Consider the following 55381-nt stretch of genomic DNA (forward strand, 5'->3'; position numbering starts at 1 on the left):
CGTTCCCATGCCGAACACGGAAGTTAAGCACTTGAACGCCGAAAGTAGTTGGGGGCTTCCCCCTGTGAGGATAGGACGTTGCCAGGCAATTGAAAAGGACCGATCTGCATCTTGCAGGTCGGTCCTTTTTCTCTTTAACAGACAGGCAATTCGCTACTCATTGTCTGCTAGGACAAAGTCGATAGGAAGGAAAAAAGAAAAAGATTACTATGTTGTCTACATGCTGAATCAAGCTGACAGCTGCTTAATTAAAAGCAAAAAGAGCATTTTCTGAGTTATTTCAAGAAAATATTTAAATAAAATTAATGAATTCCTTGTAATTCACGAAACGACATGTTATATTAATATCTGTCGAAACGTTATATCATCGCGGGGTGGAGCAGTCTGGTAGCTCGTTGGGCTCATAACCCAAAGGTCGTTGGTTCAAATCCAGCCCCCGCAACCAATTTTTAAATAATTCAAATCCGAAACGTTTATCGTCGCGGGGTGGAGCAGTCTGGTAGCTCGTTGGGCTCATAACCCAAAGGTCGTTGGTTCAAATCCAGCCCCCGCAACCAATTTTAAACTTAACTTCAACTTTACTACGAAACGTTCAGCGTTTCGTATTTTTTTTTGTCTTTTTTGTTCGGTACAATAGATACAATAGAGAAAGATGACAAGAGGAGGGACGCAGGATGATAGAACTTGAAATGGCAAATCTAGAAGAGACGACGGCTCTCGCAGTAACACTCGGACACCGTGCCTTCGCGGGGATGGTCATTACATTGGATGGCGATCTTGGAGCGGGAAAAACAGCGTTTACGCAAGGTTTCGCAAAAGGACTTGGTGTGACGCGTAATGTCAACAGTCCGACCTTTACAATCATGAAGGTCTATAATGGTCGTTTGCCGTTATACCATATGGATGTCTACCGTCTAGAGGGATCGGGTGACGACATTGGTCTTGAAGAATACTTGAACGGCGACGGGGTCGCAGTCGTTGAGTGGTCAGAGTTGATTGCAGACGTCTTGCCTCCGGAACGGCTCGTCATCACAATCGAACGGACAGGAGACCATGCACGACGTTTCCGTCTTCAGCCAATCGGTGAGGCGTACATTAAGATATGTGAGGGATTAAGCTTATGAAAATCGTAGCGATCGATACATCAACAAAACAACTTTCTGTTGCGCTGTCGGACGGAACACAAATCATTGCGGAAGCATCGTATGTGACGTCCTTGAACCATGCAACGAAGTTAATGCCGTTACTCGAACGATTGATGCAAGAAGCGAACTGGTCACCTAAAGAATTAACACGCATTGTCGTCGCAGATGGTCCGGGTTCGTATACGGGACTGAGAATCGGAGCGACGACGGCCAAAACACTTGCCTATACACTTGGCATCGAACTGGTTGCCGTCTCGACGCTCGAGCTGATGGCAACATCAACAGGACGGACGGGACGGGTCGTCGCGATTCAAGATGCACGCCGCGGAACGGGCTTTGTTGGTATGTACGAAAACGGTGAGCGCGTTGGCGACGAACAACACACGACAGTCGCTGACTTTGTTGCGACGTTACCGACAGATACGTTGATGACAGGTGATACGGAAAAATTCGTTAAAGCGCTGCAACCGTTTGAAATCGTTGGGCCTGCGTTTCGGACGCCACGCGCAGGTGTATTGGCTTTACTAGGCGCGACACGTGTCCCGGTCGATGTGCATGCATTTGAACCACGCTATTTACGCCTTGCCGAGGCAGAAGCGAAGTGGATTGAGGCGCAACGTCATGACTGACGCGCGTATTCGTAAAATGACAGTCGCCGATGCACCCGGTGTGCATGCGGTCGAACTGGAGTCCTTTGCGACACCTTGGACGCTCACAGCCTTCATCGCGGAAATGACGCAAAATCCGAATGCCTATTACCTTGTCGCAGAAACGGACGAAATCATTGGCTTTGCCGGACTTTGGCATATCGCGGATGAAGGTCATATCACGAACGTCGCTGTGAAACGTACGGCACGTGGGCTCGGGCTTGGTGAAGGGTTGCTAGAGGAATTGATTGAAGTCGCACGGGAACTCGGTCTGCGGGCAATGACGCTTGAAGTCCGCGTCTCGAATACACCGGCACGTACCTTGTATGAAAAACTCGGTTTTTTATATGCCGGAACACGCAAACGTTACTATCAAGACAATAATGAAGATGCAGCCATCTACTGGTTGGAACTAGAAGGAGACGAGACATGACACAACCATTGATACTTGCTATTGAATCAAGCTGTGATGAGACGGCAGCTGCCGTCGTCCGGGGAGGAACGAACGTCTTATCGAACGTCGTCTCGTCTCAAATCGAGAGCCATAAACGCTTTGGCGGAGTCGTCCCGGAAGTCGCATCACGTCATCACGTCGAGCGGATCACTTATGTCATCGATGATGCTTTGACGGAAGCGAACGTAACGATTGACGACATCGATGCGATTGCGGTTACGGAAGGGCCAGGTCTTGTCGGTGCACTTCTCGTTGGGGTCAGTGCAGCGAAGGCACTCGCTTTCGCGCACGGTAAACCATTGCTCGGCGTCCATCATATCGCCGGACACATCTATGCGAACCGCCTCGTCCAGGAACTCGAATTTCCGCTCGTCTGCCTGATTGCTTCAGGCGGTCATACGGAATTGATTTATATGCCGGAAGATGGTGTGTATGAAGTGATTGGTGAAACACGTGATGACGCAGCAGGCGAGGCATACGACAAAGTCGCACGGACATTGAAATTACCGTATCCCGGTGGACCCCGGATTGACCAATTGGCACAAACAGGACAAGACACATTCCACTTTCCACGGATTTGGCTCGAAAAAGATTCGTATGATTTTAGCTTCAGCGGCTTAAAATCGTCTGTCATCAATGCGGTGCATAATGCAGAGCAACGGGGTGAAGTGATCATCCCGGAAGATTTGGCAGCAAGTTTTCAAGCGAGTGTCGTTGAAGTGCTCGTCGCTAAAGCGATTCGTGCCGTCAAAGAGAAGGGTGGAAAACAACTCTTACTCGCAGGTGGTGTCGCAGCGAACAAAGGGTTACGCCACGGATTGACGGAAGCTTGTCAGCGTGAAGGGATCACCCTCGTCATCCCACCGATGCACTTATGTGGCGATAACGCAGCGATGATTGGAGCCGCCGCGATTCATCCCTATCGGGCGCAACGCCAATCGACACTTGCCATGAATGCAGAACCTGGGCTAGATTTAAAGTAAGGAATACGAGAGACATGGGGGAACCAACATGAAAAAAGTCATTATCGTCGTACTTGGTATACTCGTCGTGGTTGCGATCGGACTACAGATTCGCGAAATCGTCGATGCCTATCAAGTCGCTTACAAAGAGGAACTTGTCCCGGATAAGAAAGCAGTCGAAACGAATACGAAACAAGAACCGTTGTACGAAATCGGTCGTGCTGAAGGAGAGCAAACGCGGATCGAGAAGCTGTATGCGTTTGACCGGACGGTAAACGGTGAACTAAAAAATGTCGTTCTCGTCGACCGGAAGTACGGATTGACGAACAAGGCAAGTGACGATTACTTCACGATCGCACCGGGGAAACCGGCGACCGATGCGGAAAAGGAATCCTTCCAGCCGATGGTCGACCGTCTTGACGCGGAGCAAGTACAAGCAGAAGTCATCTCAAAGCACGAAGTAATCGCAGTCGAGAACAATAAGAAACGCACACTGACGCTCTATAAAGTTTTTTATAAAGATACAGATCAAAAAGAGTACCTCTTCTTTATCGAAAAAGACGGTGGACTGAAGCTAGATCTCTTCAAAAAAGGATATTCGCGTCTTGCGAATTACTAAAAGACAGCCGATTTTCCTCGATGTAACGGAGGAATATCGGCTGTCTTTTTAGTTAACTTCATTTCCATTCGAGCAAACCGTTCAAGTCGTCATAGATGCTGTCGGGGTCGAGGTTCAGTTCTTCGACCGGTAAGCCGGACCGGTTGATCCAGGCCGTCCGGAAACCGAAGCTCTTCGCTCCGGTGATGTCCCATCCGTTCGAGGACATGAACAAGACTTCTTCGCGTTTCAGACCGAGTGTGTTCAGCGCATGCATATAAGCAGCAGGCGTCGGTTTGTATTGTTTGATGTCATCAACGCTGATGATGTGATCAAACAGTGATCCGAGTCCGGACTGTTCGATTAACGGGTCAAGCATATCGTGGGAGCCGTTTGAAAAGACGGCCAATTGTTTGCCGCTCATCTCTTGTAAGACTGCTTCGACTTCGTCGTAATGCGACAGCTCGAGATAGGCCTCCATTAAGGCAGCAATGTTTTCTTCCGTCACATGCAACTTCAATTGTAAGAGGGCATAACGGAGTGCATCACGCGTCACTTGACTGAACGGAACGTATTGTCCATTCAGTTGACGTAAAAAGGAATATTCAAGTTGTTTTTGACGCCAGACTTGGCTGATGTCTGCGCCATGCTCCGGATAGAGTTCTTCTGCTTTGACTTTAACAGCATGAACGTCAAATAATGTACCATAGACATCAAAGACGAGTGCTTTTATTGATTGTGTCATAGTTATCACCTTTCTATTTTCCATGTTATCTTTTAGTAGTTCCCAAAATCGTGAGCGGCTGAAACGCATATTCAATAAATTGCATCAGGTATAAGAAAATCGATTGTTGGGAATTCTATATATACCGCGTTCATATATGCTCAATGAAATGGAGGAAATTATGTCACGCCAACAAAAAGGAGTACGTCTTGCATTCGTGTTACTCGTCATCATCGGTCTGATTTGGTTCAGTCGATCGTATTTAAATGTTAGTCCGACAGACATCAAGGAATGGATTTTATCGTTCGGGATGTGGGCACCGATTCTTTATATCGTCCTCTATACCGTACGTCCGTTGATTTTCTTTCCGGCGTCTGTCCTGTCAATCACAGGCGGACTCGCCTTCGGCGCCTTGATGGGGACGGTCTATACCGTCATCGGTGCTACACTAGGAGCAGTCGTCGCCTTCTTAGTCGCAAAAAAACTGGGTAAGGGATTTATTAAGAACGGTGCCGGAAAAGTCGATCAAATCCAGCAACAGCTCGAAAAAAATGGGTTCATCTATGTCTTAATTTTTCGGTTGTTGCCGATTTTTAATTTTGACTTGATCAGTTACGCAGCTGGACTCTCGAAAGTTCGTTTATTGCCGTTCTTCTTAGCTACGCTGATCGGAATCATTCCCGGAACGTTCGCCTATAACTTTTTAGGGAGCAGTATCGTCTCGAAAGACCCACGAATCATCATTGGTGCAATCATTGTCTTTTTAATTTTGACAATCGTGCCGTGGTATCTTCAAAAACGCTGGAAAGCGAAAAAGAATCTTGGTTAAGCATTACATCACGGGACTCTTCCGACATCGGAAGAGTCCTCTTGTCTGTATAGCGATTGCTTCTTGAATGCGTTCTTTGTTAAAGCGTTAGTTCATGACAAGCTGTTCGACGTGCTTGAAAAATTCTTGTGCAAATGACCGGCAAGCCTGTTGTTTGTCGGCCGTATCCGGGTCAAATTCAATCTTTAGACCAGGTAAGACGACTTGTGCACCAGCTGACGTCAGAGCTTGTTCAAGCAGATCGACGGCCGCACAATATTTCGGATAATCGCGGTCACCGGAACCAAAGGCAGCAGCCGGAATCGCGATTGAACTGGCAGCGAGCTCATCGACGAAGTCTTCTGCTTCATAGGGGAGATCACCGTCGCCCCACGTGTAAGAACCAAGCAGGACGGCATCATACTGCGCTAAGTCGCTTGGATATAGTTGATCGAGTTCTTCCGTCTGCACCTGGCAGCCGTTTTGCTCGAGTTCTGATTTAAGTAAGTGCATGATGTCTTCCGTGTTGCCAGACATGCTGACGAAACCGATCATGATTTTCATGACGTGACACATCCTTTCATGGTAGGACACGACTTCATTCTAAATGAAAAGGATTCTCAATGCAAAAAAGAATAAAAAAAGACACCACATGCCCAGCATGGATGTCTTCTTTTCAGTCAATCTTGTAACTCAGCCCATTCTTCGATCGAACGAATTACAGGCTCAAGCTGACGACCTTTGTCTGTCAAACTGTATTGAATTTTTATCGGACGTTCCGGAATGACGGTCCGGGCTACGATACCTTCCGCCTCAAGTTCCTTCATGCGTTCCGTTAACATACGACCAGAGAGCTCGGGAATCGCATCTTGAATTTCATTGAAACGACAGGTCTTCGTCAAGAGATGACGTAAAATCAAACCCGTCCACTTCTTGCCCAATATTTCAAAGGCATGTTCGACTTTCGGACAAAGGGCCGTCGGAATTAGTGTATTCTCCATCAGCGCTCATCCTTTCTTATATATGTAGTATACCCACTTTGACGCTAAAATACGAATTATTTTACTTATAGTAATAAAAATAACGAAAACAAATCTATTTACTTTTAGTAAGTGATAGTTTAGTATCGATATTAAGTTACTAATAGTAATTAAAAAACATTAAGTAAAAGGAGTTTTATACATGATGGATTTAGGATTATTTCTGATTCGGTTGATTATCGGCTTAACATTTGCGGCACACGGAACACAAAAATTATTTGGATGGTTCGGTGGACATGGTATCGCAGGGACAGGCGGTTGGTTTGAGTCCATCGGGATGAAGCCAGGGAAAACACTTGCACTGATGGCAGGGATTGCTGAACTGGTCGGAGGATTATTATTCGCCGGTGGATTATTCCTGTGGATTGCAGCCCTCCTGATCATCGGTTCGATGATCGTCGCAATCGTCAAAGTGCATGGGACGAATGGTTACTGGGTGACGCAAAACGGGTACGAATACAACATGGCACTGATCGTCATCGCCTTAGGCGTTGCGATGATCGGAGCTGGAGACTATTCACTCGCAGCACTTATCGGGTGATCGAAAAGGACGGTTTTTATGAAATTTGATGCAGCAGACTTAAGTCCAAAAGAAAACTATAAATTGTTGATCGGCAGCATCATTCCTCGACCCATCGCGTTCGTGACGACCAAAGGTGCAGATGGAGTCGTCAATGCGGCGCCATTTTCCTTTTTCACGGTCGCTTCAAGCAACCCGCCGCAACTGGTCATCGCCGTCCAGCAGACGGAGCAAGGGCAAAAGGATACCGCAAAAAACATCTTGCTGAATCAGGAATACGTCATCCATATCGTCAGTGAAGAAATCGTCGAGGCAGTCAATGAAACCGCGGCACCACTCGCATATGGTGAAAGTGAACTCGAACGGACGAATTTGACGTTAGTCGATAGTGATTTGATCGATGTTCCGGCTGTCGCAGAAGCGAAGATCCGCTTTGAATTGAAGCTGACGAATCATCTCGAACTCGAAGGGGCCAACCTCTTGATTGGGGAGATCGTCCGGTATCACGTCGCGGATGAACTCGTCGAGTCGTTCCGGATTGATCCGGATGGTTTAAAAGCGATCGCCCGTCTCGCAGGTAACGACTATGCGAAAGTCGGAGACATCTTTACGATTGCCCGACCGACGAGCTGAAGGCGGATCGACGAGTAGGACTAGTATTTTTTAGAAGCAAAAAGGCACGTCCCGAACGCGGGACGTGCCTTCAGCGTATAGCCAAACTCTTATAAATCACGAAAATTTTACATGAGGATGCTGTCAGTTCACGCTTCCCTGTCTCGCCTCGTCTTCAAAGCGGCAATCTTCCGCGCCGCTACAGCAGAGCTGCAGGGTCGCGACCGATTGCTTTTCGCTTTAAAAGCGATTCGAGACGGATTGCGCTCTAAACCGTCTACAGTCTAAAAAGCGTCACGTTTCGTTGACTCCTACGGGAAAAAGTGCGTTTTTAACGCGACTTGCCAGAGGCAGGCAAGACCCTGCTCGTTGTCCGCTAGGATCAAGGAGCAACGGCTTGCGCCTCGCCCGAGGTAATCAACGAAAACAGACGCTTGATTGTGATAGTACCTTGTCTACAGTCTAAAGGCACGTCCCGAACGCGGGACGTGCCTTTTTATGTCGGACAACTGAAGAAGTTACTCTGCATGGTGACGTTTTTCGTACTGGAAACCATCGAGTAGAAAAAAGAGAATCGCCAGTGCCCAAATCCCGAGACAGCTGATCAAAAAGGCGACGAGCGGTGAAACGGCTCCGTAATAGCTGATGATTAACGGGTCATTCAGTTCAACGAACATCTGGGTCGTCAGCAACGTACAGATTAATCCGGATAAGAGGCTGATGAAGAGACCACTCCACGTCTTAATCACGAGACCGATCATACACGAGATGAGGATGAACAACAGGACGACGGCATTAAAGGCATCCGGCCGGATGAAGGCCGACACGTAGTCGGCATACATCGGAACGAAATAGAGCACCCCGGACAATAACCCTTGAACGAGGTTGATGACATAACTTTTCGAGCGCATTAGTGGAAACTCTCCCATCGTTCCATCAGTTCGAGGAGGTCCGTATCAATCTGATCCCGTTCTGCCGACAGCGCCGTCGCCTTCGGAATATCGTTGAAGACTTCCGGTTCGCAAAGCAGTTGTTCGATTTCAGTCGATCGCGTTTCTAGCCGTTCGATGTCTTGTTCGAGTTGTTCGAGCTGTTGTTTCTTTTTCCGTTCTTCTTTTTGCGCATCTTTGTCGATGCTTTTCGAAGCAGCGACTTTGATGGCTTTCGCTTCCTCTGCTTCGAGGCGGGCGATTTCTTCTTTCTCGGCCTTCTTCTCCATATAGTAAGAGTAGTCGCCGAGATAATCCGTCACACCGTCCGGATTCATCTCGATGACGCGTGTCGCAACCCGGTCGATGAAGTAACGGTCGTGGGAGACGAACAGGAGCGTGCCTTCATAGTCGACAAGCGCGTTCTCAAGCACCATCTTCGAATCAAGATCGAGGTGATTGGTCGGCTCATCGAGAATGAGGACGTTCGTTTTGCGTAATTTTAACTTCGCGAGGGCGAGGCGTCCGCGCTCGCCGCCGGATAATTCATGAACGAGCTTGAAGACATCATCACCACTGAACAGGAATTGACCGAGGACGGACCGGACTTGTTGTTCCCGCATCAACGGCCACTCGTTCCAAATTTCATCGATGACCCGGTTGCGGTCGTTGAGCTCGGCCTGCTCCTGATCGTAGTAGCCGACAGAAACGCCGGTCCCGAAACGATGTTCACCGAATAACGGTTTAATCCGGTTGACAAGGACTTTCAGTAACGTCGATTTTCCGATTCCGTTCGGACCAACGAGGGCGAGGGATTCGCCGCGTTGTAAGCGGAACGTGATGCCTTTTGAGACGGCTTCTTCATAGCCGACCGCGAGTTGCGTGACTTGTAACACATCGTTCCCACTTTGTTTTTCAATCGGGAACGACAGGACGGTGCTGCGTTCATCCCCATCCGGACGATCAATCCGGTCGACTTTTTCAAGACGTTTGCGGACGCTTTGTGCGCGTTTCGTCGTCGTCGCCCGTGCGATGTTACGCTGGATGAAGTCTTGCATCTTCGCGATGTCTTCCTGTTGCTGTTCGAACTGCTTCATCTCTTGTTCATACAGTGCTGCCTTTTGTTCCAAGTACTTCGTGTAGTTGCCGGTAAACTTCCGGCAGACGTTCCGTGACAATTCATAGACGACGTTGACGACCTGGTCGAGGAAGTAACGGTCATGGGAGACGATCAAGACCGCTCCACGGTAACCAGCCAGATAACTTTCGAGCCAAGAGAGTGTATCGATGTCGAGGTGGTTCGTCGGCTCGTCAAGAATCAACAGCTCAGGTGCCTGGAGCAACATCTTCGCCAGTGCGAGTCGCGTCCGTTGTCCACCGGATAGCGTCTGGATCCGGCGTGAATAATCGTCCGGATAAAAACGCATCCCGTGCAGGACGGAGCGGATGTTGGCTTCGAACTGGTAACCGCCGGCGTCCGAGAAGTCATGTTGTGCCTGATCGTATGTTTTCAACAGACGGTCGTAAGCAACAGCATCATTTAAGATATGGTCCATCCCCATCTCAATCTCCATCCGACGGAGCGAACGTTCCTGCTCTTGCAGGTGTTCGAACACGGTCAACATTTCATTCCAAATCGTTTCATTCGACTCAAGACCACTGTCCTGGGCGAGGTAACCGATTTTCACTTCCTTACTCTTCATGATCTCACCAGAGTCATGACTGAGCTCTCCGGCGATGATTTTTAAAAGTGTCGATTTTCCGGCACCATTTCGTCCGACGAGCGCAATCCGGTCCCGCTCCTGCACTTCGAGTTTAATATTGTCTAAAATCGGCTCAACACCGAATGATTTTGATAGTTGGTTCACTTGTAAGAGAATCATAAAAACATCCATCCTTCCACCCTTTAGTCTATCATGAAAAAAACGCAGGAGTCCCGTGGAATATATTATTTGTTAGTCTATGTGAAGTGGTTTACAATCAAAGAGAATAGAATTCTTTGCATTGATTTGGGTGCCACGTCAGAACGTGGCCGAAGGGGGAACTGCAGTATGAATGGGCCAGACACAAAAATACCACAAGCGACGGCGAAACGACTGCCGTTATATTATCGTTTCATTCAGAGTCTTTATAACTCAGGCAAGCTGCGCGTCTCTTCAGCAGAGCTCAGTGAAGCGGTCAAAGTCGATTCAGCGACGATCCGCCGCGATTTTTCCTACTTTGGGGCGTTAGGGAAAAAAGGATACGGTTACAACGTACAACATCTATTGACGTTTTTCCGAAAGACACTGAACCAGGATGAAGTCACGAATGTGGCACTTGTCGGGGTCGGACATCTCGGAACGGCGTTTGCAAATTATAACTTTTTAAAGAATAATAGTACTCGGATAGTCGTTGCGTTTGATGCGGACGAAAACAAGGTCGGAACAACGACGCAAGACGTTCCTATCTATCATGTCTCTGACATGAAAGAGCAAATCGAAGCGAACAAGGTTGATGTCGCCATCTTGACGGTCCCATCCCAGTTCGCACAGTCAGTAGCGGATGAGTTAGTTGAGTATGGTGTGACCGGAATTCTGAACTTTACACCGGCGCGGTTGAACGTACCGGCCCACGTTCGGGTCCATCACATCGATTTGTCGATCGAGTTGCAGTCACTAGTTTATTTCATGAAGCATTATTCGCAATCAGCTGAAGGAGTGAAATCATAATGGAAAACCTTATTCCATCAACCATCGCGTTCATCGGACCAGGGAGCATCGCTTTGATCGGTGCCGTCGCGTTGATCATCTTCGGACCGAAAAAATTACCGGAGCTCGGTCGTGCTGCCGGTCAGACGTTAAAAGAGTTCAAGAGTGCGACACACGGCATCATGGACGATGATAAAGACAACAAGGATGAATCGAAAGAGAAGTGATTAAATTATGGCGATTGATCAAGAACAGAGTGTGACATCGCATCTAGACGAGTTGCGCAAGCGGATCGTCTGGTCACTCATCATCGTCGTCGTCTTGTTCGCCGCGGCCTTTCCGCTCGTCCGACCGCTCGTGCGTTTTCTGCAGTCGGACCTGAAAGAGCTCGGCATCGGATTGAATGCCTTTAATGTGGCCGATCCCCTGATGTTGTACTTGAATTTAGCGTTCATCATCGCGGTCGTCCTGGCTTCACCATTTTGGATGTACCAGCTATGGGCGTTCATCCGACCCGGTTTATTCGAACAGGAACAGAAAGCGACCTTGACGTATATTCCGGTCACATTTTTCTTATTTTTGTCCGGAATCGCGTTCTCTTATTTTTGGTTACTTCCGTTTCTACTCAAAGTATCGACGGAACTTGGGCAAGAGCTCGGCATCGAGCAAGTCATCGGGGTCGAAAACTATTTTAGTTTCTTAATACGGCTGACGATTCCGTTCGGTATCTTGTTCCAACTGCCGGTCGTGACGATGTTCTTGACCCGTCTTGGACTCGTGACGCCATTGTTCATGCGGAAAAATCGGAAATATGCGTACTTTGCGCTCTTCGTCATCGCGGCTTTAATCTCTCCACCGGATGTGACGTCACATCTGATGATTTCGGTACCGTTGTTCGTCCTCTATGAAATCAGCATCATGATTTCAGCCCGGACGTACAAAAAAGTACTGATTCTTGAGCAACAAGCGGAGCTTGAACGACAAGCGGATTTGATGCGTGAGTTGAATAAGTAACAGTCTCCTCTCGGTCGTTTCGGCGACGGAGAGGTTTTTGTTTGGAAGCGCTCTTTTTATATTGAAAAAGTGAATCGATATGGTTTATACTGATTACAAGAATACGAGGGGGCTTAGCTCAGCTGGGAGAGCGTTTGGCTGGCAGCCAAAAGGTCGTCGGTTCGAGCCCGATAGTCTCCATATGTACATCACTTGGCATTTGCCGAGTGGTGTTTTTTGTTATAGTGGTGGCGGCAAAACAGAAGCTTACAGCCTGGATGATGTTGATGAACCGATTGAAGTCGTTTTCTGTGTTTATCCTTTTGAGGGAATGGGAAATTTCTTAATAGGTAATCAAGAGGGGGAAGCATTATGAATCCATTTACGACGTTAATTGCCTTCATCGTCGGCTGTCTTGTTCTGTATCTCGGAATCCGTGATAAGAACGGTTGGTTGATTGGTGTGGCACTGATTCCGTTAGCAATTGTTGCGTATAGCGTCATCTATCTCATCATTCAAGTTTCAGCCTAGAAACTCCTTTTTTAAGGAAGTTTCTTTTTTTTTGAAACATAACTGGTAAACTGTAAGTATATGACAGTATAGACAGTTGAAACGAGGGAGGGCATTTCAGGATGGAACAAACGCTCCGCGAGGAACGATTACAGGCGTTGACGGTTGCTTATATCGAAAAAAATCAATTGCAGAATAAAAGTTGGGTCATCGCTGCCTTGATGGCGACAGCAGGAACGTTTACGGAAATCTTCAGCACGACCATGTACTTGAGTCTGTTACCGCTTGTCTTTCTCGTGTTTGATCTCCCGTTTCGACTCGAAAAACGAAAAATCCTGGCGCGCTATCTCTCAAGCGACCAAGTGATGAACCAATCGTTGCTGTGGCTCGGGATTCAATTCGTCTTGTACGGTTCGCTGTACACCGTGATACTTGAGACGAAAGAGATGTCGATCTGGAAAATTGCCCTTTGGATGCTGATCATCCTCGCACCGGTCTATTACGTTACGGACTGGTTGTTTAAAAAGATTGCCCGGTCAGGCGATCCCGACTTCGTCAGTGATAAAGAAATTCATGCGAACGTCAAAGAAGTGGAGGAGTGACAAGGTGAGTACATTGATTGAAAAAAATACACGGTTGAAATTACTCGGACCGCCATTAAAAAGGATTCAGCATCTGGTGCCGGTTCCGGTTCTGTTGCTTGCGCTTGCTGGTTGGTTCATCCCGGATTTTTGGGAAACAGGGCTGTTCTCCGTATTTGCGATTACGGTATTCTGTTTGGCTAACGCACTTAGAGAAATCATTCGTCTGCGGATTTTAAAGCAACGCCTTACGAAAGATATCTATAAAAAGACGGTCTTGAAAGTGGCACGTGTATCGATGATCGGTTCGTTCATCCCGATCCTTACACTTTATGTGGGGACTGTTTTTCCACAATACGCCGGTATTTCTTTTACGGTCTTTCTTATGTCGATCATCGTCGCCTATTTGATTGTGTCCCAATTGAACAAACAAGCGAAACAACTGGATCCGGCATTCGTCACGATGCGTGAGATTGAGCGTTACCGTAAGTAAGCGAAACACACAAGAGGAGTGAACGGATGAGAAACACTTTAAGCACGTATCAAAAATGGACAAAAATCAGCCGGCAAATCCGGACGTATGTAATTGCGGGCGTATTTTTTGCGGTGCTGTTCTTCTCCGGAAGCGGGCACCTGACGGATTCAGCAGTTGGATTTTTGATTCTTACGCCGTTACTCGCCTATAATGGCATGCAGCGAGTGATCCAATCCGTTCTGTTAGTTCGGTCGAAGGTACAGGCGCGACCACTTGGTCTGCTGTTCGGTGGGATCACTTTACTCGAAGCGGTCTTTATTGCGGGTGCCGCAGTTGTCGCCCCGCACCTTGGACAGTGGGGCTATCTGTTTCCGCTAATGTTGTGGATTTCAGGGATGCTGCAATTTCAAAAGTGGACGGACCGGACGGTAACGAAGCTCGATAAAATGGATTTGCTTGAGACACCGGACCGAAAAGGAATCGAACACCGTCATCCGACGGGCGAAGGAATCGGGATGTAACGAGGAGGCAAACGATGGAGAGCATGCAACGCGAGCGGAAAATGGATTATATCCGATTTTTAAAACAGGCACGTTACATTCAAACGGTCTTGTTTGGACTGGTATTGTTTGTATTTCTCTTTTTAGCAGACGATTGGCATCTGACAGAATCATCGTTTCAGTATTTCTTGTTAGTCCCTTTGTTATCCTATCGATGGATCGTCCGATTCCTGAAGTACCGCTATTTCAAGAAGCGGTTTGACGGGCTTGAGGCCTGGGATCATCTCGGACTACCGTATATATTGATCAGTATCATTGAAGTACTGGTCGTCGTCCTGGGGCAAATCATCACGCCCTACGTAGCGCGTCCCGAATACATCGGACCGTTCCTTGTCTTTTTCCTAACGGTGCTGTCATTGGACCGAATTGTCGATAAACGGATTAAACGACTCGATCCGACACACTTATCAGAACAGGAATTGATCCGGGCGGAACGGGAAGAAAAACGAATCAAATATTGACTGGTCATCTTAGAGCAACAAAAAAACGCAAGAAGGCGGCGGATTCCGGATTCGCCTACTTCTTGCGTTTTTAGTTGTGATCGCATCATGTAGAGGTTATTTTTTTGACAGCAAATAAATGAAGTAAGGAGCACCGATGATCGCAACGACGATTCCTGCCGGGATGCCTTGCGGGTCAGCGATGTTCCGACCAATCGTATCGGCGAGGACGAGTAACCATCCGCCAATCAAAACGGCGATCGGTAAGAACAGTTGATGCCTTGGACCGACGAGGGCGCGCGCGATATGGGGCGCCATCAAACCGATGAAGGCGATCCCGCCTGTTACAGAAACGGCGGATGCAGCGAGTGCGACAGCGGCGAGTAACAGTTGGATGCGCTCCTTTTCAATCGCGACGCCGACGCCGATCGCAACCGGTTCATTCAGCGCCAGCAGATTGAGTTTGTTTGCCTTATAAAACGTAAACGGTACGAGAATAAGCAGCCAAGGCAATAACGCGTAGACGAATGTCCAGTCCGTTCCCCAGATGTTCCCGGCGAGCCATTTGGCGATGAAGTCGACCTTCTCACGGCGCGCGGATGAAATCAGGACGACCATGATGCCGGATAACGCCATCGAGAATCCGACCCCGGTCAAAATCAGACGAATCGGTTGCAGGCCACGGACACGGTCATACGATAAGGCATAAATGGCAATCGCTGTGATCAATGCCCCGATGAAGGCAGCAACCGGTAACCCATAGATGAACGCACCGACATCGACCGGGAAGTAAAGGAAGAAGGCGGCGATGGCGACACCAGCACCTGTATTGATACCGATGATGCCGGGATCTGCGAGTTCGTTGCGGGTGATGCCCTGAAGAATCGCACCGGATAAGGCGAGTGCCATGCCGGCGAGTACCGTGATTAAAATCCGCGGCAGGCGGAGTGAGAACAAAACAAACTCTTCTTTGAACGATCCTTGACCGAACAGTGTCGGCAGAAGCCGGTCGTACGAGAGGGAGGCGGGCCCAAGCCCGATACTGATGATGATCGTTCCGAGCAATAACAGACTAAAGACGATAAAGATCAACCGCTGACGGCGGCGGAGCGATGTTTCGATCATGAGAACGCACGACCTCCTTTGCGGACGATGAGTAAGAAGAACGGCAGCCCGAGCATCGAGACGATCGCAACGACCGGTGTTTCGTATGGAGCATACAGTGTCCGGCCAATCGTGTCCGCGAGTAACATGAACGTCGCACCGAAGACGGCGGTCATCGGGAGGATGAAGCGGTAATCGGTGCCGACGATTGCGCGGACGATGTGCGGAATCATCAAGCCGATGAATGCCATGTTACCGACTAAAGCAACGGCGGCCCCGGCGAGCAGGATGACGACGACGTAGAGTACACCTTTAATCCGGGTGATGTTTTGCCCGAGCCCGAGTGCGACTTCTTCTGATAAGCTTAAAATCGTTAATTGACGTGAGAAGATCATCGCAATCGCGATGCCGATTAAAATGACGGGGGTGATGATTTGCAGTTGCCCCCAGGTCGTTCCAATCAGCCCGCCGGATGTCCATTGCGAGACGTCTTGAGCGATTTTGAAGTAAATGCCGATCCCTTCTGCGATTGCGTATAAAAAAGCAGAAATCGCGGCCCCGGCGAGGACGATTCGAAGTGGTGAAAACCCGCCACGTTTTGAGGCACCGATCCCGAAGACAAGTAAGGCACCGGCTGCTGCTCCAAGGAAACACGCGAGCATGATGCCGTAGTAATTGATACCGGGAATGAAGACGAGCGCAAGAGCAAGGGCCGCGTTCGCGCCTGCCGTCAGCCCAAGCAGTCCGGGATCGGCAAGGGGATTACGTGTCATCGCCTGCATGATCGCACCGGAGACACCGAGTGCAGCCCCGACCAGCATCGCAGCGACTTCGCGCGGTAACCGGATTTCCTGAATGATTTTTGCTTTACCGTTCAAGGGACCGAACGTCAAAGCGTTCCAGACCTCACGTATCGTCGTGTCGGCGGCACCGAACGTCATCGAGATCCAGAACATGACGACGAACAGGAGTAAACCGAACGTGATTTTCAGTCCGAACGGGAATCGACCGGATGACATAGTTATCGTCTCACTTTCATTAGATAGTCAAAAAGGAGGGACCGAAAAATCGGTTCCCTCCTTATTTTTGTTACGCGCCAAGGAAACTTTTCTTGAAGAACTCGAGCTGACGTTCGAGCGTCAATGGATCATTGAAGTAAAATTCTTTCGAATCGACTTCGAAGACGTGGTTGTTTTTAACAGCAGGAATATTTTTGTATGTGTCTGTTTCTGTAAACGAGTTATCTGCTTCTGCCGTCTTACTGAAGATGAGGTAATCCCCTGCATATTCAGGTAAGACTTCCGGTGATAGCGCGTAATAGCCGTCTTTTAAAGCCATTTCCGTAACTTTTTCCGGCATCTTCAATTTCATTTCCTGGTAGAGGATTTCTGTACCGCGTCCCCAGTTGTCGCCGAAGACGTAAAGCTGTTTATCGAAGCTTTCGATGACAGAGACCGTCGCATCGTCACCGATTTTGGCTTTAATCTCTGTTCCGGCGTCCGCTGCGCGTGTTTGGAAGTCTTTGACCCAATCGCGTGCTTCTTGTTCTTTATTGAGCAATTTACCGATTTCGATATGTTGTGTCAAATAGTCGACTTTGCCGTACGTGTACGTGACGGTTGGAGCGATTTCTTTAAATTTATCGATGTTTTTCGTTGTATTGTAGCCGATGATGAGATCGGGTTCGAGTTCGATGACTTTTTCGACGTTTTCTTCTGATACTTCCTGGACGTCTTTCAAATCAAACTTCGGATTCGATTTTGACCACGAATCGACACCGACGAGTGGGACGTCGAGTGCCATGACGTTTCCGGCGAAACCGGCAAGGACGACGACGCGTTTCGGATCAGCCGGGACTTCGACGTCACCTTCTTCCGATTTATAGGTGATCGTTTCTTTTTTCGTAACGGAAGACGTATCTTCTGTTTTATCTGTATTGCCGCAGGCGGCGATGACGAGCGTTAAGAGTAATAAAATCGGTAAGAGTACTAGTTTCTTCATGTGGTTAATCTCCCTTGATTAAGTTGTAGGTGACACACATCGGCTTATTCGTCCGTGGATCACGACCGATTTCGGCATCGATGTGGAATACTTCTTTTAAGACGTCATGCGAAATGACTTCCTCGCACGTTCCGGCTTTGACGACTTCGCCTTCTTTCATCGCGATGATGTAGTCGGCAAAACGGGCGGCCTGATTTAAATCATGTAACACCATGACGATCGTCCGGCCTTCCGTCCGGTTGAGATGCTCGAGCAGCTCGAGGACTTCGAGCTGGTGGGCGAGATCAAGGTAAGTCGTCGGCTCATCGAGGAAGATGATATCCGTTTCCTGCGCCAGCGCCATCGCAATCCAGACGCGTTGCCGTTGACCACCGGACAAGGCGTCGACCGGACGGTGTTTGAATGCCGTCGTATCCGTTGCCTCTAACGCCCAGTCAATGATCTCGTAATCATGTTTCGTTAAGCGACCAAATCCTTTTTGATAAGGAAAACGACCGTATGAGACGAGCTCTGCGACCGTTAGACCGCTTGCACTTTCCGGTGTCTGAGGCAGGATCGCCATTTTCCGGGCAAGCAGCTTTGTACTTTCCTTCGCAATATCGAGACCGTCAAGCAGGGCACGACCAGACTGATGGGGGATGATTCGGGTCATCGCTTTCAATAAGGTCGATTTACCGCAACCATTCGCACCGATGATTGTCGTGATTTGCCGATCCGGAATCTGAACCGTCAAGTCTTTGACGATGGTACGATCTCCGTATCCGATACTGATTTCTTCTGTTGCTAGACGTACCATACGCAGAGGCTCCTTCTCGTTTAAAGTTGTTTTCATTGATAATGATTATCACTATCGTCTCCCTAACCATACCAGTCTCATAAAAACGCTGTCAACATTTTTTCTTGTCTTCAAGAGATGTTCACGTTATCATTGGAAATGAGAATGATAATCAGTCGTAGTCGAGAGCGAGGAGTGAGTGAGATGGAACAGCAGGAATTGTTTGACGTAACGGTAATTGGTGGAGGCCCGGCCGGGTTATACTCGACTTTCTATAGCGGATTACGCGGGATGAAGACGAAAATCATTGAATACCAGGCAGAGCTTGGTGGCAAGATTCATGTGTATCCGGAGAAGATGATTTGGGATGTCGGGGGACAGCCACCCATTACCGGAGCGAAGCTGATCGAGCAACTCGTCGAACAAGGCTTAACGTTTAATCCGTCCGTGCACCTGAATGAAAAAATCATTTCGATCGCAAAAGACGTATTCGGAAACTTCGTCCTCGAAGCGGAGTCGGGAGAAATTCATTATTCGAAGACAGTCATCGTCGCTGTCGGCGGCGGGATACTCAATCCCCAAAAACTGAAGATTGAAGGGGCCGAACGGTACGAAGTGTCGAACTTGAACTATACCGTCAAATCGATTGAGCGGTTTAAAGATAAGACGGTCCTGATTTCAGGTGGCGGTAACTCAGCGATCGACTGGGCGAACGAGCTCGAACCGATTGCGAAAAAAGTTTACGTCACATACCGGAAAGACTGTTTCACAGGTCACGAGGCACAAGTCGACCAACTCGTCCGAAGCTCAGCCGTCTGTCTCCTCAACACGACGATTCATAAGTTGATCGCAAGCGACGATCACCACCGGATTGCGTCCGTCGAATTGATTGATTGTGCGACGGACGTGACAAACATCGTTGACGTCGATGAAGTCATCATCAACCATGGCTACGAACGGGAAGCAGAGTTGCTCGCGAACTCGGAACTCGACATCAAACAAGTCGACGACTTTTATATCGCCGGTAACGCGTCGAGCGAATCAAGTGTACCGGGATTGTATGCAGCAGGAGATATTTTGACGCATGACGGCAAGGTGAACTTGATTTCGGGTACATTCCAGGACGCGGCAAACGCCGTCAACCGGGCGAAGCAGTTCATTGAACCGGATGCTGCCAAAGTCGCGATGGTCTCATCCCACAATGAAGTTTTCAAAAAACGGAACCGTGAATTGATTCAAGAAATGGTCAACGAAAAGTAAAAAACACCTGTCTTAAAGATCGCCCCTCGTCACATGGACGTCGGTCGTCTTTAGAGCAGGTGTTTTTTTGTTTAAGGATTAATCTTCATCTTCATGCTCGTCGTCCGAGTCATCATCTGAATCATCATCTTCGTCCTGACCTTGATCATCGTCTTGCTCGTCTTCTTCAACGTGACGGTGCTCTGATTTCGTTTCTTCGTGATCGAAGTACTCGAGTTCAATCTCCAACTCGTAAGAACCAGAGAGAGCGAATAAGCTGACGAGTTGTGCCCGTAATTCCTCTTCCGTCATCTTCGGATGTGACTCGATGAACTGAATCAATTGGCGGACACGGGTTTCATCGACCGTTGCGTCATTCGTTTTGACACGCAGCTGACTCTTCTTCTTTTTAAACTGGTATTTAATCTGACTTTGCGTCGTCTCTGTCGCGAGAGCAATCTTCATTTTTTTCAGCATATCTTCATAGCGGTGACCGGCCTTGTTGCGTTCTTTGCCATCGAGAATTCCATCACCATCAGAATCCCGTTTATATGGTTTTGTCCCAAGCTCGAGTTCGATGGCGTTAGTTAAGCCATCACGGTCCGTATCTTCATGTGCGTCGCTGATCTTATCGCGGTCGCTGTCTTTCTTCCGTGGATTGAGTTTGAGCTTATATTCGGTGTAGTTGCTTAAGCCGTCATGATCCGTATCTTGCTGCGCAAGTTTTTTCCCTTTAAGCTTGTACTTCTTTTCCCAGCTGTCATGGATTCCGTTCTTGTTGCGGTCATGCTTCGATGTTTTACTCTTGGCATCGATTGAGCCGAGCGGCGTCAGCATCAAAGCACAAGCGAGGCCGGCAGTAACGACATAATTGATTTTTTTCATGTGAACGTAGTCTCCTTTTGTGAACTTCGGTAACTGGCAAGCATAGCTTGAAGCGGTAGCCCCTATAGTTTTGCGTCACCACATTTCTGTGGGTTTGCCCGTTCGATTCCGGTGAAGAACCGTACATTCAGTATACGTGATTCGTTTCTATGGAGAGGGGAGGGTTTTCGATAATGGGTCAGTAAAATATATGTTCCATTCGCGGGGGTAACATTCGAAAGAGCGGTTTTTCGAAACGAGTTTTTTTCCCGTGCTTTCCTCGGGCGAGGCGTAAGCCGTTGCTTCTTGATTCTAGCGAACAAGAAGCAGGGTCTTACTTGCCTCTGACAGCGCAAGTGGTCTTGCGCTTTTTCCCGTAGGAGTCACAAGAAGTAACTCTTTTTTGTCACTTCGATTATTTCGAAACGGGAACAAGCTGACGATAGCGCGTCTAAAAAACTGTTCGCCTGATTTTCCATAAGGATACAGTGAGCAAGAGACAAAAAAATCCGCCCTTTCACGAACTGAATCGGTCAAGAAGCGGACAGGTTACTTATTCTTTATCATTTTTTTTGTTTTGTTCCTTCTCAATCATCTTCTTCGCAGCCATCCGGAAGCGGAAAATCAGATAGAGACGGTAAAAGTCGATTGCTGCGAACAGCGTCAACAGAATCGTCCAAAAGTTAAAGACGGTTCCTGCCTCGATCGAGTTGCTGTACGCGAGGTACATGAACAGAATACCGAACAGGGCATAAAATAATGCCATGAAGTTTGAGCCTTGGCGCATGAAAACACTACCTTTCGTAAGTTAAGTCGTGGCGTAAAGTGCGAGCACGACGATTCCGTTGTTGAAGACATGAATCGCAATCGGTGCTAAGATGCGGCGCGTTTTGACGAAGACGAGTGAGAAGACGAAACTCATCGCGACGTAAATCAAAAACTTGTTGTCTCCATGAATGAAACCGAAGATGAGCCCACTGAGGATGAAACTGAAGATGAAGTTCAGTTTCGTCGACAAGTTCCCGAACATGATGTGGCGGAATAAAAATTCTTCCATGATCGGTCCGAGTAAGACGACCATCACCTGTAAAATCGGAATGACTTGGATTGCTTTCATGATGTCATCCGTATTTTGTGATTTTGCGACGTTCTCAATCCCGCCAGACATCCAGGCATCAAGCAGATTGACGCTAATCAGTAAGGCGTACAGCAACACGATGCCGATCCCAATCCACTTTAACGTGTCGATCGGATCCGTCTGGTTGCCTTCTGCTTTCCACTTCTGCCAGTCAGGACGAAGACAGAAGAACGAGACGACGACGGCGACGGTAAAACCGATCGCAAGCCACCAGCCGAGGACACCCGGAATTTGGCTTTTTGAGAGAAAGCTCGGGAATGTTGCCGGTACGAGCTGGACGATCAAATAAATCACAATCGGAATGACGTGACGGATTTGCCACTTATCAGCCATGTTGAATGGCAGATTGACGGAATTTTTCATCGGTCGGGACACAACTCCTTTGTATTGAAGGTACTGTCCCGATTGTAACAAACAAACCGACCGGGCGCACGAATGGTGATGGTTCAAAGATGGCGATTTCGGGAAAACGGATAAGGGTTCAGGGTTGAATTTCGATTGAAAACCGTTTAAGATAAAAATATGTTAGCACTCCATTTAAGTGAGTGCTAAAAAACAGTCATTTTCAAGGAGGATGTTTCGCATGTTAAAACCACTTGGTGATCGCATCGTGATCGAAGTCGTTAAAAAAGAAGAAACAACACTCGGAGGAATCGTTCTTCCTGGGTCAGCGAAAGAAAAGCCACAAGAGGGTAAAGTCATCGCTGTCGGTACAGGCCGTGTGACAGAGCAGGGTGTACGTGTACCACTTGAAGTGAACGTCGGCGACCATGTCATCTACGCGCAGTATGCCGGGTCAGAAGTCAAAGTCGATGGCAATGAATACTTAATCTTACGCGAAAGCGATATTTTAGCAGTAGCACAATAATAAAAGGGGGATTTCAGTCATGGCAAAAGATATCTTATTCAGTGAAGAAGCACGCCGCGCGATGCTCCGCGGTGTCGACGCATTAGCAGACGCAGTCAAAGTGACGATCGGACCAAAAGGACGCAACGTCGTTCTCGAACGTAAATTCGGTTCACCACTCATCACGAACGATGGTGTGACAATCGCAAAAGAAATCGAACTTGAAGACCACTTTGAAAACATGGGTGCGAAGCTCGTCGCGGAAGTCGCGTCGAAAACGAACGAAATCGCAGGGGATGGTACGACAACAGCGACAGTCCTCGCACAAGCGATGATCCGTGAAGGACTCAAAAACGTCACAGCGGGCGCGAACCCGATGGTCATCCGTAAAGGAATCGAAAAAGCGGTCCGCCGTGCCGTCGAAGAGCTCCACGCCATTGCAAAACCGATTGAAGGCAAAGAAGCGATCGCACAAGTTGCGGCAATTTCTGCTGCTGACGAAGAAGTCGGTCAATTGATCGCAGAAGCAATGGAACGTGTCGGTCAGGACGGTGTCATCACGATCGAAGAATCACGTGGCTTCACGACAGAACTCGACGTTGTTGAAGGGATGCAGTTCGACCGTGGTTACGCGTCACCATACATGATCACGGATTCAGACAAGATGGAAGCGGTGCTTGAGAACCCGTACATCTTAGTCACAGATAAAAAAATCTCGAACATCCAGGAAATCTTGCCGGTCCTTGAGCAAGTCGTCCAACAAAATAAACCGCTCTTAATCATCGCGGAAGACGTCGAAGGCGAAGCACTCGCGACACTCGTCGTCAACAAACTCCGTGGTACGTTCAACGCGGTTGCGGTGAAAGCACCGGGCTTCGGTGACCGCCGTAAAGCAATGCTCGAAGACATCTCGATCGTCACAGGCGCCGAGTTGATCACAGAAGAGCTCGGTCTTGATTTGAAAGAAACACAAATCATGCAACTCGGTCGTGCGTCGAAAGTCGTCGTCTCAAAAGACAACACGACGATCGTCGAAGGACACGGACACAGTGATTCAATCGAAGCACGTGTCGGCGCCATCCGTGCGCAAATCGAAGAAACATCAAGCGACTTCGACCGTGAAAAACTGCAAGAGCGTCTTGCGAAACTTGCGGGCGGCGTAGCGGTCGTCAAAGTCGGGGCAGCAACGGAAACAGAACTGAAAGAACGCAAGCTCCGGATTGAAGATGCACTCAACGCGACACGTGCAGCCGTCGAAGAAGGAATCGTTGCCGGTGGGGGAACAGCCTTTATCCACGTCACGAAAGCCGTCGAATCGATTCTTGCTGTCTCAACAGGCGACGAAGCGACAGGCGTCAACATCGTTCTCCGTGCGCTCGAAGCACCACTCCGTCAAATCGCGGAAAACGCCGGTCAAGAAGGTTCAGTCATCGTCGAGCGTCTCAAACATGAAGCGCAAGGAATGGGCTACAACGCCGCGACAGACGAGTACGTCGACATGATTGAAGCGGGAATCGTCGACCCGGCGAAAGTGACGCGTTCAGCACTTCAAAACGCAGCGTCTGTTTCAGCGATGTTCTTGACGACTGAAGCGGTCATCGCCGATAAACCGGAACCTGCCGGATCTGCTCCTGCAATGCCTGATATGGGCGGCATGGGTGGAATGGGCGGAATGATGTAATGAATTAATTTATGGAAGAGAGCAATCCTATTTTGTATGGATTGTTCTCTTTTTTATTAACCTTATAAACTTCTTCATATATAGGCTATAATTTTTAATAGATATACTGATTAAATGTAAAATAAAATCTTTATTGTATGTATTTTGGGACTTATAATAAAGTGGAGTATCTGAAAATAGGAGGGATTTTGATGGATTTTAAAGGGAACAGATGGTACAAATGCGATCTTCACGTACATACACCTGAAAGTAGATGTTTTTCGGATGAAAACGTAACACCTAAGGAATGGGTCGAAGAATGTTTAAGAAAGGGTTTAGATGTTGTAGCTGTAACTGATCATAATAGTGGTAATTATATTGACAAAATCATTGAAGAAGCTAAAAACACTGATTTAACAGTTTTTCCAGGAGTTGAAATTACTTGCGATTCTTCAAAAGTACATCTTTTAATATTATTTGATAAACATAAACGCTCAAGCGATGTTAATGCATTCCTTCACTATTGTGGTATCGAAGACCATAAGTTTGCTCGACAAGATGCAACTACATCTGAACAGGAGACTATATTTACTGTTGCAGAAAAAGCCCGAAGACGTGGGGGATTAGTTATAGCGGCGCATGTCGACGAATACAACGGTATTTCTGAAACAAGTTACCAAAAAATGAATGAGTTTTTAGATAAAGATTATATTAATGGTGTACAAGTAGTTAATGAAGAATTCTATAATCAAATGGGAATTTCTACGCAAGATCTTTTAAGCTCATTGAGACAGAGGTATAGTAAGCTAGATGAAAATATGATGAAAAATTGGAAAAACGCAGTGGAATTGTCAATTAATAAAAATAAAGCGATATTAACATTTTCAGATAATCCGAGCGCTTTAGGAGAAACCACTCACGGACTTTGGGGAATTGGTAATAGGTATACATGGATCAAAATGGATGAAGAAGTAACGTTAGAAAGTCTTAGACATGCATTAATAATGCCTCATTACAAAATAAAAAATGATTTTCAGAGCAAGACTGTTCCTTATAAAAAACCAGATTTACTGATAAAAGGATTAGAAATTCGAAATAGCATCTTAAATCCTAAAGAAAAATTAGAAATTCATTTTAATCCCCAAATGAATACCATTATTGGTGGCAGAGGTACTGGTAAATCAGCTATTAATAGGATCATTCGTGGTTTGTTAAACAGTAATAATGAGTTAGAAGATTTTGAGGAATTGTTAAAAGAACAAACAGAATTTTTTAAAATAAATGAAAGTGTTAGAGGAGAAGAAACAAAAGGAATACTACAAAATAATACTGAAATAGATCTTTATTTACAAAGATTGGGGCATACTTATAAAATAAAATTTAATAATTTTAATGGCTTAGAAAGTAATAAAACATTTTATACTTTAGATAACAATGGGGAATACATAGAATGTGACAACTCAATTTTAGAGCTATTCGAATCTGAAATTTATTCGCAAAAACAAATTTACAATATTGCTAGTCGTCCAAATGCTCTCAGGGAAAAAATCGACCAATCAATCATTGAATTTAATGAGCAAGTAAATATGATCAATGAATCCGAAAATAAAAATTATGAGATTACTGCAAGAATAAGAACTATTCAAAAACGTCTTGAAAATAAGAAAAGATTAGGTATTGAAATTAAAGATTTAAAACTTAGATTGTCTGAGTTTAAGGAAAAAGGATACCAATCTATCCTTAAGAGGCAAGAAAAAGCAGAGTATGAAAACTCTCAAGTACGTTCTATAATACTTGATTTAAAAAGAAAAGTAGAACTGTTAGCTAGTTTCCGAAAAGATTTCATTTATCCAGATATGAGTGAAGTTAAATTATTTTCCGAATCAAATGATGAATTAAATAATATTTTAGATAATAGTCTGCTGAATTTTGAACAAGTCGTTTTAAAATTAAAAGAAGGTGAAGAAATTTTATCTTCAATTCAAAAATCTTTAGAAGATGAAATTGATTCGTCTCAATGGAATTTAGGACTTGTAAAAATTAAGAAAGAATATACTGATTTACAAGATAGTCTTCAACCACAAGATTTAAATGACATATCTAATATCGAAGGATTGACAACTCAATTATCTAGTAAAGAAAATGAAATGGCAGAGCTAGTAAGAGATGAAACAAAATTAAATGATTTGATAATTGAATTAGAACAAAATCATTTAAATTATTTAAATCAAAGAAAACATGTAACTACACTTAGACGAGAATTTTTAAATCATACACTAACCGATATATCAAATATAAAAATCGATGTTAATCCATTTAGAGATGCAATCAATTACGAAGAAGAATTAAGAAAAATTCTTCAAAGAACAGATTCTTTTGCAGAAGATTTTCAAATTATTAACTCGATAATATTTTCGGGACAAGTTGAGCAGACTATTAAAAAATTCTCTGAATCGATTAGTGCTATTAAATATAATCAAAATATAGATAATAGATTTTCTAAAAGATTTAATACACTCATTCAAAATTTGAGCGATGAGCAAATAGACAAAATTAAATTATTATATCCTGAAGATAAAATTGATGTTAAGTATAAAGCAAACGAATCTTCTCCATTTAAATCGATTTCCAATGCTTCTGCTGGTCAAAAAACTTCAGCAATACTAACATTTCTTTTATCATATGGGGATGCTCCTCTGCTTCTAGATCAACCAGAAGATGATTTAGATAATCAGTTGATTTATGATTTAATTGTTGATCGTCTAAGTCAATCAAAAAATAATCGTCAAATCATCACAGTTACTCATAATGCAAATATTCCGGTTAACGGTGACTCTGAATGGGTTATAGCAATGAATTCAGAGAGTCAAGATATTGAAATCCTCCATGCAGGTCCTATAGAAGATCAGAATGTAAAAGATGCCATCTGTAATATCATGGAAGGTGGTAGAGAAGCATTTGAGTTACGTGCAAAAAGATATAACTTCTAAACGCAATACACTAAAAGTTATAAAAAAGTCATATGAAAAGTCGTTTTCAATGGCTTTTTCATATGACTTTAATTTAATACTATGTATAACGATTTTAATGTTTAAATTAATAATAGTGTATTATTCTTTATAGACGTAGTCACAATTTAATTGCTATATATGTACGAAAAATATTAATTAATAAATTGATAAATCTATGAAACGTAATGGAAAGTTGCATGATAATTAAAATTAGTAAGTGAGGATATTAAAGTATATATGGATAGATTGAAAAAAAATAAAACAATTTTTATTTCTGTAATAATATTTTTGTTAATACCTGTAGTTCTTAATATAGTTTTTATTCATGGCGCTTTTAGTAGTGGGAAAGACCTTGGAAATAAAGAATGGTTAGGATTTTGGGGAAGTTATTTGGGGGGCACGGCTACTCTACTTGCTGTTTGGTTAACGCTTCGACAAAATAAAAAGATAATTATTCAAAATGAACAAATTTTATTTTACAATAAAAAAGGCTTAGAATTTCAGGAAGAAAAAGCTCGCTTAAGCATATTACCCTATATCGATGTGAATATATTTAATAATGAAGATATACACAAATTAAATCTTCAACAGCCAAGCGGATTTATTATTTTAAAGAGGCCTAAAGAAAGTTTAATAACTAATAAATTGTCAGATGAATACCGTGGGATATTAGAAAATCCTCTAGAGGAAATACATAGTGATGGTGTAATTACAACGATGGTAATTGACGTGTGTTTGATTAATTTAGTATTAACTCAAAAATCCCCTTCACTTGCGAGAAATATATATTTAACTATTGAAGATAGCAACTCTAACACAGAACCATTAACTTTGACTCCTCTCTTCGTACTATCAGAAGGTGAGAAGCTTCAACTTCCTATTTTGTTTGATAGAGGTTTTCCAAAGGAAAGGTACGAATTTACTCTGAATTTCGAAGATATTGAAGGGCGTTTATATAAACAAAAATTTTATATACATTATAAAAGAGCAGGAAATTATAGTTTTGAAGTAGTTAGTCCTCCAAAATACTATTCCCCTTAAATTATTTAATTGAATAATTCAAGTAGAAATAAGTTTTTGTTGTCTATGAGTGACAATGGGTAAATAATACTTTTTTAATGACAGATTTATAAGAATATAGAGGTTTAGTGATAGAAAAGCTAGCCTGACTGCTCACGAGACGTAAACGAAGTCAGGCTTGTTCACTTTCAAGAAAATCAGAGACCATTTTATTACTTCAGCTCATTCTTTTCAATGATCTTATCCGACAGTTTTAATTGCTAACTAACATCCTTCACCTGACTTCGACAGAATTTCATCTCGACTTTTTTCTCGGACGACACGTCTTAGCAGGTTCCTTCGCCTGATGCTTTCGTCAAATCCGATTCATAGTAATAGTCCTTATAGCGGAACGAACCATCGCGAAAACCAGTCAGATTCGGTTGATCATCGACGAGCGACTGCCCCATCATATAGGACGTCTTTAAATTCAATAGATCAACAATTGTTGGTGCGATATCAATTTGTCCGCCGTTTTCTTTCATGACCCGACCAGTTTGCTGGTCGGATTTTTTGATGAAGAGCGGAATGCGTTGTTCGAGTTCGAAGGCTGCTACTGGAGACGAGGCATCCGCTTTTTTCCGCATCTCGCTGTCTTCATTCACGAGTCCGCTATCGTGATCGCCATAAAAGATGACGAGGGACTGATTCCATAGGTCCCGTTGTTTCAATTCGTCGATCATCTTCCCGACACCAGTATTGACGTAATGTACGGTCTGGTAATACCGTTTCAACATCGGATCCTCGTATCCAGACAGATCAAGCGTCTGATCTTCCTTATCGATCTCATATGGTGTATGACTCGTCAGCGCAACTAAAAACGAGAAGAACGGTTCTTGCAGCGTCTCCATGTGATCAATTGATTCGAGGAAGAACTGCTGATTGTTCAGCGCCATCCCAATTTTCTCTTCTTTTGAATAATCCTTTTGGCTGAAGAAGTGCTTAAAACCGATGTTCTTATAGACATCGTCGCGGTTCCAGAAGCCTGGAACGACTCGAGCTGAACAAGAATGTATAAGCTTAGATTCGTGTTCTTTTCTCTAATAGGTCAGTATTTACAGTCTGCTATTATTAGAAATAAGTGTGCCAATACTCTCATCAACAAATCTATATATTTTGTAATAGATATTAATACTCCGTGCACTCTTCTGTTTTTCAATATGTTGTAGATTTGTGTTAAAAAAGACGAAATTAAAATATATCAGGAAGCGGGGAATCTATGAAGAAAAACGCAGAAATCACAATTCAACCTTTAATGGAACAATCCATAACTATCATCAACGACACAAATGAATCGTTCCCAATCATCGGAAAGATTATCCCGATTTTTTTGAAGGGCGCCTGGTCTTACGACGAAGAGTTATATGATACTCCAACAGAAATTCGTTTCCCGGACGACAAACTGGATTGGTCTACTTATATCGACAGCAGTGAAAAAATTATCTTGTTAGCCTTTCATGAAGATACATGCATCGGACAGATCCGTCTCGTCAAAGACTGGAACCGTTTTGCCTATATTGAAAACATCGCCGTCAAAAAGGATTTCCGGAAAAACGGTGTCGGTCACTTATTACTTGAAGCAGCCGAAGCCTGGGCGAAGGGACAGTCGTTGATTGGTCTATCGCTTGAAGAACAAAACGATAATCTGATTGCCTGCCGTTTTTACGTCAAAGAAGGATTTGTCCTTGGTGGTGTGGATACGCTGAAACAATCCGCTAATCCGAACATTGATTTGACACTATACTGATACAAGAATTTTTCGGGAACTGAAGGAACTGCCGATGAACAAGGATGAATTGATCGCATTAGCGGAACAGATGTCGATCGACGAGTATGTGTACGATGAAGAACGGGGTTATTCCACGAGTGAAGGTTCGCCATCTGACTTGGTGTATGAAATAGCGCGTCGCTTTCAGGATGTTCAAATGCTTTTTGTTTTAATGGAGCTGTTTGAACAGACTAAACGGTTGGACATGAAACAGCGTTTCTACTTTATGCTGGGGACGATTGGTACGAACATAGGTGACGTACGTGTTGCTGATTTATTGTTAGAGCAGCTGGCACAAGAGACGAAGCCGACACTGATTGTCAAAATCCTGGATGAACTGGCGAAACAGGAACGGGTACATGACGCGACGGATATCATCAAGTATGTCAAGGATGCCCGTTCCGCTATTCGAAATTCGGCGATTAATGCACTCGGCTCCTGTCGGGGTGCTTTAGCAGAAGGTGCGTTAGTTTAATTTGTTACGACATCCACCGATTCATTTGAAATCATGAGTGCGAATTTTGTGTTAGCAACGATTGGGACAGAACGGGTGATACCGCATCTGATACCGCTCCTCAATCATCCGGAAAGGTGATGTCCGACAACTCGGCGCTGAATGCCATCAGTGTACTCGGAGACGACTCATTCCTGCCAATGTATATAAAAGGTCTGGAGGATTGGTCGGTCGACGTCAAATCGTATGCGTTGCTCGGAATTTTGAAACATGGTGATGCATCTGCCGTTCAGCTGGTCATCAAACGGCTGAAAACAATGTTGAAGCGGAAGCGACAGATACAAAGTGACGATGGTCTGGTTGCATTCCGTTTTTTGAATCGCTATCGACAATCGGAAAAGACGATCCCGGAGTTATTTGATTGGATCATCACGAAAAAATCGGATGTCTTGTTTGACGAGAAACAGCAGTTGTTGAATGAATATCTGTCATCCTTTCTTCGTAGAGACCAATGATTGAGTCAGCCTCTTTTAGTGCATTATTGGTTTGTGATTGATGTTAATCTAAAATTTGATATGTTATAATATTGAAAATAAAACTTAAATGAGGGATTTATAATGGGTATATCTGTTAAAAGCAGAAAGATGCTTTGGGGGAGAGCAGCAAATAGATGTGCATTTCCTGATTGTAGAAGAGAACTAGTAATGGATGAAACTGATACTGATGATCCATCAATAATTGGCGAAGAATGTCATATTATTGCCAAAGAAGACGATGGACCAAGAGGGGATACTGATGTTTCAAAAGATCAAAGAGATTTATATAGCAACTTAATTTTATTGTGTAATGTTCATCACAAAGTAATGGATGATCAAGAACGTACTTACTCAGTTGAAATGATTAAGGAGATGAAAAGAAGACATGAGGAATGGGTAAAAGATTCATTAGATATTGATGAAAAAAAAATTAAGGATGAATTAATCTATTCAAGTTATATCGATGAATGGATAAAAAGAGTTGATTTGGATAATTGGGAAGCATGGACTTCTTGGTTGCTTGGATCTGGACAGCCAAGTATCAGAAAAGAAAAGATACAAGAACTAGAAGAACTTAAAGAATGGATGTTTACAAGGATTATGCCAAATAGAATTATTGGATTAGAGAATGCTTTTGAAAATTTTAGAAGGGTTCTTCAAGATCTTATTAATACTTTCTCTGCTCATTCTGTTAGTAGAGGAGACGAACTTGAAACAGAAAAATTTTATAAAATCGATCGTTGGGATCCTGAATTAAATAGTAAGTTGCATAAAGAGTTTATGTTTCATGTAGATTTAGTAATGGACTTGACTGTGGAATTAACAAGAGCGGCTAACTATTTATGCGATCAAGTTAGAAGGTATATATTATCTGATTTTCGCCTTGAAGAAGGTTTGCTTGTTGTAACTAGCGGTCCATACATGGATCTTACATTTAGAACACATAGGGTTAATTATGTCGGAGAACAAAGAACAGGTATTCCCTACGAGGGTTTTGATAAATTTAAATTAGAAAGACGACACAGGGATCATTACTTGGGTGCTGGTAGAAATGTACAAGAGGCTGAAGAATTGGGTATCAAATACTACTAGGCTATGAATTATACTTATCAGCTTACTTGCTAATTTCATTTGAGTGACTAGTGAGATATAAGATGCATTACTTCAAAAGTATTAGATGATTAATTGAACATCTTATTAGTTGAGTAAAATATATGTATGTCTAATTAAAAAATTAATACCTTATGTCATACTACAATGAACAAACTCGATTCCTTACTAGTTCTGAAGGGGTTCAGGTTTGTTTACTATTTAAACAATCAGATACTAATCGATTACTTCAGTTCATTCTTTTTGATAATTTTATCCGATAGCTTTAATTGTTCGCTAACATCTTTCACTTGATTCCGGCAGAACTTCATCTCGACTTTCTTTTCCGTCAACACGTCGTAACAGGTGCCTTCGCCTGATGCTTTTGTCAAATCCGCTTCATAGTAAAAGTCCTCATAGCGGAACGAACCATCGCGGAAGCTAGGTAAATTCGGTTGATCATCGATGAGTGACTGCCTCATCATATAGGACGTCTTCACGTTTAACAGATCAATAATCGTCGGTGCAATATCGATCTGTCCGCCGTTCTCTTTCATGACCCGACCCGTTTGCTGGTCGGGTTTCTTGATGAAGAGCGGAATCCGTCGTTCGAGTTCGAAGGCTGCTACCGGAGACGAGACATCCGCTTTTTTGCGCATCTCACTGCCTTCATTGACGAGTCCACTATCGTGATCGCCATAAAAGATGACGAGGGACTGATTCCATTTCGAATAATCCTTCTGGCTGAAGAAGTGCTTGAAACCGATGTTCTCGTAGACATCATCACGTTTCCATAAGCCTTTTTCATACGCATACATCGCTGCTGTGCTGCAAAAAATACTTCAGATTCGGTGTCTGACTTATGTAGGTCGATTCATATTTTCAGAGGAGTTATCTTCATAGTCTGCTAAGATTAAAAGATAAGTATTGAAGTTTTCTGCCTATCGCAAAGTGCTTATGATTACATGATTTTTAAGTACTTTGTTTCTTGCTTTACATGCCAAAAGAAAGATTAAATTTAAGAAATTATAAGACAGGTTGTGAAAGGGGGAAATTTATGAAGAAAAACGCAGAAATCACAATTCAACCTTTAATGGAACAATCCATAGCTATCATCAATGACACAAATGAATCGTTTCCGATCATCGGCAAAATTCTCCCGATTTTTTCGAACGGTCTTTGGTTCTATGAAGAACAGTTATATGATACTCCATCAGAAATCCGTTTCCCGGATGACAAACTGGATTGGTCTACTTATATCGATAGCAGTGAAAAAATTGTTTTGTTAGCATTTCATGAGAATGAATGCATTGGGCAAATCCGCCTCGTCAAAGACTGGAATCGTTTTGCCTACATTGAAAATATCGCTGTCCGAAGCAGTTTCCGGAAAAGCGGTGTCGGTCACTTGTTGCTCGAAGCAGCTGAAACCTGGGCGATGGAACAGTCGTTAATCGGCTTATCGCTTGAAGCACAAAATGATAATCTGATTGCCTGTCGTTTTTACGTAAAAGAAGGATTTGTTCTTGGTGGGGTGGATACGCTGAAGCAGTCGGCTAATCCGGAAATTGATATCACATTGTACTGGTATAAACTTTTTTAAACGGTTATTGACGCACACACTCATATGAACAGAACAGAGGGAGCCGGAATTAACATCCGGCTCCCTCTGTTCGTTTGATAGAAATCATTTGATTCACGCGACTCCTGCAGGAAAAAGCGCAAGGTGACTTGTGCTGTCAGAGACAAACAAGACCCGCTTTCCTGTCTCAATGGGACAGGAAAACTGGCTTGTGTCTCGCCTGAGGAAAGCGCGTGGAAAAAAATGATTTTTTGATTCGCCTATTGTTCCAAGCCGTTCTTCTCAATGATAGCATCCGACAGGCGTAAATCCTTCCGGACATCCGCTTGTTTTTTACATAAATCAAGGTCGACTTCGCTTGTCGTCGAGACGTCATAACAGACACCGTTGCCGGCTTTTTTCGTTAAGTCCGCTTCATAATAATAGTTTTGATACCGGAACGATCCGTCGCGGAACGCCGTCACGTTCGGTTCATCATCGACGAGCGAGTTGCCCATCATGTAGGAGGACTCGAGGTTGAGCAAGTCGACGATCGTCGGAGCAATATCGATTTGTCCGCCGTTTTCTTTGATGATCTTTCCGTCCTGTTGATTCGGTTTCTTGATGAACAGCGGGACTTGGCGATCGAGTTCGAACAGGTCGACCGGGTTGTCGATTCCGGCTTTCTCCCGCAGTTCGCTGCCTTCGTTCGTCAACCCGCTGTCGTGGTCGCCGTAAAAGATTACGAGCGCGTCATCCCACATGTTTTTTGCTTTCAATTCGTCAATCATCAGCCCGACGCCCTGGTCGACATAATGAACGGTCTGGTAATACCGTTTCAGCATCGGATCGTCGTACCCCGTTAAGTCGAGTTCACGTTCATCTTTTGGAATCTCATACGGCGTATGACTCGTCAAGGCGACGAGGAACGAGAAGGACGGTTCTTGTAACGTCTCCATATGTTCAATCGATTTCGTCAAAAACTGTTGATCGTTTAAGGCCATTCCGATTTCTTTGTTGTCCGGATAATCTTTATTACTGAAAAAGTGATTGAATCCGAGGTTGTCGTAAACTTTGTCCCGGTTCCAAAACCCTTTGTCGTAGGCGTGCATTGCGGCTGTGTCGTAGCCGCTGTCTTTTAACAGTTGCGGTAAGGCGCCGAATTCATTGTCCGGGAAACGGGTGTAGACCGAGCCCGACTTCAACGGGTACAGCGACGTATTCGTAATGAATTCCGCATCCGACGTCCGTCCTTCGTGCGTTTGGTGATAAAACGACTCGAAGTAGAGCGACTCCTGTTTGAGTTCGTTTAAGTGCGGCGTCAGCTCCTGCCCGTTAATCGTCTGTCCGATGACGGACCCTTGGAAGGATTCCAACTGGACCATGATGATGTTCGGTGTGTTGACAGCACCAGCCGTTTCATCCGGTGCGGATTGTTCGAGCCGTCGCCGCTCCGCTTCCGTCAATGATTCGTCCGGACTGATGGCCCGCGTGATTCCACGGGCGAGATCGACACCGTGATATCCCCAAAAACCGAGCTGGTAGTAGTCACGCATGTCGGAGATCGACTGGTCGAGCCGCTGCTCCTGTTTGACGACGGCATAGGTGAGTGGTGCTGCGAACAGCACGATGCCGGCAAGAAAAGCGGCAGCCGCCGAGCGATGCTGCTGTCGTTTCGCAACAGCAAACCGTTTCTTCCGTAAGAAAATTAAAACGAGTCCGAAGATGATGCTATCTGCGAACAGGAAAAAGTCGGTCGGGACGATCAGTGCCATGAAACCACTGCCGACATCACTCATTTGAAGCATTTGTGACATCAGGGAAACGGACAGTAAATCGTCAAAGTAGCGGTAATACCAAAGATCTGAGACTAACAGGAAACTATGTAGCACTAACAGACCAAGCCAAATCCACCGCCGTTTCTTCCACTGGATGAGCAGCGTCCAGCTCGATAACAGCAACATGCCGGCCAGGTTCAACAGGACGAGCTTGAATGAAACTTCTGTGTTCGTATAAAAGCTGAAGAGCATGAACTTGAGCATGCCCAGTAGTAAATAAAATGCATAACCGAATCCGATCATCAAAGCCAACCTCCTTGTCTGTATCATCGTTGTCTAATGCTGTTTACCCTAAAGTCGAGGCTTGAGAACGTCAGGATGTGCTAAGCCTAGAGAAGATGTAAAAGGAACTAAGTGTCATTTATTTTTCTTTAATTTGGAAAACATTTGCACAAACGTGCATTGTGGTGTACATTTGTGCAAAAGGGGGTGCATAATGAGCGATCCACAAGAAATAAACGTGCTGTACCGGGTAGCACGTATGTATTACGAACAGGATATGACGCAAAGCGAAATCGCAAAAGAGTTAAGTGTTAACCGAACGAGCATCAGTCGGATGTTGAAAAAAATTCGTGAACAGGGAATCGTCCAGATTCGAATCAACTATGATGCCTTTCGTGATGTTGCGGTCGCAGAAAAACTAAAAGCGCGCTATAACCTGAAAGAAGTCATTCTTGTACCAACGAAACGAGCGGAGTCAAAGCCGCATAGATTGATGGCGATGGGACAGGCCTGTGCGAGTTATTTGAACGAAATCATCAATGAACAGGATGTCGTTGGCTTTTCTTGGGGCAGCTCGTTGGCCGCCGTCGCGGAAGCATGGCATCCGACAAAAGGACTCGACATTACATGTGTACCGTTAATTGGGGGACCGGACGGAAAATTAGCCAGTCGCTACTATGCAAATACGATTGTCTATGAAGTGGCGCGAAAAACAAACGGTCAGTCCAAGCTGATCGATTTTCCGGCAATCGTTCAGACACCGGATTTAAAAACAGCGCTGACGGATTCAGGACATTTTCGTGAAGTCGAAGGGTTATGGGGTCAATTACAGGTTGCGGTCGTCGGAATCGGCTCACCGTTGATCAATGACGGTCCGAACTGGCTTGGGTTTTACGGGGAACGGCTCGACCGGTCGATGCAAGACGGACAAGTCGTCGGAGATATTTGCTCGAACTTTTTTGACGCGTCAGGGAAACTCGTCGAAACCGAGCTGACGGGGCGGACGATTTCAATTGATTTGGCACAATTGAAGCAAGCAAACTATGCGATTGGAGTCGCTGAATCGACAGCGAAAGTGAGTGCAATCCGGGCAGCGTTGACGGCAGGATACCTGAACGTCCTCGTCACGACGGAAGAGACGGCATACGAATTGTTGGCAGAATGAGTACGGATTATAAGGGAGCGATTGAAGATGGAACAAGTGAATTGGGGAATCGTTGGACCAGGAGGCATCGCAGCGGAATTTGCCGCAGCAATCAAAGAAGTGAACGGACGGATATTCGGCGTGTGGGGGAGAAACACGGACAAAACGAACCGATTTGCTGAACAGTTCGGGATTGAGCAGGTGTATGCCGATACGGAGTCGATGTTCCAGGACGGGCGAATTGATGTCGTCTATATCGCGACACCACATAGCGTCCACTATTCGTACATCGTCGATGCCTTAAACGCCGGAAAACATGTGTTATGTGAAAAGGCAATCACGATGAACAGTACGCAACTTCAAGAAGTGATTCAGCTTGCGCAGGCAAAAGATTTAATCCTCGCCGAAGCAATGACGATTTATCATATGCCGCTGTATCGAAAGCTCCATGAAGTGATTGATCAAGGGAAAATCGGCAAAATCAGCATGGTCAATGTCACGTTCGGTAGTAGCAAGGAAGATGATCCGACGAATCGGTTCTTCAATCCGGATCTTGCCGGCGGGGCGATGCTCGATATCGGAACGTATGCACTCTCGTTCACACGCTTGTTCTTATCGAGTCAGCCGACCGAATTGCATACGACACTTAAAAAATACAAGACAGGTGTCGATGAACAGTCAGGCATCGTGATGAAAAACAATCAAGAGGAGCTGGCCGTCGTGTCACTGGCGATGCGGGCGAAGATGCCGAAGCGGGGAATCGTCGCTGGAGAAAAGGGCTTTATCACGGTCGATGATTTTCCGAGGGCAGACAAGGCGACCATCACCTATACGGCGGATGGGACCGTCGAGACGATCGAAGCCGGAGATACGGGTAAAGCCCTCGTGTATGAAGTCGAAGCGATGAATGAGATGGTGATGAACGGACGAGAAAACTGGACGTTACCACTCTCACGTCAAGTGATGAGCTTGATGGATGAGGCACGCCAACAATGGGACTTATCCTATGCTTTTGAATAATTAAACGGAATCATGCGAAAGGAGCGAGTACGATGATGAGAGGAATCGATCATGTCGGGATGACTGTACCCGATATGGAAGAGGCGACGACATTTTTCAAGCAGGCCTTTGACGCGAAGGTTTGTTATGATGTGCAACGCCCTGAGCAAGAACCGATGCAAGGTGAGGAAGTCGAACAGCAACTCGGATTACCGTCTGGGAAAACAATCATCCACATGCGATTACTGCAAATCGCGAAGGGACCGACGCTCGAACTGTTCCAGCTCGGTACACCGACGGATCAGGAACCGGCACGGATTTCTGATCTCGGTCTGCACCACTTCGCAATCTATGTCGATGACATGCAGGAAGCGACGCAGCGGTTTAAAGACGCGGGGGGAACACTTCTTTCGGCACCGCATCCGTTAGCCGGTGTCGAGGACGGTCCGCGTAACCGTGGCGTCTATGGTGTCACGCCATGGAGCAGCTTGATTGAATTAATCGCTTATCCAGACGGTATCGATTATCCCGATGGCAGCGAAGCAAAGCGGTGGACACCACCGGCTTAAAATCGTAGAAACGAGTGATGTTATTCTTCTTAAGGAAGCGTGCATCGCTCGTTTTTTTAAATGCCTACTCAAAAAAGGTTTTTGGAAGGAATTGGTGAATTTCTAATAAAAGAATGAAACAAGGGGGGAAGATGGATGACGCATGAAGAATTAGCGGTACGGTTTCAGACGTTCGCGGAACGCGAGTGTAAGGACTCAAGTCCGTTTTACGATTACTTATCGCGTCACGTCGCGCGTGATACAGCGATTTTGACAATATGCCAACAGGCACGGGACGGACAACCGGTACCGAACCTCTTGTTTGGTGCCGTCCATTATCTGTTACTAAAAGGGATCGAGCATCCGTTAGCCCGGTATTATCCGAGTGTGACGACGGACGCCGCACCGTTCGATGAGTCATTTCCGGCTTTTCAGGATTTTTGCCGGGTCTACGAAACGGAATTGATTGAGTTGCTGACGACGCGTCTCGTCCAAACGAACGAAGTCCGGCGCTGTACCTATCTCTATCCGGTCTTCGGGATGATTCATCAAGCCGAACAGCGTCCGCTCGCGTTACTTGAGATCGGTACGAGTGCCGGTCTGCAGTTGCTGTTCGACCAGTACGCATATGACTACGGAACGGGGGAGACGTTCGGAAATCCGGCGTCGCGTCTTCGTTTGACGTCGACGATTGAAGGTGAGCATGTCCCACCGCTTGCACGGACAGCACCGCCGATTGCCGAGCGAATCGGGCTTGACTTGAACACCGTTGATTTGACGGATGACGACGAACGATTATGGTTAAAGGCCTTGATTTGGACGGAACACCGGGAGCGGCTTGAACTGTTTGAACAGGCGGCACGTTACGTCGCCGAACATCCACTCGAACTGATTGAAGGGGATGGGATTCAACTCCTTGAACCATGTGCCGAGCGAATTCCGACAGCGCATATCCTCTGTATTTTCCATACCCATGTCGCAAACCAGTTACCGCTTGCACTGAAAAAAGAACTGCTCCACGTCGTCGAGCGGATTGGACAAACGCGTGACGTCTATCACCTGTACAATAACGTTCAGGACCGTTATTTGCACCTTGATCTGTACCGGGACGGGGCACTCCAGGAACAGACGATTGCTGAAACGGACGGGCACGGACGTTGGTTCAAATGGTTGTTGCCGACTGCATCCGTTCTTCCGAACTAAGAAAAAAAGAGAAGCAGGCATCGAAGTTCAGTCACAAAAAATCTTAGGATCAAGATAAAGGCGTTTTTTTACAGACAAAATGGGAAAAGATAACCTGTACATCCATTGTCCGTCACTGTCGTAGAAAAGGAGCGATTCCATGTCTAATGTGAAATTAGCAGTCATTTACTACAGTTCGACCGGTACCAATCATCAACTCGCCACGTGGGCGAAAGAGGCAGGGGAAGCTGCCGGAGCAGAAGTCCGCCTTGCAAAAGTTAAAGAAACCGCACCGGCGGAAGCGATTGCCTCGAATCCACTTTGGCAAAAACATACGGACGCGACACGTGACGTCGAAGAAGCAACCGTCGACTTACTCGACTGGGCGGACGCAATCATCTTTAGTGTGCCGACGCGTTATGGACATGTCCCAGGTCAATTCCAACAATTCCTTGATACGACGGGAGGACTTTGGGGACAAGGAAAACTTGTCGATAAAGTCGTCAGTGCAATGTCTTCTGCACAAAACCCGCATGGTGGTCAGGAAACGACCGTCCTTGCCGTCTATGCGACGATGTTCCACTGGGGTGCAATCGTTGCGGCACCTGGCTATTCGGATCCGGTGCTGTTTGCAGCAGGAGGGAACCCGTACGGAACGACGGTCACCGTCGACCAGGAAGGGAAGATGGTTGAGTCAGTTGAACCTGCCGTCCGTCATCAAGCAAAACGGACAGTCGAAGTGGCGAGCCGTCTCCTGAAGTAAGAGCGCAAATTCAAGCAATCAAAAAAGGACGATCGATAGCGTTTATCGATTGTCCTTTTTGTATGAAGTGTGTAGTTGAAATCAAGCATTCGGATGGCGCAATGGCAAGTCGACGGTGAAAGTCGATCCTTCACCTTCGATGGATTCGACGTGGATTTCACCGTCATGAGCACGGGCGATTTCGCGACAAATCGATAGACCCAGTCCAGTCCCGCCGATTTTGCGTGTATCCGAGTTATCGACCCGGTAGAATTTTTGGAATAATTCACCCATCGCAGAAGTCGGAATCCCGATTCCGTGGTCACGAATCGCGACGGAAGCCTGCGTATCGCGAACCGCTAATTCGATATCGATGGCTCCGCCGGCCGGTGAATATTTGATGGCATTGTTGATTAGGTTCCCGAACAATTGACGGATTTTTTTCGCATCGCCTTCGATTAACAGATGCGTTACATCGTGTGAGACGGTAATCACATGAGTCGTCGAAGAGAGACCGTGGAATTGTTTCAGGTCTTCAATCAGTTCGACTAAATCAAACGATTCAAACTCATATTCCTGACGGTCTGCTTCCATCCGTTGTAAATCCAGGAAATCGTTAATCAGTAGAGATAAGCGTTTTGTCTCTGAGTGAACGGCTTCGAGGTAAGTCTTTTGCCGCTTCGGTGACAGCTCACGTTCAATCATCAATTCGGTAAATCCGTAAATCGATGACAAGGGTGTCCGTAATTCGTGCGAAATCGTCGAAACGAGTTCATTTTTTAAACGATCGATTTCGACTTCGTTCGTGACGTCACGCATAACGAGCATGATGCCACGGAACTGACCACCGTAGTGGATTTTTTCAGAATACGTTTTGATGAAACGTTTTTCCTGATCAATCGAGAACAGGATACCTTCACCGGTTTCGTGCTCAATAAAGGTTTGATGCAAATAACGCTCAAACTCAGGCAGTTGGTCAACCCGGTATTTTAAATTGACGATCGATTCATCAATATCAAGCAACCAGTCGACTTCCGAATCTTGTTCGATTGAATGGTTGAATAGATCAAGTAACGGCCGGTTAATTAACTGATTGGAGCCGTCCGGTTCAATGTAGACGACGGACTCACGGATTGAGTTTAGAAGACGGGATGTCTTCTCACGTTCACGGTCGATCTCATCAAACGTTCGCATCCGAAGCAGGGATAGGGCGAGTTGACGTGAGAAGGTCGCAAGTTCTTCTTGTTCTTGTTTGTTGAAGGCCATGTCTAGACGCATTAAATAGATATAGGCAATGATTTCATCCGTACTCGGATCAAGAACCGGAGTAACGGCTAAGGCGCGTTCAGCATTTTGTGCCGTATGCGGTATCTTATCACGGCGCGCTTGACGGATTAATGGTTCAATCGTCGCGATCAAGGTGTCCTGTTCTTGATCTGTCATCGCGTGCGAGATGATATTGGTTACAGTCGTTCCTTCTTTAAAGATAAGTGATCCATGCGTCGACCCTGTAATTTCAACCATTTTTTCGATGACAGCAGGATAAGCCGTCACGGAGTCACGGGAAGCAAGCGTCTCTGTCAGTTGGTTCCGTATTTTTAGTAATGCTTCATTGCGTAACGTCACTTTGAGTGCTTGTTCCAAGTTATCGTTCGTCGACATCAGGCGATGCTTGTTATCAATCAGGGCGGATGCCATCTGATGAAACGATTTACTAAGTTCGCCGATTTCGTCAGAGCGTTCAATCGGAATCAGTGGTGCTGTATGTTGTCCTTGCGCGAGCAATTTACTTTCTTTACTCAGCAGTTGGATTTGACGCGTCGTCCGTTCGATGAAAGGACGAACGAGGAGTAACACGACGAGAAACAGGACTGCTAGGTTGATTAACCAAATCCAACCGGCGTATTTCGTCTGTTGAACGAGTTGGTCTTTTGCTGTTGCTTCCTTTGCGTTTAAGCTGTTTCGGTAACTCGTAAAGACACTTTCCATCGTGTTGACACTCGTGCGCATCGTTTCGCTATCGGAAGCATCCATTTTAAATTTCCGGTCAGGGTCTGACGGAATGTCTGGCATCATTGCTTTTAAACTCGGCATCTCAAGAAACGTTTCATCAATCGCTCCTGACTGTTTCGCTTGGACGTAACGGATGAGACTCGGCATGACGAATTTCGTATACGACGTATAGAGCGATCGGATGTCAGTCGCATAAATTTGATCAGCTTCATAAATCCGATTTTGTTCGAACCATTTCGTCTGGCGCTCGAGTGATGCTTGTTTCGACTCGATCACATCCATGACGGCGTCATCTCCGAAGACGACATAGCCCCTGACTTCATACTGAAGCGACTGCCATGTATCCCAGAGCTTCGTCGCGCGGTCTTCTCTGGTGCTGATATCGTCAATCCTACTTTCGGCATTAGCGACTTGATGATTTGTATAAAAGTAAGCAGCAATCGAGGTCGTTGAAAGTACAAGTAAGATAAGATAAAAAGCGAACATGATTTGCCGACTGATTTTTTTATTTAACCATTTATTCATATAATTTTTAAATGCTCCTTTACGTCAGCGTATATATGCATTAGATGTAACTTGTGTACATATTTTTCTTATCATAATCGTACATTTTTTAGACTTAAAAATATAGAAGAAAAATTAAAATATCTTTAATATGAGAAATTAACATTAGAAAAGACATACTGATTGACAGTATGCCTGAGCGTAGAATTGACCTTAGTTAAGTTAGTGTTTTACTTGAATGGCTTGGGTGAAGTGACCGGATCATGCTTCTGCGACGACGACCTTCCCGATCGTCTTCCCACTTTCGACGAGACGATGGGCTTCTTTTAAGTTTGCTGCATTGATGTCGGTCAAGGTTTTCGTGACCGTCGTTTCTAACTCCTCTGCATCGATCCACGCCGCGACTTGCGTCAAGATATCGTGTTGGCGCATCATGTCAGGCGTTTGGAACAGGGACCGGGTGAACATGAATTCCCAGACGAAGTTCGCACTCTTCTGTTGCAAGGCACTTAAATCAAGCAATTTGTCGGTCTCGACGATGCTGCAAATACTTCCTTGCGGCGCAATGACATCGACCATCGCTTCAAAATGCTGATCGGTCGCATTCAAACAAAAGATGTAGTCGACGTACGAATAGCCGAGTGCTTCCAGTTGCGGGCGGAAGTCCTCATGGTGGTTGATCGTATGGTGTGCCCCGTGTGCTTTCGCCCAGTCGATCGTTTCACTGCGCGAAGCCGTCCCGATGACGGTCAGTCCGGCTTTGTTCGCGAGTTGCGTCGCGATGGAACCGACACCTCCGGCTGCACCGACGATTAAAATCGTCTTGTCGAGGTTCGACTTGGCGTCAAACGAGATATGGAGGCGATCGGTTAATGCTTCGTATGCCGTCAGTGTTGTCAACGGCAACGCCGCCGCTTCGGCGAACGTCAACCGTTCCGGTTTTTTCGCGACGATTCGCTCGTCGACGAGTTGGAACGTACTGTTTGATCCCGGACGGTTGATGGCACCTGCATAATAGACTTCGTCACCGACTTCGAACCGTCCGACGTCATTCCCGACTTCGACGATGATTCCGGCAGCATCATACCCGATGACTTTCGGTTCCGTTTCATCTTGACCGTGTGCCCGGACTTTCGTATCGACCGGATTGACGGAAACGGCTTTGACTTCGACGAGTACATCATGACCAGTCGCTTCCGGACGTGGCAGTTCAAGATTAATCAAACTATTCTCTTCTGTAATCGGCAAGTGTTGGTGAAATCCAACGGCTTTCATCTGTGTCATCTGTCGTCATCCTTTCCTGTTTCAGGTATCTCTTCAAAATGTTCCACCGTGTAGCTGAAATGAAACGTCTACAAAAAGAAGGAAACGCTAACGCTAACGCTAACGCTAACGCTAACGCTAACGCTAACGCTAACGCTTTGAATGCTAATTGTGCGTCAACAAAAAAAGCCCCATCGATCAGACGACGCATTTAAAGATGCGCAGCCGTGTGAGTAAGGGGCTTTTTGAATGAGTATTATAATGCAGGTGTTTTTGTCGGGGCGACTCCAGTAGTTGCGTAAGTTGCATCGATGTCTTGGCGGATTTTTTTGATCGGTGTTCCTTGTTGGTAGGCGACGATGGATTGTGCCGCGATATCGAGACATGTCCCGCATGTGATGCCGTGTGTTGTCCACGTCGTTTCACCTTCTGCTGTCTGATTGGCGATGAAACAGTCATAGTTACTCGTATGACCGGCTGTCTCACCGCATCCACAGTAACACGGCATTTTTTCAAGTAAGTCTTGATGCTTGGCGACGGCAAGATAAATCGTTTGGATCGATTCATCGGTTTCTTTTAAGAAAGCGGGTGCAATCGTCTTGGCACTCGTTTTTTCGAGTTGATCCCCTGCACCGTGCGTCTCGTGCTCTGCATGTTCTGTGCTCATCTGCTTGTCTGTATGTTGTTCCGCTGGGGCACAAGCGCCGAGCGCTAGACTTGCCGTCAACGTTAGTGTAAACCAACGTACTTGTCGTTTCATGAACTTCCCTCCAAATCGATTTCCTCTATCAGTCAGTATACCGTGTCGTTTAATCGATTTGAGAGGGGGATGATGACGATTTAATGACTAGCTCATTTCAATTGTTGTTCAATCGTATCGAAGTTCGCTTCCATCATCGTCAAATAGGTCGATCCGTCTTTTCCTTCGGCACCGAGTGAATCGGTGTAGAGCGTACCACCGATCGGGACGCCGGTTTCACGCGAGACAGTTTCCATGCTCCGACGATCGACGCTCGTTTCGACGAACAGGACGGGAATCTCTTGTTGTTTAATCAAGTCGACGACGCGGCGAACTTGATCCGGCGTCCCTTGGTTATCTGAATTGATTTCCCAAATGTAATCGGCTTTAAAATCGTAAGCATCGCTAAAGTATTTAAAAGCACCTTCGCTCGTAATCAGGTGACGTTGTTCTTCCGGTATCCGGGCAAAGCGTTCTTTTGCTCGCGTATCGAGTGTTTCAAGTTCTTGAATATAGGACGATGCATTTTTTTCATAATCAGCTTTATGTTCCGGGTCTTCTTTAATGAGACCGTCTTTGACATTTTCGACATACTGAATTCCGTTTTGAAGATCGAGCCATGCATGGGGATCGGTTTCCTGTTCTTTCCCTTTAGATGTCAGGTACTTCGGATCGACACCTTGACTCAGTTCATAGACAGGAGCATCTTTATCGTCTTTGTTCGTACTTGAACGTAATTTGTTGAACCATGAACCTCCAGCTTCAAGGTTGAGTCCGTTGTAAAAGACGACATCGGCATCTGCCATTTTTCGAACATCCGTCGGAAGTGGGTCATATTCATGCGGGTTTGCTCCGATTTTGACCATACTATGGACCTCGACGTGTTCACCGCCGACGACGCGGGCCATGTCCTCTAAAATCGAATAGGTCGTGACGACCTGAAGTTTATCGTTGTCTGTTGATTCACTTGAACATCCAGCGAGTAGCGCGCTGAGACCGACGAGTGGAATGAGCGTTTTTAATTTCATGAAGCAACCTCCTTTGTTGATGTTTTCCATTTCCGCATCAAGCCGTGGCGCGGAGAAAAAATGAAGACGAGCGCAAACAATGCGGTTGCGACGAGAACAATCGACGCACCGGAAGACAGATTGTACGTGAAGCTCAAGTAAAGACCGATGATGGCGGAAATCGTTCCGAAGCTGGCCGACAGGAAAATCATCCGTGAGAGCCGGTTCGTCAACAGATAGGCTGTCGCAGCAGGCGTAATCAGCATCGCGACGACGAGAATGATGCCGACGGTCTGTAAGGAGGCGACCGTGACGAGCGTCAACATCATCATCAGTAAATAATGGATGAATCGTGTCGAAAGACCGTAGGCAGCTGCCATCGTCGGGTCGAACGAGGTCACGAGTAATTCCTTGTAAAAGAGATAAATGCCACCGAGGACGATGATACCGATGATGAGGGTCATCCACATATCACTCGGACGGACGGCGAGCACGTTACCGAACAGGATGTGGTACAGGTCGCTGCTACTGCGTAAAAATGAAATCAGGATAATCCCGAGAGCGAAGGCGGACGTGAAGAGAATGCCGATCGCTGTATCATTCTTGATACGACTGTTTTGGCTGACGAATCCAATCCCGAGTGCGGTCAGCAGACCCGTTGCGACCGCTCCGATGAAGAAGTTGATTCCAAGCAAGTAGGAAATCGCGACACCGGGTAAGACGGCGTGCGAAATCGCGTCGCCCATCAAAGACATGCCGCGCAAAATGATGAAACATCCGATCACGCCGCAAATCACACCGACCATGATGGACGTGATGAGTGCTTTTTGTAAAAAATCGTATTGAAAAATCGCTTCGATGAAATTCATGAGGAGACCTCCGCTTTCTTCAAGAAGGCAAGTGGATTCCCGTAAGCCCCTTCAATCGTATCTGCTTGCAAGACCTCTTCCGGTCGACCGTACGCGATTACCGTCTTGTTAAGGAGTAATAATTCGTCAAAATAATCAGCTGCCTTACTCAAATCGTGATGGACGACGATGATCGTTTTGCCTTCGTCACGCAACGTGCGCAGGAGATCGATGATGACACGTTCACTGACGACATCGACACCAACGAACGGTTCGTCGAGTAATAAAAGTTCAGCTTCCTGTGCGAGCGCACGAGCTAAGAAGACCCGTTGTTGCTGTCCACCAGACAGTTCACCGATTTGGCGGTCGGCGAACTCACTCATGCCGACGCGTTCAAGACAAGCACTCGCAAAAGCGCGGTGGTGTTTGTTCGGTCGTTTGAACAACCCGAGCTTCGGATAACAACCAATCAGTACAGCATCGATGACACGAATCGGAAAATCCCAATCGATGACACTCCGTTGCGGAACATAGGCGATTTGAGTTCGGGTCGCATCAATCGTTTGTCCGAGCAGGGTGATTTTTTCAGCTTGAGCAGGAATCAACTCCATCAAGGCTTTGATGAACGTCGATTTTCCGGCCCCGTTCGGACCGATGATGCCGACGAGCTGACCGGATAAAATGTTTAACGACACATCTTCAAGTGCCGTCGTCTCAAAATAGGAGACAGATAAGTGTTCTACTTCTATCGCGTACATCGTACATGCTCCTTTCAAATTTTAATGAAGGTATAAAAAGTTTCCTTAGGGCAAAAAAAGAACTAAAAAAATTAGATTGCATAAAGTCATGTATCATTCGTTAAACTATAAATGTTTCCTTAGGGCAAACTTTAACGGGTTTGTCTGCAAATGTCAACTGGATTCAAAGGGGGGAGCTTTTGAACATCTCATGCTAAGATAAAGAAGGAGAAAACGTGGGGGTGGTAACGTGAGTCAGTCGAATGAACAACAGTGGAAGTTATTGTTGCTGGATGCGCTGTTAAAAGAGCGTCGTGAACAAGCACAACAAGCGATTGAGGAAGTCTATCCCTATGACTTAGCAAAGCTTTATGTTGAGCTAGAACCAGTCGAGCAAGAACGGCTGCTTCGTTATCTCGATCACGAGCGTTTAGCAGATGTCATTGAGGAACTTGAGCTTGAACAACAATTAGAAGTCTTGCGTCGACTCGATGTCGAACATGCAGGTCACGTAATGGACTTGATGGAAAACGATGATTTAGTTGACCTCTTAGAAGAGCTGCAAGAAGAGGAAGTCGACCGCCTTCTGTCCGGTATGCGTCAGGATGAAGCGCTCGTCGTCCGAAACCTGCTGACCTATCCAGTCGAGACAGCCGGTCGCTTGATGACAAACCGTTTTATTTGGGTCCCGGAAGACTTCACGGTCGGAGAGACCGTCGAAAAGATGCGTGACTATATCGAGTATTCGGAAACGATTAATTATGTCTACGTCGTCAATCAGTTGAGTGAACTCGTCGGTGTCATCTCATACCGGAATTTAATTCTTGCGAATAATGCCGAGCAGATTGGTGACGTCATGGATCAAAAAGTCATCCGTGTATCGGCTGAAACCGATCAGGAAGATGTCGCGAAGATGTTCGAACGCTATGACCTCGTTTCGTTACCTGTCGTCGAAGGCGATGTACTCGTCGGTCTGATTACGGTCGATGATGCGTTAGATGTTTTACGGGAAGAAGCGAATGAGGACATCGAGAAGCTGGCAGCGTCCGGTAAGTCGATTGATTTTGAGACGAAACCACTGATTGCCGCAACACGTCGGTTGCCTTGGTTGATTTTATTACTGTTCATCGGCCTCGTTTCCGGTTCGATCATCAGTCAGTTTGAGGAGACACTATCGAAAGTCGTTGCGCTCGCCTTCTTCATGCCGATGATTGCCGGGATGACCGGAAACACAGGAACGCAATCACTTGCGGTCGTTGTCCGGGGGTTGATTACACGGGAAGTCGACAAAAAGGTCGTTACGCGTTTGATTTTACGGGAATTCCGCGTCGGTTTAATCATCGGGGTGACGTGTGGAATTTTAATCGCCATCATTGCCTATGTCTGGCAGGGAAATCCGATTCTTGGTCTCGTCGTCGGTAGTTCGTTAATCATCACGTTGATTTTCGGAACGCTCGCCGGGACAATCATTCCGCTGATTTTGCACCGGTTGAAGATTGACCCGGCGATTGCCTCGGGTCCACTCATTACGACGCTCAATGACATCTTGTCGTTACTCGTTTATTTCGGGATTGCGACTGCCTTTATCAATCATTTGATGTGAAACATTGAAGAAGCACGCCTGACGATATGTCAGGCGTGCTTCTTTCGTGTAGACGAAGTTGCAGTTGTGAAATGAGAGCGTCGTTCTTTTCGTTGTTTTCCCCGCAGGAGTCAACGAAACATGATGCTTTTTAGGCGTGTCGCTTTGAAGACGAGAAAGCGCTATAAGGCAGTACACCTACATGAACTCTTCGACCTCGATAAGCGATACATCGCCTGAATCAAGGCGTCATCCGTGTCCAAACAGCGAGCGGACCGATATCATCAAATCCGGCTTCGAGTGCTGTGATCAGTTGATCGCCATACTCGTAGCCGACGATTCGTTGCCCGGGAAAATGGGCTGAACTGAGCCGAATGACATCGTCCCATAAGCGCTCGTCTAGATAATCCGATGTTAAATGCGAAAGTCCCGTCGTCTGTCCGTTCGAAAAAGCGATAAAGGCAGCTTGTTGTTGATCGGAGAAAAACAGGCGGACCTCTTTTCGATTGAATAGGTCACGTGGTAAGTCATGGACGTCGACGAGTTTGAAAAACTGTTCTGCAAGCCGCACGTTTGTCACGACCGTCCAGTCAGGCGGCAGGGCCAGACGATCATAAATCGGTTGGCGTGCAATCCACTCTGCTGTAAAGAGATGAGTCAGACCGTCTTTTGAAAAATCATAGCTCGCCGTACAATCTTTGATACTGCTTGCTGTATCGAACGTCAAGTGTTGATGGGGCGTCCGAATCATCACTTCTGGATACAGTGCAGGCACGTCTCCGGTCGCAATCCATTGATCGTCCGTTTCCTTTACGGTACAGCCGTGGAGCTCACAGATGAGCCGACACCAGTCGAAGTTGTTTTGAATCGCGGCTTGTCGCATCGGACGTTCTCCCTTCATCAATCTTCGTCGGGTTGCTTAATCAATACGTACGAGAGGGTAGCAATCAAGGTCAGGAACAGACCGCATCCAATCGTAATGTAGGCCATCGTGAAGATTTTACTAAGTGTCGTCGTCGGGACGAACGTCGGGTGACCGATCGTACTGAGCGTCGTGATGCAGAAATAGAGAGCATCGACGATCGATAAATTTTCTTCGGTGCTATAGAAAATTGTTCCGGAAACTAACGTCAACAAACAGAGGAACAGGAGTCCCTGGAAATAAGAAATCTGAAACGCTCGTCGAATGCCTTTGAACAACCGTGAAAAAATCGCTAAAAATGAAATCATACAAATCTCCTTAATGCTGACGCAATGTTTTGTCCATCGTATCATGAATCCGGTAATCATTTTTACCGTTGTTTTTGACGTCATACATCGCCTGGTCTGCATGGTGAATCAATGTATCAAGGTTGATCCCGTGGTCAGGTGAGAAACTGATCCCGATACTCGTTCGGATGTCGATTAATTCTTCAGCTAGCGTGAAAGGATTGACTTGGAACCGCTCGAGCAAGGACGTCGCGAAGTGGTGCAGCTGTTCTGGTGTCTGGTCATAGAGCAATAAGAAAAATTCATCGCCTCCGACACGTGCCGCAAATCCGATTTCTGCAACATGTTCTTCTAGCAGCTGTGCGATGTGAATTAAATATTCATCACCGATTTGATGACCGAACGTATCGTTGATCGCTTTGAATCCGTCGAGATCGACGACGGCAATCGAGCAACTCGCGTGTTGTAAGAGTTCCGCCGCGGCTGTTTCGTAAAAGCTGCGTCGGTTCGGAATCTTCGTCAAGGGATCGTTATAGGCGAAGAAACGAATCGCTTGTTCCGCCTCTTTCGAAGCTTGAATGTCACGAATGAGCAACATCCCATGCAGTTCTTGTTCGATGAAAACGAAATCCCCATCCATGACGACATACCGTTCCTGTTTTTGAATCGTCGCGACTTTCGTTTCGTATTCGATGAATTGATTAGAAGAGTCAAAGTGGTGTGTGTAATGTTCGAGCCAGTCCGTTCGCTTGTTTTGCGGCAAGTAATCAAGGAACGACTGTCCGACGAGTTCCGTTTCTTCGAGCAGTTGATAGGCGGCCGGATTAGCACTTTCGATGACGCCACTGCGGTCTAGAAGAACGATGGCTGACGGGTTCAAGTTGTAGAGTGTCGCGAAGCGTGTTTGATAAGAAGCCAAGAAATCAAATCGACGCATTGACATCGTGATGGCAGCCGCCCAAAAGAGTCCGCCATACATATACGCATACGGTGGGATCTTGCCGTAAAACGAAAAGTAACCGAACAAAATGTTCCAGATGAGTGTGAGCGAAGCAGCGAAAATCAGTAAGGTGATAATCCCCCGCCGCGCATCGTTTAATTGTTTGCGTGTATAAACAAGTAACGTGAAGACCAAGGTGTGAAACACGTTTCCGACGGTGATTGTAATTAAATAAGATGAATTGAATTCTGGGTAGATGAACAGACCGACTTGTTCAAAACGTTGGCTGTTGATGACATTCGTTTGAAAGAGATAAGTTACGAGGACGATGAGCATCGGTGCATAAAAAATCCCGGGATACAAAAAACGGGGGATTTTTTTTCGAAGATTTGAGACACGAAAGATAAAGTGAAGAGACGTACTAAATACAAGTAATCCGGCATTTCCGAACCAGTACGTCACGAAAGCCGGACTCATTTCAATCGGCGAAGCATTTCGGAAAAATTCGCCTAAGAACATCATCCCGTAAGCAAATGTGAACAGACTTAACAGGCGGTGTTCCGCTCGTTTCGGGTTGCGTAAGAAAATGTCGACGGACATATAAAACATGATGAACGTGGGTAGTAGATAAACCGCGGTAAACAAAAATAATGTCGTCATGACAAGACCGCCCTTTCTAAGCTGTAGGTATATAGTCTCAGTATAGGACGTCTGACGAGAGGATGACGGCGTTTTTTTTACAAGAGGGAAATCATTCAAGATTTAATGTCAATTGACGTGTCTTCGTGATACCGATTAATCCAGACGGATCGGCAGATGTCTTATGCGCGACGAAAGCCTCGTCGACCGGTGTCGTGCGGACGCGCAACGGTTTTGGTTCTTTCATGTGGACGAGGGCATAAACCAACTCAGCGATTTCACGCGATGCTTGGCGCGTCGCATGGTGTTTCCGGTACAGACGTAAATAATTTTCGACGATTGGTTTAAAATCATCCTCATGCAAGCCGCCTGACTGCTCGAGCTGGTCAAGAACGTTTGCCGTGAAGTTCGTCTCGACGGCACCGGGCTCAATCAGTGTCACATCAATTGAAAAGAACGGTTTGTAATAGGTCGCGAGGCTTTCGAGTAAACCTTCGACGGCAAATTTGCTCGCACAATAAATTTCATTGAGTGGTTGTCCGACGAGTCCGCCCGTACTTGAAGTCGCGAGCAAGTGACTCCCGTGCGGTGCCGCTTTTAACAGGGGCAGACACTGTTCAATCGTTCGCATCACGCCAAAGACGTTCGTCTCAAACAGTTGGTTGATCTCATAACTCGTCGCCTGCCCGATTGCCCGCAGTAAGCCTTGGCCGGCATTACAAAACAAGACATCGAGATGACCGACCTCTTGTTCGATTTGATGAGAAGCTGCTTTCAAACTTTTCGTATCCGTGACATCAAGTGTAATGAAGCGAAGGTGAGTAGAACTAAAGTCTTCAAGTGTTTCCGTTCGTTCGCGTACCCCCGCGTAAACTGTCCATCCGGATTCAGCAAAGCGACGAGCTGTCGCTAATCCGATTCCTGACGAGGCACCCGTAATTAACATGGATTTCATATCGTCGTCCCTCCTTATCTAATGTGGCATTAGTTTCCTTTACCCGAATCTGGATACGTTTTATTTGCATTAAAATTGCAATTTTTAATGAAAAAAATTAAAATAAAGGAAAGAATTGAATATAAGGAAGGTGCTTTATGGGTCAAGCAGAACGATTACAAAAGATGCGTGAATGGATTAAGACGACGCCGGAGCTGACGCTCGATCAACTGGTCGAAACGTATCAAATTTCGCGGGATACAGCACGGCGTGACATCATTCAACTGGAAAGTGAAGGCGATATCATTCGCATCAAAAACGGGCTTGTTCGTGCGGGGGCGAAGCGCACCTTGAAGTACGATCAACGGACGGAGCAACCAGAGAAGGAACGGATTGCAAAACGGGCCTCGATGCGAATCAAGCAGGATGACCGGATTGTACTCGATGCGGCGACGACGGTCGCGAAGATGACGGCGTATATTCCGTTCTATTCCTTACAGGTCATCACCAATTCACTCGAAATCGCGGAGCAGATCGGCGAACGGGCAAACGTCGACTTGTATGTCACGGGTGGCAAGTTCGATCCGCATGCGAAGAGTCTCGTCGGTATCAAAACAGCGGATGACATCCTGCATTATCAAGTCGACCGCGTGTTCCTCGGAGCGTGCGGACTGACAAGTGAAGGGGTGTTCGCAGAAAATTTAGAAGAAGCGATTGTCAAAAAGGCGATGATTCGGAGCGGGGCAGAAGTGATTGTCTTAGCCGACCGGACGAAGTTCGACAAACGTTTTTTCCATAAAGTCTGTAGCTTAGAACAACTCGATGTTCTGATTACGAACGAGCGCCCATCTGCGGATTGGGAAGAACGACTACATCAAGCAGACGTCACGATTGAAGTGGCGAAGGAGGAATTGACATGACACCGATTCAAACCACGATTGTCGGATTCGGCTTTTCAGCTGTAACGTTCCATGCCCCGTTACTCGAGGTGTTACCCGAATTCCATGTGCGACAAGTCGTCTCACGTGACGCAGGAAAAGTCCACCGTGTCTTTCCGGAAGCGCGTGTCGTTACGACGCTCGACGAGGCCTTGCACGATCAAGCGACAGAGCTCGTCGTCATCACGACACCGACAGGTCTTCATTTCGAGATGGCGAAGCAAGCAATCGAAGCAAACAAACATGTCTTACTCGAAAAACCGGCCGTTGTTACGATTGAGGAAGGGGAGGCGCTACTGGCACTTGCCGAACAACATCGGGTGCATGTCGCCGTGTATCACAACCGTCGCTATGACGGTGACTTCCTGACGGTCGAGCAATTGATAGAAGCCAATGAAATCGGTGATTGGCAACTTCTCGAGTCACGTTTTGACCGTTACCGTCCGGTCGTCCGTGACCGCTGGCGGGAGAAGCAGGGAGCGGGTTCCGGCATCTTGTTTGATCTCGGTTCCCATTTGATTGACCAAGCGCTTGCCTTGTTCGGTGAACCGGACGAATTGACGGGTGACGTCTTGATACAACGTGGCGGGGCAGAGACGGATGACGGCTTCCATATCACGCTGCACTATGGCAAACGCCGGGTGATTCTTCGCTCGACATCGTTCGTTCAAGGACCGACACCACGTTTTGAGTTGCACGGTACGCGGGGAAGCTATGTGAAATACGGGATGGACCCGCAAGAAGCGCGACTTGCTTCAGGGCGGGAAGCGGACGGGACATTAGGTGAGGACGACCCGGAGGACTTTGGTCATCTGCAGCTGGCAGAACAGGCAGCAGAACGGCTGGAAACGCTATCCGGAAACTACCTCGGCTATTACCGCGACTTAGCGGACGGGTTAGCGACAGGGCGACTGCCGGTCGACTTGCATGATGCTTTGAAGACGATGAAGCTGATCGAAGCCGTCCGCAAAAGCAGTGAAGATGGACGGACGATCTGTCGGAAGGAGTGGGACAGATGAACATCGAAACTTTACTCGAACAAGAACAACAGCTCGTCTTGACGAGTTTGACGAATCAAGAGGCGATTGCTGCCGGACAATACGTCATTGAGCGGGCACTGCGCGAAGAGTTAGCGGTTGCCGTCGAAATCAAACGCAATGGGCAACGTCTCTATTACGCGGCACTCGAAGGAACGGCTCCCGATCAAGAAGAATGGATTCGCCGTAAATCAAACGTCGTCACCCGTCACGGACATAGCTCGCTCTACATGCGTGTCTACAATGAACTGAAACAACGGTCCTACCATACGATGTACGCCGTTGCGCCAGGCGATTATGCGGATGCGGGGGGATCGTTTCCGATTCGGGTCGCAGGCGTCGGGATCATCGGTACACTGACCGTGTCAGGGTTGTCGCAAGAGGCCGATCATCAATTAGCGGTCGATGCGTTGACTTTTTTAAAACAACGAATGGCGTAAGGAAAAACCGTGTCCCCGATTCAGGGAACACGGTCTTTTCGATTGTTAAAAATAAAAAATGTTTCTTATATCTGTTTCCGATTGT

General features: G+C 46.2%; 61 protein-coding genes, 3 tRNA genes, 1 rRNA gene and 1 riboswitch (1 of these 66 cut by a window edge). Of the genes, 39 read left to right on the forward strand and 26 right to left on the reverse strand.

The features are described from left to right. From rrf to KNQ05_RS13550, 8 genes are all read left to right on the forward strand, one after another. Positions 1-87: ribosomal RNA gene (rrf, locus tag KNQ05_RS13515) — 5S ribosomal RNA — on the forward strand; the annotation flags it as partial. 281 nt (positions 88-368) lie between these two features. After that, positions 369-445: transfer RNA gene (locus KNQ05_RS13520), tRNA-Met, on the forward strand. 35 nt (positions 446-480) lie between these two features. Continuing rightward, positions 481-557: transfer RNA gene (locus KNQ05_RS13525), tRNA-Met, on the forward strand. Positions 558-674: 117 nt separating this feature from the next. After that, the gene (gene tsaE, locus KNQ05_RS13530) at positions 675-1124 is read left to right on the forward strand and encodes a tRNA (adenosine(37)-N6)-threonylcarbamoyltransferase complex ATPase subunit type 1 TsaE (RefSeq protein WP_088838055.1); all 450 of its coding nucleotides are present in this window, start codon (positions 675-677) and stop codon (positions 1122-1124) included. Beyond that, positions 1121-1774, forward strand: coding sequence for a tRNA (adenosine(37)-N6)-threonylcarbamoyltransferase complex dimerization subunit type 1 TsaB (gene tsaB, locus KNQ05_RS13535; RefSeq protein WP_088838053.1), 654 nt, complete (start codon positions 1121-1123; stop codon positions 1772-1774). The genes tsaE and tsaB overlap by 4 nt, the downstream gene beginning before the upstream one ends. Next, on the forward strand, positions 1767-2225 hold the full coding sequence (rimI, locus tag KNQ05_RS13540) for a ribosomal protein S18-alanine N-acetyltransferase (protein WP_029331901.1): 459 nt from the start codon (positions 1767-1769) through the stop codon (positions 2223-2225). Before tsaB ends, rimI begins: the two co-directional genes overlap by 8 nt. Further along, on the forward strand, positions 2222-3229 hold the full coding sequence (tsaD, locus tag KNQ05_RS13545; protein ID WP_214805749.1) for a tRNA (adenosine(37)-N6)-threonylcarbamoyltransferase complex transferase subunit TsaD: 1008 nt from the start codon (positions 2222-2224) through the stop codon (positions 3227-3229). Before rimI ends, tsaD begins: the two co-directional genes overlap by 4 nt. A 28-nt stretch (positions 3230-3257) precedes the next feature. Continuing rightward, positions 3258-3827, forward strand: a complete 570-nt coding sequence (locus KNQ05_RS13550; protein WP_088838050.1) for a hypothetical protein — start codon at positions 3258-3260, stop codon at positions 3825-3827. A gap of 58 nt (positions 3828-3885) precedes the next feature. Here the strand turns inward: KNQ05_RS13550 and KNQ05_RS13555 are convergent, their stop codons facing one another. Further along, a complete protein-coding gene (locus KNQ05_RS13555; protein WP_088838048.1) occupies positions 3886-4551 on the reverse strand; it encodes a haloacid dehalogenase type II in 666 nt (221 codons plus the stop codon). 160 nt (positions 4552-4711) lie between these two features. Here KNQ05_RS13555 and KNQ05_RS13560 point away from each other — a divergent pair, with 160 nt between their 5' ends. Further along, positions 4712-5359, forward strand: a complete 648-nt coding sequence (locus KNQ05_RS13560; RefSeq protein ID WP_088838046.1) for a TVP38/TMEM64 family protein — start codon at positions 4712-4714, stop codon at positions 5357-5359. 87 nt (positions 5360-5446) lie between these two features. On the opposite strand, the gene KNQ05_RS13565 is transcribed toward KNQ05_RS13560, so the two are convergent. Both KNQ05_RS13565 and KNQ05_RS13570 read right to left on the reverse strand, forming a co-directional pair. Beyond that, complete coding sequence (locus KNQ05_RS13565; protein WP_088838045.1) at positions 5447-5902, reverse strand: flavodoxin; 456 nt, start codon at positions 5900-5902, stop codon at positions 5447-5449. A gap of 116 nt (positions 5903-6018) precedes the next feature. Continuing rightward, the gene (locus tag KNQ05_RS13570) at positions 6019-6339 is read right to left on the reverse strand and encodes a winged helix-turn-helix transcriptional regulator (RefSeq protein WP_029331888.1); all 321 of its coding nucleotides are present in this window, start codon (positions 6337-6339) and stop codon (positions 6019-6021) included. A 181-nt stretch (positions 6340-6520) separates the two neighbouring features. Between KNQ05_RS13570 and KNQ05_RS13575 the strand changes: the two genes are divergently transcribed. Further along, on the forward strand, positions 6521-6919 hold the full coding sequence (locus KNQ05_RS13575) for a DoxX family protein (RefSeq protein ID WP_029331885.1): 399 nt from the start codon (positions 6521-6523) through the stop codon (positions 6917-6919). 18 nt (positions 6920-6937) lie between these two features. Then, the gene (locus tag KNQ05_RS13580) at positions 6938-7531 is read left to right on the forward strand and encodes a flavin reductase family protein (RefSeq protein WP_088838043.1); all 594 of its coding nucleotides are present in this window, start codon (positions 6938-6940) and stop codon (positions 7529-7531) included. A 497-nt stretch (positions 7532-8028) separates the two neighbouring features. On the opposite strand, the gene KNQ05_RS13585 is transcribed toward KNQ05_RS13580, so the two are convergent. Then, positions 8029-8421, reverse strand: a complete 393-nt coding sequence (locus tag KNQ05_RS13585) for a hypothetical protein (protein WP_029331882.1) — start codon at positions 8419-8421, stop codon at positions 8029-8031. After that, positions 8421-10322 carry an ABC-F family ATP-binding cassette domain-containing protein gene (locus KNQ05_RS13590; RefSeq protein WP_029331880.1) on the reverse strand — a complete coding sequence of 634 codons (1902 nt, stop codon included), beginning with the start codon at positions 10320-10322 and terminating at the stop codon, positions 8421-8423. The genes KNQ05_RS13585 and KNQ05_RS13590 overlap by 1 nt, the downstream gene beginning before the upstream one ends. Positions 10323-10490: 168 nt before the next feature. Between KNQ05_RS13590 and KNQ05_RS13595 the strand changes: the two genes are divergently transcribed. The 9 genes from KNQ05_RS13595 to KNQ05_RS13635 all read left to right on the forward strand — a co-directional run bounded on the left by KNQ05_RS13595 (position 10491) and on the right by KNQ05_RS13635 (position 14709). Then, entirely contained in the window at positions 10491-11150 is a 660-nt protein-coding gene (locus KNQ05_RS13595; RefSeq protein ID WP_088838040.1) for a redox-sensing transcriptional repressor Rex, read from the forward strand. Then, the gene (locus tag KNQ05_RS13600) at positions 11150-11356 is read left to right on the forward strand and encodes a twin-arginine translocase TatA/TatE family subunit (protein ID WP_214770921.1); all 207 of its coding nucleotides are present in this window, start codon (positions 11150-11152) and stop codon (positions 11354-11356) included. The genes KNQ05_RS13595 and KNQ05_RS13600 overlap by 1 nt, the downstream gene beginning before the upstream one ends. Before the next feature lie 7 nt (positions 11357-11363). After that, positions 11364-12143, forward strand: coding sequence for a twin-arginine translocase subunit TatC (gene tatC, locus KNQ05_RS13605; RefSeq protein WP_029331875.1), 780 nt, complete (start codon positions 11364-11366; stop codon positions 12141-12143). 107 nt (positions 12144-12250) lie between these two features. After that, positions 12251-12323, forward strand: a tRNA-Ala gene (locus tag KNQ05_RS13610). A gap of 171 nt (positions 12324-12494) precedes the next feature. After that, entirely contained in the window at positions 12495-12653 is a 159-nt protein-coding gene (locus tag KNQ05_RS13615) for a hypothetical protein (RefSeq protein ID WP_034801002.1), read from the forward strand. Between the two features lie 101 nt (positions 12654-12754). Beyond that, the gene (locus KNQ05_RS13620; RefSeq protein WP_088838038.1) at positions 12755-13234 is read left to right on the forward strand and encodes a hypothetical protein; all 480 of its coding nucleotides are present in this window, start codon (positions 12755-12757) and stop codon (positions 13232-13234) included. A gap of 4 nt (positions 13235-13238) precedes the next feature. Further along, positions 13239-13706 (forward strand): hypothetical protein, encoded by a 468-nt coding sequence (locus tag KNQ05_RS13625; RefSeq protein ID WP_214805752.1) that lies wholly within the window; start codon positions 13239-13241, stop codon positions 13704-13706. Between the two features lie 26 nt (positions 13707-13732). Next, positions 13733-14209 (forward strand): hypothetical protein, encoded by a 477-nt coding sequence (locus KNQ05_RS13630; RefSeq protein ID WP_214770925.1) that lies wholly within the window; start codon positions 13733-13735, stop codon positions 14207-14209. Between the two features lie 14 nt (positions 14210-14223). Further along, on the forward strand, positions 14224-14709 hold the full coding sequence (locus tag KNQ05_RS13635) for a hypothetical protein (RefSeq protein ID WP_214770927.1): 486 nt from the start codon (positions 14224-14226) through the stop codon (positions 14707-14709). Between the two features lie 96 nt (positions 14710-14805). Here KNQ05_RS13635 and KNQ05_RS13640 read toward each other — a convergent pair whose 3' ends face one another. The 4 genes from KNQ05_RS13640 to KNQ05_RS13655 form a co-directional block, all read right to left on the reverse strand. After that, on the reverse strand, positions 14806-15813 hold the full coding sequence (locus KNQ05_RS13640; RefSeq protein WP_251132527.1) for a FecCD family ABC transporter permease: 1008 nt from the start codon (positions 15811-15813) through the stop codon (positions 14806-14808). Continuing rightward, positions 15810-16811: a FecCD family ABC transporter permease gene (locus tag KNQ05_RS13645; protein ID WP_214770930.1), complete on the reverse strand. Its 1002-nt coding sequence runs from the start codon at positions 16809-16811 to the stop codon at positions 15810-15812. Before KNQ05_RS13645 ends, KNQ05_RS13640 begins: the two co-directional genes overlap by 4 nt. Positions 16812-16881: 70 nt before the next feature. Next, positions 16882-17793, reverse strand: a complete 912-nt coding sequence (locus tag KNQ05_RS13650; protein WP_214805755.1) for an iron-hydroxamate ABC transporter substrate-binding protein — start codon at positions 17791-17793, stop codon at positions 16882-16884. Between the two features lie 4 nt (positions 17794-17797). Next, on the reverse strand, positions 17798-18589 hold the full coding sequence (locus tag KNQ05_RS13655) for an ABC transporter ATP-binding protein (RefSeq protein WP_029331864.1): 792 nt from the start codon (positions 18587-18589) through the stop codon (positions 17798-17800). A gap of 183 nt (positions 18590-18772) precedes the next feature. Between KNQ05_RS13655 and KNQ05_RS13660 the strand changes: the two genes are divergently transcribed. Next, positions 18773-19828: an NAD(P)/FAD-dependent oxidoreductase gene (locus KNQ05_RS13660; RefSeq protein WP_088838031.1), complete on the forward strand. Its 1056-nt coding sequence runs from the start codon at positions 18773-18775 to the stop codon at positions 19826-19828. 78 nt (positions 19829-19906) lie between these two features. Here the strand turns inward: KNQ05_RS13660 and KNQ05_RS13665 are convergent, their stop codons facing one another. The 3 genes from KNQ05_RS13665 to KNQ05_RS13675 form a co-directional block, all read right to left on the reverse strand. Then, positions 19907-20692: a hypothetical protein gene (locus KNQ05_RS13665; protein ID WP_214805758.1), complete on the reverse strand. Its 786-nt coding sequence runs from the start codon at positions 20690-20692 to the stop codon at positions 19907-19909. A 25-nt stretch (positions 20693-20717) separates the two neighbouring features. Then, a riboswitch (cyclic di-GMP riboswitch) is annotated at positions 20718-20801 on the reverse strand. Positions 20802-21224: 423 nt separating this feature from the next. After that, positions 21225-21458, reverse strand: a complete 234-nt coding sequence (locus KNQ05_RS13670; RefSeq protein ID WP_029331862.1) for a DUF4305 domain-containing protein — start codon at positions 21456-21458, stop codon at positions 21225-21227. Between the two features lie 21 nt (positions 21459-21479). Then, on the reverse strand, positions 21480-22172 hold the full coding sequence (locus KNQ05_RS13675; protein ID WP_159173267.1) for a CPBP family intramembrane glutamic endopeptidase: 693 nt from the start codon (positions 22170-22172) through the stop codon (positions 21480-21482). Between the two features lie 220 nt (positions 22173-22392). Here KNQ05_RS13675 and groES point away from each other — a divergent pair, with 220 nt between their 5' ends. The 4 genes from groES (at position 22393) to KNQ05_RS13695 (ending at position 28368) form a co-directional block, all read left to right on the forward strand. Then, a complete protein-coding gene (gene groES / locus KNQ05_RS13680) occupies positions 22393-22677 on the forward strand; it encodes a co-chaperone GroES (protein ID WP_029331860.1) in 285 nt (94 codons plus the stop codon). 19 nt (positions 22678-22696) lie between these two features. Beyond that, positions 22697-24337, forward strand: a complete 1641-nt coding sequence (gene groL, locus KNQ05_RS13685; RefSeq protein ID WP_159173269.1) for a chaperonin GroEL — start codon at positions 22697-22699, stop codon at positions 24335-24337. 191 nt (positions 24338-24528) lie between these two features. After that, entirely contained in the window at positions 24529-27306 is a 2778-nt protein-coding gene (locus KNQ05_RS13690) for a TrlF family AAA-like ATPase (RefSeq protein WP_214805761.1), read from the forward strand. Between the two features lie 258 nt (positions 27307-27564). Next, a complete protein-coding gene (locus KNQ05_RS13695; RefSeq protein WP_214805764.1) occupies positions 27565-28368 on the forward strand; it encodes a hypothetical protein in 804 nt (267 codons plus the stop codon). A 305-nt stretch (positions 28369-28673) separates the two neighbouring features. Here the strand turns inward: KNQ05_RS13695 and KNQ05_RS13700 are convergent, their stop codons facing one another. Then, positions 28674-29402 carry an LTA synthase family protein gene (locus tag KNQ05_RS13700; RefSeq protein WP_353048693.1) on the reverse strand — a complete coding sequence of 243 codons (729 nt, stop codon included), beginning with the start codon at positions 29400-29402 and terminating at the stop codon, positions 28674-28676. Between the two features lie 203 nt (positions 29403-29605). Here KNQ05_RS13700 and KNQ05_RS13705 point away from each other — a divergent pair, with 203 nt between their 5' ends. The 4 genes from KNQ05_RS13705 (at position 29606) to KNQ05_RS13720 (ending at position 32236) form a co-directional block, all read left to right on the forward strand. Then, positions 29606-30133: a GNAT family N-acetyltransferase gene (locus tag KNQ05_RS13705; protein ID WP_214805767.1), complete on the forward strand. Its 528-nt coding sequence runs from the start codon at positions 29606-29608 to the stop codon at positions 30131-30133. A gap of 34 nt (positions 30134-30167) precedes the next feature. Further along, positions 30168-30629, forward strand: coding sequence for a hypothetical protein (locus tag KNQ05_RS13710; RefSeq protein ID WP_214805769.1), 462 nt, complete (start codon positions 30168-30170; stop codon positions 30627-30629). Between the two features lie 119 nt (positions 30630-30748). Further along, the gene (locus KNQ05_RS13715) at positions 30749-31123 is read left to right on the forward strand and encodes a HEAT repeat domain-containing protein (RefSeq protein ID WP_214805772.1); all 375 of its coding nucleotides are present in this window, start codon (positions 30749-30751) and stop codon (positions 31121-31123) included. Between the two features lie 189 nt (positions 31124-31312). Beyond that, a complete protein-coding gene (locus tag KNQ05_RS13720; protein WP_214805774.1) occupies positions 31313-32236 on the forward strand; it encodes a DEAD/DEAH box helicase family protein in 924 nt (307 codons plus the stop codon). A 242-nt stretch (positions 32237-32478) separates the two neighbouring features. Here KNQ05_RS13720 and KNQ05_RS13725 read toward each other — a convergent pair whose 3' ends face one another. Further along, on the reverse strand, positions 32479-33051 hold the full coding sequence (locus KNQ05_RS13725) for a sulfatase-like hydrolase/transferase (protein WP_214805776.1): 573 nt from the start codon (positions 33049-33051) through the stop codon (positions 32479-32481). A gap of 239 nt (positions 33052-33290) precedes the next feature. Here KNQ05_RS13725 and KNQ05_RS13730 point away from each other — a divergent pair, with 239 nt between their 5' ends. Beyond that, complete coding sequence (locus KNQ05_RS13730) at positions 33291-33833, forward strand: GNAT family N-acetyltransferase (protein ID WP_214805777.1); 543 nt, start codon at positions 33291-33293, stop codon at positions 33831-33833. 239 nt (positions 33834-34072) lie between these two features. Here the strand turns inward: KNQ05_RS13730 and KNQ05_RS13735 are convergent, their stop codons facing one another. After that, on the reverse strand, positions 34073-35872 hold the full coding sequence (locus tag KNQ05_RS13735) for an LTA synthase family protein (RefSeq protein WP_214805778.1): 1800 nt from the start codon (positions 35870-35872) through the stop codon (positions 34073-34075). Between the two features lie 193 nt (positions 35873-36065). Here KNQ05_RS13735 and KNQ05_RS13740 point away from each other — a divergent pair, with 193 nt between their 5' ends. The 5 genes from KNQ05_RS13740 to wrbA all read left to right on the forward strand — a co-directional run bounded on the left by KNQ05_RS13740 (position 36066) and on the right by wrbA (position 40487). Further along, positions 36066-37016 (forward strand): sugar-binding transcriptional regulator, encoded by a 951-nt coding sequence (locus tag KNQ05_RS13740; protein WP_214805779.1) that lies wholly within the window; start codon positions 36066-36068, stop codon positions 37014-37016. Between the two features lie 27 nt (positions 37017-37043). Then, positions 37044-38015 (forward strand): Gfo/Idh/MocA family protein, encoded by a 972-nt coding sequence (locus KNQ05_RS13745; protein WP_214805780.1) that lies wholly within the window; start codon positions 37044-37046, stop codon positions 38013-38015. A 32-nt stretch (positions 38016-38047) separates the two neighbouring features. Next, positions 38048-38563, forward strand: coding sequence for a VOC family protein (locus KNQ05_RS13750; protein ID WP_214805781.1), 516 nt, complete (start codon positions 38048-38050; stop codon positions 38561-38563). Between the two features lie 135 nt (positions 38564-38698). Beyond that, positions 38699-39745, forward strand: a complete 1047-nt coding sequence (locus KNQ05_RS13755; protein ID WP_214805783.1) for a DUF2332 domain-containing protein — start codon at positions 38699-38701, stop codon at positions 39743-39745. 139 nt (positions 39746-39884) lie between these two features. Then, positions 39885-40487 carry an NAD(P)H:quinone oxidoreductase gene (gene wrbA / locus KNQ05_RS13760; protein WP_088838019.1) on the forward strand — a complete coding sequence of 201 codons (603 nt, stop codon included), beginning with the start codon at positions 39885-39887 and terminating at the stop codon, positions 40485-40487. Positions 40488-40568: 81 nt separating this feature from the next. Here the strand turns inward: wrbA and KNQ05_RS13765 are convergent, their stop codons facing one another. The 6 genes from KNQ05_RS13765 to KNQ05_RS13790 form a co-directional block, all read right to left on the reverse strand. Beyond that, a complete protein-coding gene (locus tag KNQ05_RS13765; RefSeq protein ID WP_214767826.1) occupies positions 40569-43004 on the reverse strand; it encodes a HAMP domain-containing sensor histidine kinase in 2436 nt (811 codons plus the stop codon). 240 nt (positions 43005-43244) lie between these two features. Further along, positions 43245-44267 (reverse strand): zinc-binding alcohol dehydrogenase family protein, encoded by a 1023-nt coding sequence (locus KNQ05_RS13770; protein WP_214805784.1) that lies wholly within the window; start codon positions 44265-44267, stop codon positions 43245-43247. A gap of 235 nt (positions 44268-44502) precedes the next feature. Then, the gene (locus KNQ05_RS13775) at positions 44503-45006 is read right to left on the reverse strand and encodes a PCYCGC motif-containing (lipo)protein (protein WP_214805785.1); all 504 of its coding nucleotides are present in this window, start codon (positions 45004-45006) and stop codon (positions 44503-44505) included. A 92-nt stretch (positions 45007-45098) separates the two neighbouring features. Beyond that, the gene (locus tag KNQ05_RS13780) at positions 45099-46013 is read right to left on the reverse strand and encodes a metal ABC transporter substrate-binding protein (protein WP_088838015.1); all 915 of its coding nucleotides are present in this window, start codon (positions 46011-46013) and stop codon (positions 45099-45101) included. Next, positions 46010-46861: a metal ABC transporter permease gene (locus KNQ05_RS13785; protein WP_029331835.1), complete on the reverse strand. Its 852-nt coding sequence runs from the start codon at positions 46859-46861 to the stop codon at positions 46010-46012. Before KNQ05_RS13785 ends, KNQ05_RS13780 begins: the two co-directional genes overlap by 4 nt. Continuing rightward, the gene (locus tag KNQ05_RS13790; protein ID WP_214802914.1) at positions 46858-47598 is read right to left on the reverse strand and encodes a metal ABC transporter ATP-binding protein; all 741 of its coding nucleotides are present in this window, start codon (positions 47596-47598) and stop codon (positions 46858-46860) included. The genes KNQ05_RS13785 and KNQ05_RS13790 overlap by 4 nt, the downstream gene beginning before the upstream one ends. A gap of 229 nt (positions 47599-47827) precedes the next feature. On the opposite strand from KNQ05_RS13790, the gene mgtE reads away from it, so the two are divergent. After that, positions 47828-49180, forward strand: a complete 1353-nt coding sequence (mgtE, locus tag KNQ05_RS13795; protein WP_088838012.1) for a magnesium transporter — start codon at positions 47828-47830, stop codon at positions 49178-49180. Positions 49181-49400: 220 nt separating this feature from the next. On the opposite strand, the gene KNQ05_RS13800 is transcribed toward mgtE, so the two are convergent. The 4 genes from KNQ05_RS13800 to KNQ05_RS13815 form a co-directional block, all read right to left on the reverse strand. Next, positions 49401-50042 carry a hypothetical protein gene (locus tag KNQ05_RS13800; RefSeq protein WP_088838011.1) on the reverse strand — a complete coding sequence of 214 codons (642 nt, stop codon included), beginning with the start codon at positions 50040-50042 and terminating at the stop codon, positions 49401-49403. A gap of 17 nt (positions 50043-50059) precedes the next feature. Further along, positions 50060-50389 (reverse strand): potassium channel family protein, encoded by a 330-nt coding sequence (locus tag KNQ05_RS13805; protein ID WP_029331830.1) that lies wholly within the window; start codon positions 50387-50389, stop codon positions 50060-50062. Positions 50390-50399: 10 nt separating this feature from the next. Further along, a complete protein-coding gene (locus KNQ05_RS13810; RefSeq protein ID WP_088838010.1) occupies positions 50400-51968 on the reverse strand; it encodes a GGDEF domain-containing protein in 1569 nt (522 codons plus the stop codon). A gap of 91 nt (positions 51969-52059) precedes the next feature. Continuing rightward, a complete protein-coding gene (locus KNQ05_RS13815) occupies positions 52060-52902 on the reverse strand; it encodes an SDR family NAD(P)-dependent oxidoreductase (RefSeq protein ID WP_214805786.1) in 843 nt (280 codons plus the stop codon). 137 nt (positions 52903-53039) lie between these two features. Here KNQ05_RS13815 and KNQ05_RS13820 point away from each other — a divergent pair, with 137 nt between their 5' ends. The 3 genes from KNQ05_RS13820 to KNQ05_RS13830 are packed head-to-tail and all read left to right on the forward strand — an operon-like array spanning position 53040 to position 55296. Then, positions 53040-53801: a DeoR/GlpR family DNA-binding transcription regulator gene (locus tag KNQ05_RS13820; protein ID WP_088838008.1), complete on the forward strand. Its 762-nt coding sequence runs from the start codon at positions 53040-53042 to the stop codon at positions 53799-53801. Then, positions 53798-54838 carry a Gfo/Idh/MocA family oxidoreductase gene (locus tag KNQ05_RS13825; RefSeq protein WP_214805787.1) on the forward strand — a complete coding sequence of 347 codons (1041 nt, stop codon included), beginning with the start codon at positions 53798-53800 and terminating at the stop codon, positions 54836-54838. Before KNQ05_RS13820 ends, KNQ05_RS13825 begins: the two co-directional genes overlap by 4 nt. Beyond that, positions 54835-55296: a heme-degrading domain-containing protein gene (locus KNQ05_RS13830; RefSeq protein ID WP_214805788.1), complete on the forward strand. Its 462-nt coding sequence runs from the start codon at positions 54835-54837 to the stop codon at positions 55294-55296. Before KNQ05_RS13825 ends, KNQ05_RS13830 begins: the two co-directional genes overlap by 4 nt. Positions 55297-55361: 65 nt before the next feature. Here the strand turns inward: KNQ05_RS13830 and KNQ05_RS13835 are convergent, their stop codons facing one another. Then, a protein-coding gene (locus tag KNQ05_RS13835; RefSeq protein WP_088838005.1) for a GNAT family N-acetyltransferase crosses the window boundary here: on the reverse strand, positions 55362-55381 show its 3' end. The gene runs 427 nt beyond the window's last position; the window shows 20 of its 447 coding nt (coding positions 428-447); its start codon lies beyond the right edge, outside the window; its stop codon occupies positions 55362-55364.

It is taken from the genome of Exiguobacterium sp. s125 (assembly GCF_018618605.1).
In the GTDB taxonomy this organism is placed as follows: domain Bacteria; phylum Bacillota; class Bacilli; order Exiguobacteriales; family Exiguobacteriaceae; genus Exiguobacterium_A; species Exiguobacterium_A oxidotolerans.

What these genes read in the sequence shown, in the direction of transcription:
- KNQ05_RS13750 (WP_214805781.1), top strand. Translation starts at nt 38,048, where the DNA reads ATGATGAGAGGAATCGATCATGTCGGGATGACTGTACCCGATATGGAA.
- KNQ05_RS13775 (WP_214805785.1), bottom strand. Translation starts at nt 45,006, where the DNA reads ATGAAACGACAAGTACGTTGGTTTACACTAACGTTGACGGCAAGTCTA.
- KNQ05_RS13725 (WP_214805776.1), bottom strand. Translation starts at nt 33,051, where the DNA reads ATGTATGCGTATGAAAAAGGCTTATGGAAACGTGATGATGTCTACGAG.
- KNQ05_RS13780 (WP_088838015.1), bottom strand. Translation starts at nt 46,013, where the DNA reads ATGAAATTAAAAACGCTCATTCCACTCGTCGGTCTCAGCGCGCTACTC.
- KNQ05_RS13635 (WP_214770927.1), top strand. Translation starts at nt 14,224, where the DNA reads ATGGAGAGCATGCAACGCGAGCGGAAAATGGATTATATCCGATTTTTA.
- KNQ05_RS13690 (WP_214805761.1), top strand. Translation starts at nt 24,529, where the DNA reads ATGGATTTTAAAGGGAACAGATGGTACAAATGCGATCTTCACGTACAT.
- KNQ05_RS13665 (WP_214805758.1), bottom strand. Translation starts at nt 20,692, where the DNA reads ATGAAAAAAATCAATTATGTCGTTACTGCCGGCCTCGCTTGTGCTTTG.
- groL (WP_159173269.1), top strand. Translation starts at nt 22,697, where the DNA reads ATGGCAAAAGATATCTTATTCAGTGAAGAAGCACGCCGCGCGATGCTC.
- KNQ05_RS13825 (WP_214805787.1), top strand. Translation starts at nt 53,798, where the DNA reads ATGACACCGATTCAAACCACGATTGTCGGATTCGGCTTTTCAGCTGTA.
- tatC (WP_029331875.1), top strand. Translation starts at nt 11,364, where the DNA reads ATGGCGATTGATCAAGAACAGAGTGTGACATCGCATCTAGACGAGTTG.
- KNQ05_RS13645 (WP_214770930.1), bottom strand. Translation starts at nt 16,811, where the DNA reads ATGTCATCCGGTCGATTCCCGTTCGGACTGAAAATCACGTTCGGTTTA.
- KNQ05_RS13705 (WP_214805767.1), top strand. Translation starts at nt 29,606, where the DNA reads ATGAAGAAAAACGCAGAAATCACAATTCAACCTTTAATGGAACAATCC.
- KNQ05_RS13550 (WP_088838050.1), top strand. Translation starts at nt 3,258, where the DNA reads ATGAAAAAAGTCATTATCGTCGTACTTGGTATACTCGTCGTGGTTGCG.
- KNQ05_RS13595 (WP_088838040.1), top strand. Translation starts at nt 10,491, where the DNA reads ATGAATGGGCCAGACACAAAAATACCACAAGCGACGGCGAAACGACTG.
- KNQ05_RS13820 (WP_088838008.1), top strand. Translation starts at nt 53,040, where the DNA reads ATGGGTCAAGCAGAACGATTACAAAAGATGCGTGAATGGATTAAGACG.
- KNQ05_RS13800 (WP_088838011.1), bottom strand. Translation starts at nt 50,042, where the DNA reads ATGCGACAAGCCGCGATTCAAAACAACTTCGACTGGTGTCGGCTCATC.
- KNQ05_RS13630 (WP_214770925.1), top strand. Translation starts at nt 13,733, where the DNA reads ATGAGAAACACTTTAAGCACGTATCAAAAATGGACAAAAATCAGCCGG.
- KNQ05_RS13715 (WP_214805772.1), top strand. Translation starts at nt 30,749, where the DNA reads ATGTCCGACAACTCGGCGCTGAATGCCATCAGTGTACTCGGAGACGAC.
- KNQ05_RS13590 (WP_029331880.1), bottom strand. Translation starts at nt 10,322, where the DNA reads ATGATTCTCTTACAAGTGAACCAACTATCAAAATCATTCGGTGTTGAG.
- KNQ05_RS13830 (WP_214805788.1), top strand. Translation starts at nt 54,835, where the DNA reads ATGAACATCGAAACTTTACTCGAACAAGAACAACAGCTCGTCTTGACG.
- KNQ05_RS13815 (WP_214805786.1), bottom strand. Translation starts at nt 52,902, where the DNA reads ATGAAATCCATGTTAATTACGGGTGCCTCGTCAGGAATCGGATTAGCG.
- wrbA (WP_088838019.1), top strand. Translation starts at nt 39,885, where the DNA reads ATGTCTAATGTGAAATTAGCAGTCATTTACTACAGTTCGACCGGTACC.
- KNQ05_RS13570 (WP_029331888.1), bottom strand. Translation starts at nt 6,339, where the DNA reads ATGGAGAATACACTAATTCCGACGGCCCTTTGTCCGAAAGTCGAACAT.
- KNQ05_RS13785 (WP_029331835.1), bottom strand. Translation starts at nt 46,861, where the DNA reads ATGAATTTCATCGAAGCGATTTTTCAATACGATTTTTTACAAAAAGCA.
- KNQ05_RS13670 (WP_029331862.1), bottom strand. Translation starts at nt 21,458, where the DNA reads ATGCGCCAAGGCTCAAACTTCATGGCATTATTTTATGCCCTGTTCGGT.
- KNQ05_RS13675 (WP_159173267.1), bottom strand. Translation starts at nt 22,172, where the DNA reads ATGAAAAATTCCGTCAATCTGCCATTCAACATGGCTGATAAGTGGCAA.
- KNQ05_RS13790 (WP_214802914.1), bottom strand. Translation starts at nt 47,598, where the DNA reads ATGTACGCGATAGAAGTAGAACACTTATCTGTCTCCTATTTTGAGACG.
- KNQ05_RS13755 (WP_214805783.1), top strand. Translation starts at nt 38,699, where the DNA reads ATGACGCATGAAGAATTAGCGGTACGGTTTCAGACGTTCGCGGAACGC.
- KNQ05_RS13580 (WP_088838043.1), top strand. Translation starts at nt 6,938, where the DNA reads ATGAAATTTGATGCAGCAGACTTAAGTCCAAAAGAAAACTATAAATTG.
- KNQ05_RS13710 (WP_214805769.1), top strand. Translation starts at nt 30,168, where the DNA reads ATGAACAAGGATGAATTGATCGCATTAGCGGAACAGATGTCGATCGAC.
- KNQ05_RS13735 (WP_214805778.1), bottom strand. Translation starts at nt 35,872, where the DNA reads ATGATCGGATTCGGTTATGCATTTTATTTACTACTGGGCATGCTCAAG.
- rimI (WP_029331901.1), top strand. Translation starts at nt 1,767, where the DNA reads ATGACTGACGCGCGTATTCGTAAAATGACAGTCGCCGATGCACCCGGT.
- KNQ05_RS13575 (WP_029331885.1), top strand. Translation starts at nt 6,521, where the DNA reads ATGATGGATTTAGGATTATTTCTGATTCGGTTGATTATCGGCTTAACA.
- KNQ05_RS13615 (WP_034801002.1), top strand. Translation starts at nt 12,495, where the DNA reads ATGAATCCATTTACGACGTTAATTGCCTTCATCGTCGGCTGTCTTGTT.
- KNQ05_RS13565 (WP_088838045.1), bottom strand. Translation starts at nt 5,902, where the DNA reads ATGAAAATCATGATCGGTTTCGTCAGCATGTCTGGCAACACGGAAGAC.
- KNQ05_RS13555 (WP_088838048.1), bottom strand. Translation starts at nt 4,551, where the DNA reads ATGACACAATCAATAAAAGCACTCGTCTTTGATGTCTATGGTACATTA.
- KNQ05_RS13640 (WP_251132527.1), bottom strand. Translation starts at nt 15,813, where the DNA reads ATGATCGAAACATCGCTCCGCCGCCGTCAGCGGTTGATCTTTATCGTC.
- groES (WP_029331860.1), top strand. Translation starts at nt 22,393, where the DNA reads ATGTTAAAACCACTTGGTGATCGCATCGTGATCGAAGTCGTTAAAAAA.
- KNQ05_RS13770 (WP_214805784.1), bottom strand. Translation starts at nt 44,267, where the DNA reads ATGACACAGATGAAAGCCGTTGGATTTCACCAACACTTGCCGATTACA.
- tsaD (WP_214805749.1), top strand. Translation starts at nt 2,222, where the DNA reads ATGACACAACCATTGATACTTGCTATTGAATCAAGCTGTGATGAGACG.
- KNQ05_RS13660 (WP_088838031.1), top strand. Translation starts at nt 18,773, where the DNA reads ATGGAACAGCAGGAATTGTTTGACGTAACGGTAATTGGTGGAGGCCCG.
- tsaE (WP_088838055.1), top strand. Translation starts at nt 675, where the DNA reads ATGATAGAACTTGAAATGGCAAATCTAGAAGAGACGACGGCTCTCGCA.
- KNQ05_RS13720 (WP_214805774.1), top strand. Translation starts at nt 31,313, where the DNA reads ATGGATGAAACTGATACTGATGATCCATCAATAATTGGCGAAGAATGT.
- KNQ05_RS13585 (WP_029331882.1), bottom strand. Translation starts at nt 8,421, where the DNA reads ATGCGCTCGAAAAGTTATGTCATCAACCTCGTTCAAGGGTTATTGTCC.
- tsaB (WP_088838053.1), top strand. Translation starts at nt 1,121, where the DNA reads ATGAAAATCGTAGCGATCGATACATCAACAAAACAACTTTCTGTTGCG.
- KNQ05_RS13745 (WP_214805780.1), top strand. Translation starts at nt 37,044, where the DNA reads ATGGAACAAGTGAATTGGGGAATCGTTGGACCAGGAGGCATCGCAGCG.
- KNQ05_RS13810 (WP_088838010.1), bottom strand. Translation starts at nt 51,968, where the DNA reads ATGACGACATTATTTTTGTTTACCGCGGTTTATCTACTACCCACGTTC.
- KNQ05_RS13655 (WP_029331864.1), bottom strand. Translation starts at nt 18,589, where the DNA reads ATGGTACGTCTAGCAACAGAAGAAATCAGTATCGGATACGGAGATCGT.
- KNQ05_RS13765 (WP_214767826.1), bottom strand. Translation starts at nt 43,004, where the DNA reads ATGAATAAATGGTTAAATAAAAAAATCAGTCGGCAAATCATGTTCGCT.
- KNQ05_RS13650 (WP_214805755.1), bottom strand. Translation starts at nt 17,793, where the DNA reads ATGAAGAAACTAGTACTCTTACCGATTTTATTACTCTTAACGCTCGTC.
- KNQ05_RS13805 (WP_029331830.1), bottom strand. Translation starts at nt 50,389, where the DNA reads ATGATTTCATTTTTAGCGATTTTTTCACGGTTGTTCAAAGGCATTCGA.
- KNQ05_RS13620 (WP_088838038.1), top strand. Translation starts at nt 12,755, where the DNA reads ATGGAACAAACGCTCCGCGAGGAACGATTACAGGCGTTGACGGTTGCT.
- KNQ05_RS13695 (WP_214805764.1), top strand. Translation starts at nt 27,565, where the DNA reads ATGGATAGATTGAAAAAAAATAAAACAATTTTTATTTCTGTAATAATA.
- KNQ05_RS13740 (WP_214805779.1), top strand. Translation starts at nt 36,066, where the DNA reads ATGAGCGATCCACAAGAAATAAACGTGCTGTACCGGGTAGCACGTATG.
- KNQ05_RS13600 (WP_214770921.1), top strand. Translation starts at nt 11,150, where the DNA reads ATGGAAAACCTTATTCCATCAACCATCGCGTTCATCGGACCAGGGAGC.
- KNQ05_RS13730 (WP_214805777.1), top strand. Translation starts at nt 33,291, where the DNA reads ATGAAGAAAAACGCAGAAATCACAATTCAACCTTTAATGGAACAATCC.
- KNQ05_RS13560 (WP_088838046.1), top strand. Translation starts at nt 4,712, where the DNA reads ATGTCACGCCAACAAAAAGGAGTACGTCTTGCATTCGTGTTACTCGTC.